The sequence below is a fragment of the Hydrogenimonas thermophila genome (assembly GCF_900115615.1).
Classification (GTDB): domain Bacteria; phylum Campylobacterota; class Campylobacteria; order Campylobacterales; family Hydrogenimonadaceae; genus Hydrogenimonas; species Hydrogenimonas thermophila.
This window is the reverse complement of the sequence record NZ_FOXB01000019.1, coordinates 1-42,461: the sequence shown is the minus strand read 5'-3', so window position 1 is coordinate 42,461 and position 42,461 is coordinate 1. Positions and strand designations below refer to the sequence as shown.

45 protein-coding genes and 1 tRNA gene are annotated in these 42,461 nt (G+C 32.7%); 34 read left to right on the top strand and 12 right to left on the bottom strand.

The window, feature by feature from the left end; translation table 11 throughout:
• The first annotated feature begins 327 nt into the window (after positions 1–327).
• The gene (locus BM227_RS07320) at positions 328–585 is read left to right on the top strand and encodes a hypothetical protein (RefSeq protein WP_092912572.1); all 258 of its coding nucleotides are present in this window, start codon (positions 328–330) and stop codon (positions 583–585) included.
• A 25-nt stretch (positions 586–610) separates the two neighbouring features.
• On the opposite strand, the gene BM227_RS07315 is transcribed toward BM227_RS07320, so the two are convergent.
• Together BM227_RS07315 and BM227_RS07310 are read right to left on the bottom strand one after the other, a co-directional pair.
• Entirely contained in the window at positions 611–1,381 is a 771-nt protein-coding gene (locus BM227_RS07315; RefSeq protein WP_092912571.1) for a 2OG-Fe(II) oxygenase family protein, read from the bottom strand.
• A 170-nt stretch (positions 1,382–1,551) separates the two neighbouring features.
• On the bottom strand, positions 1,552–2,742 hold the full coding sequence (locus BM227_RS07310) for an NnrS family protein (protein ID WP_092912569.1): 1,191 nt from the start codon (positions 2,740–2,742) through the stop codon (positions 1,552–1,554).
• A 149-nt stretch (positions 2,743–2,891) separates the two neighbouring features.
• On the opposite strand from BM227_RS07310, the gene BM227_RS07305 reads away from it, so the two are divergent.
• The 9 genes from BM227_RS07305 to proB all read left to right on the top strand — a co-directional run bounded on the left by BM227_RS07305 (position 2,892) and on the right by proB (position 10,745).
• A complete protein-coding gene (locus BM227_RS07305; RefSeq protein WP_092912568.1) occupies positions 2,892–5,708 on the top strand; it encodes a bifunctional diguanylate cyclase/phosphodiesterase in 2,817 nt (938 codons plus the stop codon).
• 8 nt (positions 5,709–5,716) lie between these two features.
• Positions 5,717–6,058, top strand: coding sequence for a hypothetical protein (locus BM227_RS07300; RefSeq protein WP_092912566.1), 342 nt, complete (start codon positions 5,717–5,719; stop codon positions 6,056–6,058).
• Between the two features lie 11 nt (positions 6,059–6,069).
• Positions 6,070–7,173 (top strand): succinyl-diaminopimelate desuccinylase, encoded by a 1,104-nt coding sequence (gene dapE / locus BM227_RS07295; protein WP_092912565.1) that lies wholly within the window; start codon positions 6,070–6,072, stop codon positions 7,171–7,173.
• A gap of 18 nt (positions 7,174–7,191) precedes the next feature.
• Complete coding sequence (locus BM227_RS07290; protein ID WP_092912563.1) at positions 7,192–7,596, top strand: thioredoxin family protein; 405 nt, start codon at positions 7,192–7,194, stop codon at positions 7,594–7,596.
• Between the two features lie 109 nt (positions 7,597–7,705).
• Positions 7,706–8,095 (top strand): RidA family protein, encoded by a 390-nt coding sequence (locus BM227_RS07285; protein ID WP_092912561.1) that lies wholly within the window; start codon positions 7,706–7,708, stop codon positions 8,093–8,095.
• 87 nt (positions 8,096–8,182) lie between these two features.
• Entirely contained in the window at positions 8,183–8,491 is a 309-nt protein-coding gene (gene rplU, locus BM227_RS07280) for a 50S ribosomal protein L21 (RefSeq protein ID WP_092912559.1), read from the top strand.
• Positions 8,492–8,539: 48 nt separating this feature from the next.
• Entirely contained in the window at positions 8,540–8,794 is a 255-nt protein-coding gene (rpmA, locus tag BM227_RS07275) for a 50S ribosomal protein L27 (protein ID WP_092912557.1), read from the top strand.
• Between the two features lie 109 nt (positions 8,795–8,903).
• Positions 8,904–9,974, top strand: a complete 1,071-nt coding sequence (gene obgE / locus BM227_RS07270; RefSeq protein WP_092912555.1) for a GTPase ObgE — start codon at positions 8,904–8,906, stop codon at positions 9,972–9,974.
• A 3-nt stretch (positions 9,975–9,977) separates the two neighbouring features.
• Positions 9,978–10,745 (top strand): glutamate 5-kinase, encoded by a 768-nt coding sequence (gene proB, locus BM227_RS07265; protein WP_092912580.1) that lies wholly within the window; start codon positions 9,978–9,980, stop codon positions 10,743–10,745.
• A gap of 221 nt (positions 10,746–10,966) precedes the next feature.
• Here proB and BM227_RS07260 read toward each other — a convergent pair.
• Together BM227_RS07260 and BM227_RS07255 are read right to left on the bottom strand one after the other, a co-directional pair.
• Positions 10,967–11,043, bottom strand: a tRNA-Met gene (locus tag BM227_RS07260).
• A 55-nt stretch (positions 11,044–11,098) separates the two neighbouring features.
• The gene (locus tag BM227_RS07255; protein WP_092912553.1) at positions 11,099–12,598 is read right to left on the bottom strand and encodes a hypothetical protein; all 1,500 of its coding nucleotides are present in this window, start codon (positions 12,596–12,598) and stop codon (positions 11,099–11,101) included.
• A gap of 226 nt (positions 12,599–12,824) precedes the next feature.
• Here BM227_RS07255 and groES point away from each other — a divergent pair, with 226 nt between their 5' ends.
• From groES to BM227_RS07230, 5 genes are all read left to right on the top strand, one after another.
• A complete protein-coding gene (gene groES, locus BM227_RS07250) occupies positions 12,825–13,094 on the top strand; it encodes a co-chaperone GroES (protein WP_092912551.1) in 270 nt (89 codons plus the stop codon).
• A 14-nt stretch (positions 13,095–13,108) separates the two neighbouring features.
• Complete coding sequence (gene groL, locus BM227_RS07245; protein ID WP_092912550.1) at positions 13,109–14,749, top strand: chaperonin GroEL; 1,641 nt, start codon at positions 13,109–13,111, stop codon at positions 14,747–14,749.
• Positions 14,750–15,059: 310 nt separating this feature from the next.
• Positions 15,060–16,826, top strand: coding sequence for a sensor histidine kinase (locus BM227_RS07240; RefSeq protein ID WP_143089713.1), 1,767 nt, complete (start codon positions 15,060–15,062; stop codon positions 16,824–16,826).
• A 40-nt stretch (positions 16,827–16,866) separates the two neighbouring features.
• Positions 16,867–17,091, top strand: coding sequence for a hypothetical protein (locus BM227_RS07235; protein WP_092912546.1), 225 nt, complete (start codon positions 16,867–16,869; stop codon positions 17,089–17,091).
• The gene (locus tag BM227_RS07230) at positions 17,072–17,734 is read left to right on the top strand and encodes a response regulator transcription factor (RefSeq protein WP_177202015.1); all 663 of its coding nucleotides are present in this window, start codon (positions 17,072–17,074) and stop codon (positions 17,732–17,734) included. Before BM227_RS07235 ends, BM227_RS07230 begins: the two co-directional genes overlap by 20 nt.
• Positions 17,735–17,781: 47 nt before the next feature.
• On the opposite strand, the gene BM227_RS07225 is transcribed toward BM227_RS07230, so the two are convergent.
• A complete protein-coding gene (locus tag BM227_RS07225) occupies positions 17,782–18,192 on the bottom strand; it encodes a Fur family transcriptional regulator (RefSeq protein WP_092912542.1) in 411 nt (136 codons plus the stop codon).
• Between the two features lie 176 nt (positions 18,193–18,368).
• Between BM227_RS07225 and BM227_RS07220 the strand changes: the two genes are divergently transcribed.
• Together BM227_RS07220 and BM227_RS07215 are read left to right on the top strand one after the other, a co-directional pair.
• Complete coding sequence (locus BM227_RS07220; protein WP_092912540.1) at positions 18,369–18,884, top strand: ferritin-like domain-containing protein; 516 nt, start codon at positions 18,369–18,371, stop codon at positions 18,882–18,884.
• Between the two features lie 87 nt (positions 18,885–18,971).
• Positions 18,972–20,003 (top strand): cytochrome-c peroxidase, encoded by a 1,032-nt coding sequence (locus BM227_RS07215; RefSeq protein ID WP_092912538.1) that lies wholly within the window; start codon positions 18,972–18,974, stop codon positions 20,001–20,003.
• A gap of 39 nt (positions 20,004–20,042) precedes the next feature.
• Here the strand turns inward: BM227_RS07215 and BM227_RS07210 are convergent, their stop codons facing one another.
• From BM227_RS07210 to BM227_RS07195, 4 genes are read right to left on the bottom strand one after another with little or no spacing between them, the layout of a single operon-like run.
• Positions 20,043–20,753, bottom strand: a complete 711-nt coding sequence (locus tag BM227_RS07210) for a sulfite exporter TauE/SafE family protein (RefSeq protein WP_092912536.1) — start codon at positions 20,751–20,753, stop codon at positions 20,043–20,045.
• On the bottom strand, positions 20,740–21,249 hold the full coding sequence (locus BM227_RS07205) for a hypothetical protein (protein WP_092912534.1): 510 nt from the start codon (positions 21,247–21,249) through the stop codon (positions 20,740–20,742). Before BM227_RS07205 ends, BM227_RS07210 begins: the two co-directional genes overlap by 14 nt.
• A 41-nt stretch (positions 21,250–21,290) precedes the next feature.
• Entirely contained in the window at positions 21,291–21,656 is a 366-nt protein-coding gene (locus BM227_RS07200) for a type II toxin-antitoxin system VapC family toxin (RefSeq protein ID WP_092912533.1), read from the bottom strand.
• Positions 21,653–21,877 carry a hypothetical protein gene (locus tag BM227_RS07195; RefSeq protein ID WP_092912531.1) on the bottom strand — a complete coding sequence of 75 codons (225 nt, stop codon included), beginning with the start codon at positions 21,875–21,877 and terminating at the stop codon, positions 21,653–21,655. Before BM227_RS07195 ends, BM227_RS07200 begins: the two co-directional genes overlap by 4 nt.
• A gap of 132 nt (positions 21,878–22,009) precedes the next feature.
• On the opposite strand from BM227_RS07195, the gene BM227_RS07190 reads away from it, so the two are divergent.
• Genes BM227_RS07190 through BM227_RS07175 form a run of 4 tightly spaced genes read left to right on the top strand, consistent with a single transcriptional unit; the run spans position 22,010 to position 28,100 of the window.
• Complete coding sequence (locus tag BM227_RS07190; RefSeq protein ID WP_092912529.1) at positions 22,010–22,633, top strand: TetR/AcrR family transcriptional regulator; 624 nt, start codon at positions 22,010–22,012, stop codon at positions 22,631–22,633.
• Complete coding sequence (locus BM227_RS07185; RefSeq protein ID WP_092912528.1) at positions 22,626–23,873, top strand: TolC family protein; 1,248 nt, start codon at positions 22,626–22,628, stop codon at positions 23,871–23,873. Before BM227_RS07190 ends, BM227_RS07185 begins: the two co-directional genes overlap by 8 nt.
• Complete coding sequence (locus BM227_RS07180; RefSeq protein WP_092912526.1) at positions 23,870–25,024, top strand: efflux RND transporter periplasmic adaptor subunit; 1,155 nt, start codon at positions 23,870–23,872, stop codon at positions 25,022–25,024. Before BM227_RS07185 ends, BM227_RS07180 begins: the two co-directional genes overlap by 4 nt.
• A complete protein-coding gene (locus tag BM227_RS07175; protein ID WP_092912525.1) occupies positions 25,017–28,100 on the top strand; it encodes an efflux RND transporter permease subunit in 3,084 nt (1,027 codons plus the stop codon). The genes BM227_RS07180 and BM227_RS07175 overlap by 8 nt, the downstream gene beginning before the upstream one ends.
• 38 nt (positions 28,101–28,138) lie before the next feature.
• Here BM227_RS07175 and BM227_RS07170 read toward each other — a convergent pair whose 3' ends face one another.
• Together BM227_RS07170 and BM227_RS07165 are read right to left on the bottom strand one after the other, a co-directional pair.
• A complete protein-coding gene (locus tag BM227_RS07170; RefSeq protein ID WP_218147928.1) occupies positions 28,139–28,729 on the bottom strand; it encodes a DUF3226 domain-containing protein in 591 nt (196 codons plus the stop codon).
• Between the two features lie 55 nt (positions 28,730–28,784).
• Positions 28,785–29,804 carry an AAA family ATPase gene (locus BM227_RS07165; protein WP_218147927.1) on the bottom strand — a complete coding sequence of 340 codons (1,020 nt, stop codon included), beginning with the start codon at positions 29,802–29,804 and terminating at the stop codon, positions 28,785–28,787.
• A gap of 272 nt (positions 29,805–30,076) precedes the next feature.
• On the opposite strand from BM227_RS07165, the gene BM227_RS12750 reads away from it, so the two are divergent.
• The 13 genes from BM227_RS12750 to BM227_RS07105 all read left to right on the top strand — a co-directional run bounded on the left by BM227_RS12750 (position 30,077) and on the right by BM227_RS07105 (position 40,631).
• Positions 30,077–30,253 carry a hypothetical protein gene (locus BM227_RS12750; RefSeq protein ID WP_177202014.1) on the top strand — a complete coding sequence of 59 codons (177 nt, stop codon included), beginning with the start codon at positions 30,077–30,079 and terminating at the stop codon, positions 30,251–30,253.
• Entirely contained in the window at positions 30,250–30,549 is a 300-nt protein-coding gene (locus BM227_RS07160; RefSeq protein WP_092912521.1) for a hypothetical protein, read from the top strand. Before BM227_RS12750 ends, BM227_RS07160 begins: the two co-directional genes overlap by 4 nt.
• Positions 30,550–30,596: 47 nt before the next feature.
• The gene (gene istA / locus BM227_RS07155) at positions 30,597–31,655 is read left to right on the top strand and encodes an IS21 family transposase (RefSeq protein WP_143089712.1); all 1,059 of its coding nucleotides are present in this window, start codon (positions 30,597–30,599) and stop codon (positions 31,653–31,655) included.
• A complete protein-coding gene (gene istB, locus BM227_RS07150; RefSeq protein WP_092912520.1) occupies positions 31,648–32,436 on the top strand; it encodes an IS21-like element helper ATPase IstB in 789 nt (262 codons plus the stop codon). Before istA ends, istB begins: the two co-directional genes overlap by 8 nt.
• Positions 32,437–32,739: 303 nt before the next feature.
• Positions 32,740–32,994, top strand: a complete 255-nt coding sequence (locus BM227_RS07145; RefSeq protein ID WP_092912518.1) for a type II toxin-antitoxin system Phd/YefM family antitoxin — start codon at positions 32,740–32,742, stop codon at positions 32,992–32,994.
• A gap of 2 nt (positions 32,995–32,996) precedes the next feature.
• Complete coding sequence (locus tag BM227_RS07140) at positions 32,997–33,251, top strand: Txe/YoeB family addiction module toxin (protein WP_092912516.1); 255 nt, start codon at positions 32,997–32,999, stop codon at positions 33,249–33,251.
• Positions 33,252–33,581: 330 nt separating this feature from the next.
• Entirely contained in the window at positions 33,582–33,836 is a 255-nt protein-coding gene (locus BM227_RS07135; protein ID WP_092912514.1) for a ribbon-helix-helix protein, CopG family, read from the top strand.
• Entirely contained in the window at positions 33,814–34,230 is a 417-nt protein-coding gene (locus BM227_RS07130) for a type II toxin-antitoxin system VapC family toxin (RefSeq protein ID WP_092912512.1), read from the top strand. The genes BM227_RS07135 and BM227_RS07130 overlap by 23 nt, the downstream gene beginning before the upstream one ends.
• Before the next feature lies 1 nt (position 34,231).
• The gene (locus BM227_RS07125; RefSeq protein WP_092912511.1) at positions 34,232–35,155 is read left to right on the top strand and encodes a cation diffusion facilitator family transporter; all 924 of its coding nucleotides are present in this window, start codon (positions 34,232–34,234) and stop codon (positions 35,153–35,155) included.
• Positions 35,156–35,219: 64 nt separating this feature from the next.
• Entirely contained in the window at positions 35,220–36,911 is a 1,692-nt protein-coding gene (locus BM227_RS07120) for an AAA family ATPase (RefSeq protein WP_092912509.1), read from the top strand.
• A 72-nt stretch (positions 36,912–36,983) separates the two neighbouring features.
• Positions 36,984–38,708, top strand: a complete 1,725-nt coding sequence (locus BM227_RS07115) for an AMP-binding protein (RefSeq protein ID WP_092912508.1) — start codon at positions 36,984–36,986, stop codon at positions 38,706–38,708.
• The gene (locus tag BM227_RS07110; protein WP_092912506.1) at positions 38,705–39,439 is read left to right on the top strand and encodes a hypothetical protein; all 735 of its coding nucleotides are present in this window, start codon (positions 38,705–38,707) and stop codon (positions 39,437–39,439) included. Before BM227_RS07115 ends, BM227_RS07110 begins: the two co-directional genes overlap by 4 nt.
• A gap of 1 nt (position 39,440) precedes the next feature.
• The gene (locus BM227_RS07105) at positions 39,441–40,631 is read left to right on the top strand and encodes a Gfo/Idh/MocA family protein (protein ID WP_218147926.1); all 1,191 of its coding nucleotides are present in this window, start codon (positions 39,441–39,443) and stop codon (positions 40,629–40,631) included.
• Here BM227_RS07105 and BM227_RS07100 read toward each other — a convergent pair.
• A complete protein-coding gene (locus BM227_RS07100; protein ID WP_177202013.1) occupies positions 40,628–41,950 on the bottom strand; it encodes a D-arabinono-1,4-lactone oxidase in 1,323 nt (440 codons plus the stop codon). The genes BM227_RS07105 and BM227_RS07100 overlap by 4 nt on opposite strands.
• Positions 41,951–42,461 lie beyond the last annotated feature (511 nt).

Genomic DNA, 42,461 nt, shown 5'->3' with positions numbered 1-42,461 from the left:
TGCAATATCTATGCCAACATAGTACATAAAACATAACTCCTTCTTGATTGCTTGATATTTGGGTTGTGCTCACAGCCTCCTAACTCTATAGAACGGTAGAACATAAGCTCTCCAATAGCGTTTCATAGGTGAGTTAGCTAGCCCAAATTAGATAGGCTTTGTTGGGTCATCTTCTGACAAGGACAAACAGATCTTTAATTTGTGCCATTGACTGTGAATTGCAAAAAGCAGCTAACACAACTGTCTTTATGCTAACACAACTTTTATAACTTTTTCATCCTCTTTTGAGTGATGAGAAGTTATAAATGTATTATAGGAGGAGAAAAAATGGTATTTGAATCTGTAATAAAGGCAAAACCTCTTGGAGGTTGGTATATAGAGTTAACTAATACTGATACAGGTATGAGTGTAGTGTGTGATTCAATTGATGAATATATGGAAAAAATAGAGGAAATGGGTGCACCTTACGGACCAGATGTTCAAGTCAATTGGAGTCAAGGAGAAGGTGTTATACCTGCATATATAAATGAAATTAGAGGATTGATGCAAAAGTATCAAGAAGAGGCTGGATTATCAGAGGGATAAAATATATCCTCTGATTATATTTATTCTAATCAAGTTTAAATAAAACATCCGTGCGAATAATATATTTTCTTCCTCTCAAAACCGGTTCAAAACTATAGATCCAGTGGAGGGGATGAAATCCATGTGGAAAACAGAGTACAGAACCAGCTGGTGTATGAATATCTACTTCTATTATAGAACATACATCACTTTCTTTCTGAGTTAATGTTGTTTTATCAACAAGAAAACGTGTTGCACCACCTTCATAATCTTCATTCAAAAAGATTAAAAATGTCATTTCACTATATCTATCAGGATACGCATTAGCAATTAAATATTTATTTATTACACGTCTTCCAGGGCAAGCACTATCTGTATGAAACTTTAAATAATCACCTTTATTGTAACGACAAAAGCGAAATTTTGCATTTAATCCTAATGGTTTACGATTTTCAAATAGGTATTTCATATTTTCTATAAGGTCTTTACATCGATTCCATATTATACGTTCAGTATCATTGTCAATGATCCATGTAAGATTATCACTTTTACAAATTTCTTTTGATTCAGAAACTTCTGACTCTCGTTGGTATCCCAAATTTTCAGCTAAATCTATAAAGTTTTGGCACTCTTCAAGAGAAAAGAGATTATGTATATGAAAAGCACCAGGTACATTATTAATCTCTACACAAGATAGATTTTTAGGAATTGTCTGTGATAATTTTAGAGGATTTGGCTTTTGATTAGCCCATATTGTTAATGATGTTTTTTCTATTTGTGATTCATATGATACTTTATAAAAGTTCTCTTTATTCATTATAATTCCCTAATAAACCTTTCCTCTTTTAGATAATCTGATTTATAATATATAATTTTTTTGTGTTTTAATTGTGCATGTCATTTTTAACATTACAATTATTTATTTTAGGGTGAATAATAATTTACAAAAAAGTTTCTAGATAATATTGAATTTGAGTGCAGAAAAATCTATTTTCCTTTATATAGTGTTGGTCCAAATTTTATTCCCCAAGAAGTAAATAGAATTATCCACAATACTGCTGCTATATCAAAAAGCCAGAATAGATTTAATCCTAAACCCATTCCTAAAGAGTAAAAAAAACGTACTAAAACAACTACTTCTGTTAGCCAAAATAGAGTTATAGATATTTTATCTGCATGTGGAACTTGCCCTGAATGACCTAATGTTACACGTGTTCCAAATCCTATGAGAATAGTAGTTATAAAACCTATAGTAATTAAATGCATTCCTGCAAACATAAATGATGTTTCTAACCAAAATTCTGCTAAGGTGCTTATGGCATCTATAAACAGACCTGCTGGAAGCCAAAAAAGTCCTAAATGTAAAACCCATAAGATTGCAGGTGAAGTAAAGATTGGAAGCTTCCATCGTAAAAATTCTCTTGTTAAAAATATTGCAAGTATTAGTGTAATTATAATATCAAGAAGTTTGAGTTCAAATGAAAATGTAAAAGTTTTAACTATAAGAAGCAAAAATACTATAAGAATAAAGTTTTTAGTTTTATTTACAGTGACATGACTAAAAAATGGAATCATCCTTTGGGCAACAACAAATGTTAAAAATATTAAGTACAGATAAACCCCAATTCCAATAGTTAAATTTTGAATTACAGAATTAATGTTATAAAGGATCATCCCTAGAAAAAATAGTATATGAGAAATAACTCCTGCGGTATTGGCTACTAGCAGCCAAAATGAATCAGTTTTATCTGGTGAGTTACCAACTAAATAGATGTTTCTAAATTTTATAATAGATAATATATGACCTAAAATTATTATGAATATACCAAATATAGTTAGCAGTAAAGATATTAGTGAACCACTTACAAATAGCAGTGAACCAACCTCATAAAGTATAAATATTTTTGTATAAACGGCTTGTGGTATTGGTTGAGTCATACAAAATCTTGGAAAAGTTGTTAGTAAAAAGCCAAGGAAAAAGTGACTGAATACTATAAAAATTATTGAATATACATGAAAAGAAGTTATGTTATATTGAAGAGAAATTATACCTTTATAACCAAGAAAAAAAATTAACATATTTACAACAGCCCAAAAAATACCCATAAGAAAAAATGGCTGATGCGGTTGTGAAATAAAATAATTAAAGTTTGATTTTATTGAAAGAAAGCTATGCATTACCGTCCTTTTATTTAAAAATTTATTTTATCAAAATTTATAGCGAAGTAAAACAGTATATTTATTTTTTATGTAATCTTTATTTAATACTATAAACTTTATAATAACTCTATAAACGTTCTTTTAGTAAACGAGTTAAGGCAGTATGTATGAGTATTTCAAAGAAGTTTATATTAATCTATTCAATTCTTCTGATTTTAGGAACTTTGCTTTTTGAAATATGGGAGGGAAACTATACATTACTTCCTGATATAGTAAATATATTTGTACTTACTGTTCTTTTTTTCAGTGTCATATATTTTATTATCATTAAACCAATTGGTAATAAGTTAAGACAATTAAGTCAAGAAGTTTATAATTTACCTGAAAATAATAAACTTGATTTGCCAAATTTCAGTGAACCTGAACTTCAAGATCTTGCAGATGCAGTCAGTTCTGCTGCTTATGAGCTTCGTCAACAAAAAAATATGCTTGACTGGATTCTTGATCATATTCCTGCTGGTGTAGTTATTTATCAGCCTAATATAGTTTATGCAAACCAGTATGCATTGGAACATCTTTCGTTAGATATAAAAAGTATGCATAAAGTTAAGCCGGTTGATTTTTTAGCAAAACATATAGATGAGAAGACAAAAAAACAGCTGTATCTTTTAATGAAAAATCGTATTAAAGGCATAGAAGGTAGAAAGTCATATAATACTGAATTATATGTAAATGGACAGACATTACATGTATTTGCTGTTTCAGATACAATTGAATACAATGGTAAACCTGCTGGAATAATAACATTTATTGATATGACAGAGTTGAGGTGGGCTGAATTTGAGCTTACATTGTTACAGAGGTACCTGCCTGTAGTTGCTTATCATGTTACTATTACTAAAGAAGGAGAAAAGTTTTATTATATTTCAAATGCTATAGAAGAGTTGACAGGTTTTACACCAGAAGAAGTAAAATCACAGCAAAATTGGTGGTATCAGCATGTACATCCAGATGATAAAGAGTGTATTAATAAACGAAAAGAGAAGTTTATAAAAAATGAAAAGTTTCAAAGTCAATATAGAATTCTCAGAAAAGATGGAACATATATTTGGATAAATGAGCAAATAGTAATACTAGAAAATAATAATGGCGTAAAAGAGTTAGCTGGTTTTTGGAGAGACTCAACTCGCGAAAAAATCTGGCAATTTGCACATAATGCTTTGGCAAAAGCAAATGAGGGTATGCTTAGAGCTAAAAGTGAAAGTTTACTATTTAAATATATATGTAAAGTATTGGTTGATAGCGGTTTTTGTTGTTATGCTTGGATAGGAAAAGCAGATTTGGAGCAAGATAAAATAGTTCCATTATACTCTTATCCATACGATGAGACATATGCAAGTGATATTACTATTACACTTAATCAAGAATTATTAACAAGTTTGGGACCAACAGGAGAAGTAGCATCTAAAAAAAGAGATATAAGTTTAAATACTGATACAAGAACAAATGAAAATATTAAACCTTGGCGTGAAGAGATGATTAAAAGAAAATTTTTCTCTTCAGCTGCAATTAATATAGATTCAGATAAGAATAAAATTCTGACATTAAATATATATGCAGATTTACCTGGTTGGTTTGATGAAACACTCATACCATTGCTTACAACACTTGGTAGAAATATTGGTTTTGCTCTTAGTGATTTAAATAGTCGTGAAAGATTAAAATATCTTAGTTATCACGACTCTTTATGTGGTATTCTTAATATAAATGCTTTAAAATCTAGATTATTAACGTTAAAACAGCCAGCTGCAATAGCTGTAATAAATATACGAGATTTTTCTACTGTAAATCTTAATTTTGGGTATAGCGTAGGGAATTCAATATTATGTAGAACTGCTACTGTAATAAAGTCTTGTGTAGCTAAAAAAGATAAACTATATCATTTAGGTGGTGATAAATTTGCACTACTTGTTATTAATGCTGACAAAAAATGTATGGAAGGTATAGCTAAACGTATACAAAAACGGTTAGCTGAAGGTGTAGTTTATGAAAATCATTCAATTCCAATTTTTTTACGCATAGGAATTGCTGCTACACCAGAAGACTGTAGTGACCCTACAACGCTACATGAGCTTGGAATGAGTGCATTGAACTTTGGAAATAGCAGTAGATCAATAACTAAATTTGAACCTTGGATGCAAGAAGTGTCACGTACACGTTTAATGCTTGAATCAACTATTCATAAAGCAATCAATGAAGAGAGTTTTGAACTCTATTATCAGCCAATTGTCAACTCTTCAAGTGGCAAAGTAACGCAGTGTGAAGCACTTATTCGTCTAAATGATCAAGATGGCAAACCTATTCGACCAGATTTAATGATTTCAGTAGCAGAAGATTTGGGTCTTATTACTCAAATTACAAGAATCATTATAAAAAAAGTTCTATTACAGCAGAAAATTTGGCGTAGTAAAGGTGTTAATGTACGTGTTGCTGTTAATATATCAGCTGCAGATATAGAAGATCCGGAATTTTTTCCTAATCTTCAAGAGATGCTTTTAAAAAATGGATTGAACAGTGATATTATTGCACTTGAAATAACTGAAAGAACAACGGTTGAAAAGACAGATGTTGTACGTGATTTTATTGATTATGCAAGATCAATTGGTATTGCTATTGAGATTGATGATTTTGGTGTTGCTCATTCATCATTACATGAAATTTCTCAGATTAACTTTGATATTTTAAAGATTGATAAAAGCTTTATAGATAGAATCCTTATTGATGAAAGAAATGCTGAAATAGTTAGATTTATAATTCATATGGCTACACAACTACAAGCGCAAACAGTAGCTGAAGGAGTAGAAAAGCAAGAGCAAATTGATTGGTTAAAAGATAATGGTTGTGATTTTATTCAAGGATACATCTATTCTAAACCATTACCGACAGATGAATTTGAAGCGTGGTATAATGTACATAAAAAATGAGGTGCTGAATGAAGCACAAGTTTATTATAGGTTTTTTTGCTGTTATGTTACTCTTAAGTGGGTGTACTCAAGAGACACAAAATAAGATCGGGCGTGCTATGCAAAATTGGACTGGAACAAATGGAGTTTTAGATATTTATGAAGGTGAAAAGCTGGTAATGCGTTTTATAAAAATAGATAAGCTTTCTACTGCAAAGGGTACAGATGATGGTACACCACGCCAATATCGTTATGGTTATGGCTATATAGATAAAAACTTTAACTATAAAGTAGATGATGGTGAAAAAAAGCTCTATTTTGAAATAAGCAATTTTACACCTTACATTTTTTATGAAAATCCTGAACATTAAGAGGTTTATTTGTGCAAAGACTAGATACTATTGAACTTTTTATAAAGCTTTTGTCTTACCCGTCAGTAACACCTAATGATGAAGGTGCATTGACTTTTATCAGAGATTATCTGGATGACTTTGAAGCTGAGTGGGTTAACAAAGTAAATGTAAAAAATCTTTTTTTATATAAAAAGTTTGGAGATGGACCGCACCTCTGTTTTGCCGGTCATATAGATGTTGTTCCGCCTGGAGATGGGTGGGAGAGTAATCCATTTGTTCCAAAGTGTGAAAATGGCTATATTTATGCTCGCGGTGCTCAAGATATGAAGAGCGGTGTAGCTGCTTTTGTACAGGCCTGTAAAGATGCGAAAATATTTAATGGTACTCTCTCTTTGCTTTTAACAAGTGATGAAGAGGGTGATGCTAAATATGGGACAATAGAGGTTTTGAAGTTCCTAAAAGAGAGAGACTTCTTGCCTGATTTTGCAATAGTTGCAGAACCTACCTGTGAAGAGGTTTTTGGAGATGCCATTAAAATAGGCCGTAGAGGTTCAATAAACGGCGTAATTGAAAAAATAGGTAAACAAGGACACGCTGCATACCCTGAAAAAGCTTTGAATCCTATTCATAAAGTAGCTCAAGTATTGCCTCATATAGCAGGAGTTAATCTTGATACAGGTGATGAGTTTTTTGCTCCTAGTAAATTTGTCATAACAGATATACGTGCGGGTATGGAAGTAACAAATGTAACTCCTGGTAAACTTAAAATGATGTTCAATGTACGTAACAATACAAAAACTTCAAAAGAGGATATAGAAAGCTTTGTTGATAAATATTTCAAAGATATGAATTATACATTGACTTTGAGTCAGTCTGCTAAGCCATTTATGACAGACAAAAACTCTAAAATTGTAAAAGATATTACCTCTGCAATAAAAAATATAACAGGTGTAGATACGAAGTATTCTACAGCTGGTGGTACAAGTGATGCTAGATTTTTAGCTGAATTTGGTGTTGATGTTGTTGAGTTTGGAGTTATAAACGATACTATACATGCACCAAATGAGAGAACAACGTCAAAAGAGGTAGAAGCTCTCAAAGTAGTCTTTGATGAAGTTATAAAAAACTTTTAATTTTATGGAAGGATAAACATGAAGAGAATAGTTTTTACAGTTTTTGCACTGGTTTCATTTCTTATGGCAGAGGTTAATTGGCAGCCAAATTATAATGCGGCAAAAGAGGAAGCAAAAAAAAGTGGTAAACCGATGCTTGTAATTTTAGTTTCTCATACTTGCAGATGGTGTAGAAAACTTGAGAATAGAACACTGCAAAATCCAAAAGTTGTTGATTATGTCAACAAATTTTTTGTACCTGTGATAGTTTATAGAGGAGAAGGAGACTATCCTGATTTTATTAGATCCTCTATGGTTCCTACAACATTTTTTTTAACCCCAAATGAGAAGATGATAATGCAGCCTTCTGTAGGCTATTGGGAACCAAATGACTATATGAGTGATTTAGTAATGGCAATAAAAAAATTTAAAAAGGGCAAATAGCGTTAAAAGAGAGTGAACTGCTTCACTCTCTTAGATTTTTGCAAGTTTTTGGTATGCATACTCGCATCCAAAAACTTAGGTTACCGAAATTAAAAAAGGAGATAAATTGATGAAAATAATTCAAACAGATAATGCACCTCAGGCAATTGGACCATATTCACAAGCAATGAAAGTAGGTGATTTTATATTTACATCAGGTCAAATTGCACTTACTCCAAGTGGTGTAATGGTTCAAGATAATATAGAGTTACAGACTGAACAGGTTATGAAGAATCTGCAAGCAGTTCTTGAAGCAGCAGGAAGCTGTTTGCAAAATGTTGTAAAAACAACTATCTTTTTAGCCAATATGGATGATTTTGCAACAGTAAATGCTATTTATGAAAAGTGGTTTGACGGTCATAAACCTGCACGAAGTACAGTAGCTGTTAAAACATTGCCAAAGAATGCATTGGTAGAGATAGAGTGTATCGCTTTAGTAGAAGCACCAATTCCAGGTTGAAAAAAACAAACCTATTAAACTAATCTTAAATATATTCTAGGTATAATTCGCCACTAAAATCGTTTGACGAATATAAAAGGACACGGCATGACAGCAATTATCAAGCATGGCGGTAAGCAATACAAGGTCAGTGAAGGCGATATTCTTTGCCTTGATTACATGGGCCTTGAGCCAAAAGCCAAAATCGAGATTAAAGAAGTATTGGCTGTTGACAATGATGGAGATCTTAAGATCGGTACTCCATATGTTGACGGCGCTGTTGTCGAAGCGGAAGTTATAAACGAAGGTCGTGAAAGAAAGATTATTATCTATAAAAAACGACGTCGTAAAGATAGCAAGCTTAAGCGCGGCTTCCGCCGAGATTTTACTCGCGTACGTATTACAAAAATCGCGTAAGCAGATCTAAAAGATTAGGTTACCGATTTATAAAGCAAGGAGAAAATTATGGCTCACAAGAAAGGTCAAGGCTCAACCCAGAATAACCGTGATTCAGCGGGTCGTAGGTTAGGTGTTAAAAAAATAGGCGGACAAACTGTTGTTGCAGGAAATATCATTTACCGACAACGTGGTACAAAAATTCATCCTGGTAACAACGTAGGAATGGGAAAAGATCATACTCTTTACGCACTTATTGATGGTGTTGTAAAGTATGAGCGAAAAGATAAACATCGCAAAAAAGTTTCTGTCTATCCTGCATAATCTACTTAATTTAACGGCACTTTCAGAGTGCCGTTTTTCTTCTAATTCTCTTTGACAAATTAACAAAAATCTGATATTTTATATCAAAAAATTTTAAGGCAACAATAATATGTTTGTAGACAGTGTAGAACTGAAGCTCAGCTCTGGAAAAGGCGGTCAAGGGTGTTCATCGTTTCGACGTGAAAAGTTTGTAAATAAAGGCGGTCCAGATGGTGGAGATGGCGGTCGTGGCGGTGATGTGTGGTTCGTTGTAGACAAAAATACAGACACACTTTCTCATTTTAAGGGTAAAACACACTTAAAAGCGAAAAATGGTCGTCCAGGTATGCCAAGAAAGTGTGCAGGAAAAACAGGAGAGTCTCTTTATGTTAAAGTTCCACCAGGAACACAAGTAATTGATAAAGAGACAGGTGAACTTCTTTTAGACCTTACAGAAGATGGTCAGAAAGTTAAGTTTCTTGAAGGAGGCAAAGGTGGTTTGGGAAATGTTCACTTCAAATCATCTACCAATCAGCGTCCAACATATGCTCAGCCTGGAAAACCAGGTCAAGAACGTGAAGTAAGACTTGAGCTAAAACTTATAGCCGATGTAGGTCTTGTAGGTTTTCCAAATGTAGGTAAGTCTACACTCATTTCAACAATTTCAAATGCTCATCCTGAAGTAGCGAACTATGAGTTTACTACATTAACTCCTAAGCTTGGTGTTGTTGCAATAGATGATTACAGATCATTTGTAATGGCAGATATTCCTGGTATTATTGAAGGAGCAAGCGATGGGAGAGGGTTAGGAATTGAATTTTTAAAGCATATAGAGCGTACTAAAACACTTCTATTTATGATAGATGCAGCAAACTATCGTGAAGTATCTCAACAGTTTGAAGCATTACAAAATGAACTAGAACGTTATAGTGAAGAGTTAGCTAAACGCCCTTATGCTATTGCCTTGACCAGAATTGATGCTATAACAGTTGAAGAAGCAAATGAGAAGATGAAAGAGCTTCTTGATGCACTTAAATTACAGCCAAATAATGGGTTAAATAAGTATAGTGCAGATGAGAACTATTTAGGCTATATGAGCGACGAAAAGGTAAATCCTCTTTTTGTAATGCCGATATCTTCAGTTTCAAAAGTGAATATTCAACCACTTATTTTTGCATTAGCAGATATAATAGGAAAATAGTTGATGCGCAGAATTGTTATTAAAGTCGGTAGTGCAGTTTTAACAGAGCAAAACCGTGTAGCTAAAGAGAGAATGGCTGCTTTAGTTGATCTTATAGCTAAGATTAAAGAGAAGGGTACTGAAGTTATTCTTGTAAGTTCAGGGGCTGTTGCCGCTGGGTATACTATGTGCAAGCTTGATAAAAAAATTGTTTCAAATAAGCAGGCACTTGCTTCTATAGGTCAGCCTAAATTAGTAGCAATGTATCAAAAAAAGTTTGAAAAACATAATACCATAGTAGCTCAAATACTTTTAACTGCAGATGACTTTGATTCTAGAAAACGAACCTACCATGCAAAGTGTGCTGTAGAAAAGCTGCTTGAACAAGGTGTTGTGCCTATTATCAATGAAAATGATGTAACAGCTACAGAAGAGCTGGTTTTTGGTGACAACGATCAGCTTTCAGCACACGTAGCTTACTATTTTGATGCAGAACTTCTTGTGATCTTGTCAGATATAGATAGTTATTATGATAAAGATCCGCATAAACACAAAGATGCAAAACCATTGAAAGTAGTCCATGAAATACCAAAAGAGGATCTTCAGGCTGAATGTACACCTAATGGCTCTTTTGCAACTGGTGGCATTGTAACAAAGTTAAAAGCAGCAGATTTTTTAATTAAGCGCAATAAAGAGATGTTTTTAGCAAGTGGTTTTAATCTTTCAGATGCCTACTCATATCTCATATACGGCATACACAATGGAGGAACACGTTTTTTAAATAGACAATAAGTCTTGGAAGCTCTTTTCTCCCTCCTTCTTTTTTCTGCATTTTTACTTTCGCCAATTCAATTTTAGATACTCTTCTCAGTGGGAAAAAGAAGAAAAGGAGAAACTTTTCAATGAGAAATTTCTAATAAAATATGCCAATTTAAAAGCTATTGAAAAATTTTGTTTTACTTTAAGATACTTGCTGAATATAAGTAGATTAGGGGGAGTAAAGAGTTAATAAATGGTGGCGGGGGGGAGACTTGAACTCCCGACCTCCGGCTTATGAGACCAGCGCTCTAGCCAGCTGAGCTACCCAGCCATTCCTTGTCTTTCTGGAGCGGTATTTTAGCCAAAAATGTAAATGATGTCAAGGGTTAGAAGAGATTTTTTATCAAATTTTTTAGAGGAGAGTTTTTAATCTCTTCTGGTAGTTTTTTTTCTATCTCTTTTATAGCTCTTTTTTTGATTAATTCATCGCTCTCTATTTTTATTGATGGTTTGGTTAATGAACCAGTCAATAATACAGGTATTATGCTCTTTTTGATATTTATATTAAGTTTTGTATCTATTGTCTCTTTTTCTAAGTCTATCATTGCATCTTTTGTGCTTATTTCAGTATATCTGCTTTTCATATGAAGATTTGAGTGAAGAAGTTTATTATCTATATTTGTATCTAAAACAGTATGCTCATAAATTTCTTTTGTAATATCAAAGTTTGTAAACTGTTTTATTAAGAAGCTCAGTTCATTTGGTAAAATTTGTCCGTCATATAGCTCAGCGTGAAGAGTTCCTTTTTTACTATTTACATCATAATCTATTTTTGCATTTGCTCTTGAATCAAAAATATGTGGGTAAAGTAGCATATCAGTAAGTGCTACAGTTTGAATATTTTTAATATTTACCTTGAGTGTTTCATTTTTTAATGTAAAATCAACTGCTCCGCCAAGTGTATCTGTGTGACCTGTTAATTGCATTAAATCTTCAGCTCTTTTTACATTGCCTGTGATTGTAATATCTCCTTGCAAATGTTTATTGGTAAAGAAGTATAGTTTATCAAGGTTAGGTATTTCCAAACTATAGTCTGCTTTAATAGAGTTTTTCTTTAGATCATATGTGAAAACTTTAGATGAAAGATTGTTTATAGTAGATGCAATATTTATACTTGAAATTGCTTTTGTATTTTTTAGTTTTGTATTTATATCTGCATTTATTGTAATATCAGATGGTATAGAGATATTGAATTCATTTTTAAAAGGTTCTGGATTAAGAGTGCTGTCACTTATTTTTGAAATAACATAGCCATCAAGTTTTTCAAGCTCAAGACTTTTAATTTCAGCTTTAATATCAGCCGTTCCATTTGTGTAAATCGGTTGATTAATTGCATATAGCAGTCTATCTATCTGCATATGTTTTGTTGTAGTTTTAATATTTTGAGGTTCGTAATCTTTTAGTTCTATATGATAAAGTGTATCGCTGTTTGCAAAATTGGTTTTTCCATCTATATGAATGATATATCTATCGCCTTTAATAGTACCATTTGTATTTAGTGAACCGTTAAGTTTTTTTCCTATCAGTTTTTTTAGATTTGAGAGCTCATCAATCTTTATATCATAAAAAACTTCCAAACTTTGAGCCAAAATATTTAAAGAACCTTTAGCTGCTATATATGATTTGTCATTCATTGTAAGAACTATTTTAAAATTTTCTATATTAAGCATAAAAGTATCTAGTTTTACCGGAATAGAAACTTTCTTAGATATTTCATCTTCTATTATAGGTTTTAATAAAGAATTTCCTTGTGGAGTAAACAGTAGTCCATATATTGCTGCAATTATTAAAAGAAGAAGAATCACTAAAGTTTTTATAAAGTTCATAAAATCACCTCATTTATATTTTTGATTTAAATTATATCAGAATATTATAGCAGTTAACATAATAGTCTATAGTATGCTATATTATTTAGTCTAGTTGACTAAAGGATTTAAACTAATTTGACTAAAATTTTTGAAAAATATCTTGACAAAGAAAAAAAAATGGGATAAAATTTCGGCACTTATAAAAAGTAATTGCTAAATATAAAACCAAATGAAAGGAGCGTCAATGAGTTTCAAACCACTCGCGAACAGAGTACTGGTAGAACGTGTTGATGAACCCCAAAAAACTGCTTCTGGAATTATCATTCCGGACAATGCTAAAGAGAAGCCTCAAGAAGCAAAAGTTCTAGCTATTGGACCTGAAGTTGAAGAGGAAGGTCAAATTAGCGTAGGTGACACTGTTGTATTTGGAAAATATAGCGGAACTGAAATAACTGTTGACGGAAAAGAGTTGTTGATTCTTAACAGCGACGACATTCTCGGAATTATGAAATAAGGAGGAGGTGAAATATGGCAGCTAAAGATATCCATTTTTCAGATGTAGCTCGAAACGAACTTTTCGAGGGTGTAAAAAAACTTGCAGATGCTGTTAAAGTTACAATGGGACCAAGAGGTCGCAATGTACTTATTCAAAAAAGCTTTGGAGCACCAAGTATTACTAAAGACGGTGTAAGTGTTGCTCGCGAAATTGAGCTTAAAGATACTATAGAAAATATGGGCGCTCAACTTGTTAAAGAGGTTGCAAGCAAAACAGCTGATGAAGCTGGTGATGGTACAACTACTGCAACAGTACTTGCATACAGCATCTTTAAAGAAGGTTTGCGAAACATTACTGCTGGTGCTAACCCAATTGAAGTTAAACGCGGTATGGACAAAGCTGCTAATGCAATCATTGATGAGTTGAAAAAGATTGCAAAAGAGGTTAAAGATAAAAAAGAGATAGCGCAAGTTGCAACAATTTCTGCAAACTCTGATGAGACAATAGGTAACTTGATCGCTGAAGCGATGGAAAAAGTTGGTAAAGACGGTGTTATCACTGTTGAAGAGGCTAAAGGTATCGTTGACGAGCTTGAAGTTGTTGAAGGTATGCAGTTTGATAGAGGATATCTAAGCCCATATTTCATCACTGATAGTGAACGTATGGAAACTGTAATGGATAATCCATACATTCTATTGACTGATAAGAAGATTACAAACCTAAAAGATATCTTACCAGTACTTGAGGGAATTCAGCAAAGTGGACGACCGTTGCTAATCATTGCTGAAGATGTTGAAGGTGAAGCATTAGCAACACTAGTTGTTAACAAACTTCGTGGTGTACTAAACATTGCAGCAGTTAAAGCTCCAGGATTTGGTGACAGACGTAAAGCAATGCTTCAAGATATTGCAGCATTGACAGGTGGTACTGTAATCAGCGAAGAGGTTGGACGAACTTTAGAGAGTGCAACTGTAGCTGATCTTGGACAAGCAGCTCGTGTTGTAATCGATAAAGACAATACAACAATCGTTGATGGTAAAGGTGACAAAGCTGCTGTTGAAGCACGCATTAAAGAGATCAAAATTCAGATTGAAAACACTACAAGCGATTACGATAAAGAGAAATTGCAAGAGCGTCTTGCTAAGTTAAGCGGTGGTGTTGCAGTTATTAAAGTTGGTGCTGCAACTGAAACTGAGATGAAAGAGAAAAAAGATCGTGTTGATGACGCACTTTCTGCAACTAAAGCAGCTGTAGAAGAGGGTATCGTTATCGGTGGTGGTGCAGCTCTAATTCGTGCTGCAAGCAAAGTTAAACTTGATCTTTGTGGGGATGAAGCGATCGGTGCTGACATCATTATGAGAGCTATTAAAGCACCAATGAAGCAAATTGCTGAAAACGCTGGATTCGATAGCGGTGTTGTTGTAAACAGTGTTGAATCAGCTGAAAATGAAAATATTGGATTTAACGCTGCTACAGGCGAGTATGTAGATATGATCGAAGCAGGAATCATTGACCCTGTTAAAGTTGAGCGTGTAGCACTACAAAATGCTACTTCAGTTGCAAGCCTACTTCTAACAACTGAAGCAACTGTAAGTGAAGTAAAAGAAGATAAACCAGCTGCTGCTCCAATGCCAGATATGGGCGGAATGGGTGGCATGGGCGGAATGATGTAATCATTCCCCCCACTTCTTTTCACAAACTTCAAGCTGTGGGGTTTGTGATATCTCTACTTAATTTTACTATCTTATATCTTCATTAAATTGTCTAATACATCAATCAGTAAATTTTTAATAAATTATGCTACCATAATATATTATTAAATCTATAACTTTAATTATTTTTACTAAAATTTTACTTTTTACTGAAGTTATTTATCACTTTTTTGTTCGGCTTTGATTTATACTTTAAAATATAATTTTTGATAAGAAAAAAGGTATAAGTTTGAAACTAACCCATAAGATATATCTTATACAAATAATTTTAGTGCTTTTTTTGTTAGGATTTTTGTCATTTACATATATAAGTTACAAAAATCAGTATCAAAAAGATATTGATAAGTATGTTGAAAATGAAGTTCAACTGTATAAAAAAGAGGTATTTAGCTCAATCAATAGTGCAAATAAAAAGTTTGAACAAAAAAGAAAACTCTTTTACCAAATACATAAAGCCGCATTGAAGATCTTTCAAAAAGATATGGAAACTCCACTCTTAAAAGTACAACAACAACTCAAAGATATGTTCAATTTAAATGGATTGAATATACAAATTTATTTGATTGACAAAAACTATACTATTTTTAAAACTACATTTCCAAGAGATTTAGGGTTTAATTTATCTATCGCCCCTGATGCAAAATATTATTTAGATAAAACTACACAAGATGGTGAGATCTATGTATCTAAATTTGCATCAAACGATTTTATAGATAAAAGATATAAGCTATATACCTACTCTAAACTTAATGATAAAACATATTTAGAGTTGGGATTTATTGATAATAATCTTTTTTATAATGGAATTGAGATCATTTCAGCAGAAAGCAATTCAAAAAATAAAATAAGATTATACTTTATTGCAAAGAATAGTAATGAATACTTTTATCATGAAGCAGCTTTTAGCAAAAATATTGAAAATAAGCAACATTTTATTAATGAAGTAAAAAAAATTCCTATAGAGAGTAACTCTAACGATCCTGTGATAAATGCAATTTTGCAAAAGAGAACAATTAAGTTTCAAAAAGAGAATAAGGTAATAGTTTATACTCCAATTTTTAAAGAAGATATGAGTAATATTGGAGGATTTATCGATTTGGTTTTAAGGGTTGATGTAGATATAAGTGAACAAATAGAAGCATTAAATAGATTTTCAAATATCTTTTTATTATCTATCTCTATTTTATTAACTTTTTTGTTTTTTGTATTTCTATTTATAAAGAGAAGTTTTACAGATAAGATAGATGTCATAACTAAAAATATAGAAAAAAAGAGACTTATAGATGATAAAAGTATCTCTTCATCGAATGATGAACTATCAATTATTGCAAAAAAGTATAACACTCTTTTTGACTCTCTAAACAAAGAGATAGAGATAAATAAAGAGTTACTAAATGAGAATAAAAGATTCATAGCAGATACAGTACATCAAATAAGAACACCACTAACAAACATAATGATGAACTCTGAAATGATACAAAGAACTCTTAAAAGTGATAAAGTATCTAACTTTGTCAATCAAATAAATGCATCTATAAATATGCTTACAAACTCATATGAAGATTTGGCATATGTTATCTCTTATGACCATATAGAGTACAAACCTACTAAAGTTTCAATATCAAATATTCTAAAAGAGAGAATTAAATTTTTCTCTACCATATCAAAGGTTAATTATAAAGAGATTGAAGCAAATATAGAAGAAGATATATTTATAACTATAAATCAAATAGAGTTAGAAAGGTTAATAGATAATAACATATCAAATGGCATTAAATATGCCTTTACTAATAAACCAATAACTATAAACCTGACTAAAAAAAATAATGAAGTGAGGTTGGAGTTTAAAACTTATGGAAAACCTATAGCCAATAAAGATAGACTTTTTGAAAAAAATTATAGAGAGAATGAGTCTAAAAGAGGTTTGGGATTAGGGCTAAATATGGTTAAAGTAATTTGTGAAAAATATAAAATATCTTACAAAGTTTTCTATGAAGATGGTCAAAATATTTTTATTTATATTTTTAACTCTTTATAAGATCTTACATTAATGTGACATTTAATTATTATAATGTCGTATGCTACTTGAGTTGATGGATCTAGAAGAGAGAATTTTAGAAAATAGAACTGTTTTAATAAAGAGCTATCCTTATACTGAGATATTGTTATCACAAATTAATACAATTCTTGATTTTGGTATAAGTAGTGATAAAATTAAAGAGTGGCTAGAGTCTAATAGAACAGTTATTAATGAAATATATGAATTACTTGATGGGAAAATGTATGAAAGTTTTATTAATTGAAGATGACATACAGTTAAATACAACTATCAAAAACTTCCTTGAATCTTTAAATTATGAAGTTATCTCTTCTTTTGATGGTAGTGATGCAATTGAATTGATTGATGAGAATCATTTTGATTTGTATCTTATAGATATCAATATACCAAACATAAGTGGACTTGACATCGTAAAATATATAAGACAAAAAGATACTAATGTATCAATAATTATGATAACAGCTTCACTGGAGATCAATAATTTTATAGATGCATTCGATAACGGTTGCAATGAATATATAAAAAAACCTTTTCATTTAAAAGAGTTAGAGATAAGAATAAATAATTTATTAGATAAAAATAGTGATAAAGAAGAGATAATTCAAATATCTGAAAATATAATTTACAATATGGAGTATGAAGAGTTAAGAATAGATAATGAGATAGTTCCACTAAGAAAAAAAGAGAGAAGACTCCTTACTATTTTACTGCAAAATGTTAATCATACTGTCCCAACTGAATCAATCTGCTCATATGTTTGGGAAAATGAGATAAAAGAGTCATACCCTCTAAGACAACTAGCCAATGAATTAAGAAAAAAGCTTGAAAAAGATCAAAAATTTATATTTACAGATATTGGAGTTGGGTATAGATTTGAGATTTGCTAAAACTATTTAAATTAAAACTGACTCTTGTCTTATATAGAGGTAAAGTATTAACTTTGGTTTTGACAACTAGGGCAAATTCCTCTAAGTGTCATAAAACTATCTTCTATTTTATATCCGCTCAGTTTTTCAGCTTCCTCTATGATTTTGTCCGTTCCTATTATAATATCTTCTACATTAAGGCATATATTGCAAATCATATGTAAATGAGGTTCTTTTATGAGCTCGTAAACCGATTTGGTTTGGGGAAGCTTTACTTCTTGTATGATTCCACTATCAATCATTTGATTTATATTTTTATATATAGTAGCTAATGATACGCTTGGAAACTCTTTTAACATTTCATTATATAGTTCATCAACGTTTAGATGACCATACTCTTCAAGCATTTTAATAATTTTCAGTCTTTGAGGTGTTACTTTTAATTGATGTTCTTTTAACAATTCAGCTGAACTCTTCATAAATTCTCCCTATAGTTGATTCCATTATTTTATCGTAATCTTTATTTTTGAAAGTTTATACACCTATTTTTCAAATAATTTGATTAAGATATTTGCTTTTTATAGAAAATAATTTTCTTTTAAGGAGGAATGTCCAATAATGACTGATAAGAATAATAAATAAAAAAGGATATTAAATGGCAATAAGAGGCAAATCAATTATTAAAGACTTAGATATTGATAAAGTAATAAGTTTATTAAATCAAGCATATGCAGATGAGTGGTTGGCTTACTATCAATACTATATTGAAAGTAAAGTAATTAAAGGAATAATGAAAGATGCTGCAATTGTAGAGTTAACACAGCATGCAGCAGATGAGTTAAGACATGCCGGACTTATTGCTGATAGAATTATTCAACTAGGAGGTACACCAATTCTCGATCCAAAGGAGTGGTTTGATAAGAGTGTATGTGGATATAAAGCACCTACAGAACCAGATGTTCTTAAAATTTTAGAAGATGCAATACAAGGAGAACAGTGCGCAATAAGTATTTATAGTCAATTGGCAAATATGACACAGGGAAAAGATATTGTTACTTATGATATAGTAAGTCAAATATTAGCAGATGAAGTAGAACATGAAGAAGATTTAGTAGCTCTGCATGATGATATAACAGAATTTATTGATCAGATAAAAGGATCTATTAGCTAAAAGATTTTTCTTAATAACTAAAATTATTTAAGGAAAAAATTTATCTTTTAGTGCTATAATTCTAAAAAATGAGTAGGAGTTGTAGGAATGAAACGATTATTAACGGTGTATAGTATTGCTACTATATTTGGTTTAAGTGCAGTTGCATCTGAAGGATTGTTGGAAAAAGCAAAAAATACTGGACTAAAAGCTATTCCAGAAAATAAGATAGAACTTTATAAACTAATAGATAATCCTAAAAACCCAATAACAGATGAAAAAGTTGAATTGGGTAAAAAGTTATTTTTTGATCCAAGATTGAGTAAAAGTGGACTTATAAGTTGTAACTCTTGCCATAATTTGGCAACAGGTGGAGTTGATGGAGTTGATGCTGCAACTGGTCATAAATGGACACAAAATCCACACCACTTGAACTCTCCAACAGTATATAATGCAGTATTTATGCAAAAGCAGTTTTGGGATGGAAGAAGTCCAGATCTTGAAGATCAGGCACAAGGACCTATCCAAGCAGCTCCTGAAATGGCAGCAACAAAAGAGCATGTAGAAAAAGTAGTAAACTCAATTCCTGCATATGTAAAAGCATTTAAACACGCATACAATGATCCTAAATTTAAACCAACATTTAAAGATGTTGCAGATGTTATAGCTGTTTTTGAACGTACACTTGTAACACCATCTCGTTTTGATGAGTTCCTTAATGGATGTGATAAAGCATTAAGTAAAAAAGAGAAAGAGGGACTTAAAATCTTTATAGACAAAGGGTGCGTAAGTTGTCATAATGGAGTTGGATTAGGCGGAACTATGCAGCCATTCCCAGCTGTAGGTAAATATAAGTATGCAAATATAGGCGATTTCAAAGGAGATAAAAACGGATTGGTAAAAACACCAACATTGCGAAATATTCTTCAAACACGTCCATATTTTCATAATGGAGCAGTATGGGATATTAAAGAGGCTATAAAGATAATGGGTGAGACTCAACTTGGTGTAAAAATAACAGATGAAGAGGCTGATAAAATTAAAGCATTCTTTAAGAGCTTAACAGGTAAAAAGCCATATATTCGTTACCCTGAACTTCCTGCAAGTACTAACAAAACTCCAAAACCTGATCTTCACTAATTTTCAAGCCCCCTTTTGGGGCTTTTATTTGAATATTTTTTAATCACAACAGTGCAGTAAACTTCTTTCAGGATTTCTAATAAACTTAGATGCATCATAAATCATAAAAAGACCATATATAATTACAGCAATTGAAGCAATAGTTATCATTGTTTGACGCAGTTTACCTTTTTGCATTAAGCCTGTAAAAAAGCCAAGACTAAAGAGTGCAGGAATGGTACTGATACCAAAAATCAGCATTACTATTGCACCCCATAAAGGACTCATTGTGCTTGCAGCAGTAACAGCAAAGAAGTAGACAAAACCGCAAGGAAGTAGACCATTGATCATTCCTAGAAGATAGAAACTAAAGAGTGTTTGGTTACCCATTATAGATCTAAAGCTTTTTTGATACCATTCACTTTTCATAATAGAGTGTTCTATGATAGTTAAAAATTTTACTTTACCCATTATAGAGAGACCGGTTAGGATCATTACAAAACCTGCAAAAAGAAAAAGTCCACCTACTGTGTAGCCACTGAAAGTAGCTACACTGCCAAGATACCCAAAAAGTGCACCCATAACTGTATAAGTTGTTATGCGTCCTAAAGAGTAGAGCAGGTGAGCAGTAGCTTGGTGGCTTCTGTGCCATTTTGGATCTACTTTTGCTCCTGTATAAGCGAGTACTATTCCTCCACACATTCCGATGCAGTGACCAAATGCTCCCAAAAATGCTATTGTTGCTATTGATATGAGATTAACGGCTTCCATTTTTCATTTCCAAAAGTTTTTTTGCATATTCTCGGTTTGTAAGATTTTCACCTTTAACCATTCTCTCAACCATAGTTTTAAAGTCAATCATATTGTTATCTCTTTTTTCATAAGCTCCAAATCCATAACCCATAGGTGTATTTTCAAAGACAGAGTACCAAGCTTTTCTTCCATCAATCCAGCATTTTGTATCTATGGTATATACCCATATGATGGCTTTATCTTTAAACTTTTGTTCTGCAATCCATTCACCTAAACATCCTACATCATCAAAAAACCAGGTTTTACCATCTGGTGCTACTACTTCTGCCGAATACTTTTTGCTTTCAATAGGCATTTTACAGGCACTACACTGGTATGCTTTTGGCAAGAAATCAACAGGCTGATGAGAACTGTTACCAAGCAAGACAATCTTTGGATGAGGTTTATCAGCTAATGATAAAAATATGACGACAATAAGAGTAATTAATCCAATAACAACTGCTACTTTTTTCATAAATGTTATATTATCCAAGTTTGGTTAATAGATAGTTAATTTTAAATCAAGTTACAGTTATCAATATATCTGAAGTCCTTTATATTATAAGTAAATAATTTGCTTTTGGTTTCTATCGTAGTGGCTGCTATTAAACTATCTGGAATATCCAAAGAGTGACTTTTTGCATACTTATTTATCAATTTTAAAGCTTTTTTAGAAATTGTTTCATTTAAATGGATAATCTCAAATAAAGATATAAATTTTTCAAGTTGTTTAGTTTCATTTTTATTTAGTACTCCATAGAAAAGCTCCATTGCACTGATGGATGATATAGCTAAAATTTCATCAAATGATTCAACTTTTTTAACAGTTTTGTTATTTCCTTTTAATATTTCTATTAAAACATTAGTATCTAATATGATCATTTCCAAGCTTTTTTTCTTAAAGATTCTTGTGAAATATCTCTATTTTCCCACATTCCAGAAAACTCTTTTAAATTAACTCTGTTTTGCTTTGACTTTTTATTTTTTAAATCATTTTTTAAAGTCTCTCTTATGTAAGCTGATAGTGACATACCCATTAAATTAGCCTGTTTTTTCAACTCTTCAAAAAGGGTCTCTTCAAAATAGATTTGTGTTCTGTGCATATTTTGCTCCATATACATTAGTATTATACATCATAATATCAAATATAGATTTACTTTTAGTTTAAAAACTTATATTGATAAATATTTAAGCTTAGTGCGTTATACTTACTTAACGATAAGTAAGGAGAATCATTGAGAGTCAATAAGAAAGAGGTGATTTTAGAGATAGCCTCTAAACACTTTTCAAAAGCTGGATTTGCTTCTGCCTCTTTGGAAGAGATAGCTTCTGAAGCAGAAATAACAAAACCAGCAATTTACTACCATTTTAAAGATAAGTCAGCACTATATGAGGCTGTACTTCTTAAGCACTTAGAGCCTTTGGCAAAAAGGGTTGAAGAAGCTGTAAGTTTAAAAACTGATGTAGAAGATAAACTGGTGGCATACATAGAAGCGTTTGGAGAGTTTTTAAATGAGAGAAGCTGTTTTGCTGCTGTTTTGACTCATGAGTTTGCAGATAATGGAGAAAATTTACCAGAAAGTGCAACGGTTCAATTGGCAAAAATGCTTGGGGTTTTGACATCTATCATTAATGAAGGTGTTGATAATAGAGTTTTTAAGACTGAAAACCCTATGATTGTACAGATGATGATAGTCTCTCCTCTTATTATGCATCAAACAACGCAAAAAATGAGACAAAAGGTTGCTAAACACGTAACAGGAGATTTTAAAGTATTGCCGGAACCTGACATAAAAGATATGGCAAAGATACTCTCTAAAAAGATAATTTTTGCACTTAAGGGAGCAACTTATGAATAGAAAACTTGTTACTGTAGCTCTTCTTGTTGCTTTTCAAAACAGCTGGGCTATGACACTAAATGAAGCAATAGATACTGCTCTTAAAAAGAGTCCTTTGATTCTCATAGAGAAAGAGAAAATCAACCAATCGATTGAAGAGAAGAGAGTTAAAAAGGCTAAAAATCTTGGATCAATTAATGTAGTTGGCAGTTACACAACTTACAATATACCAAGAACACTAGCTCCAATAGTTCCTCCCATTTCGCCTGATATTGTAACAAGCAAAGATATTGGCACTTTAGGCTTAAAGTATGATGTTATGCTCTTTAACGGATTTTCCGATCTTAGATCTATTGAGATAGCAGAGCTTTCTAAAAAGATTTCAAAAACTGACTTTGCTTTGAGTAAAGAGCAGTTGATCTATAACATCAAATCTATATACTTTAAAATTTTAACACTTAAAAAAGAGAGAGTATCGGCACTTTCATATCAAAAAGCTTTGGAGACTCTTCAATCAAAAGTTGAACAAGAGTATGAGTTGGGTAAAAAGGCTAAATTGGATCTTTTAAAGGTTGCATCTGAACTGGAGATTGCAAAATATAACTCTTTAAATATTGATAACTCTATAAAGATACTTAAAGCAAAGCTTGCATCTCTCATAGGCATTGAAAAAATAGATAGTGTTGAAGATATTTATGATGAAGAGAGAGTTAGTGACAGTGTTGATCCTAAAAATTCTTTAATCTATAAAAAAGCACTTTTAGATACACAAAAGAGTAAAAAGGGAATTGCAAAAGCAAAAGCACTTTATTATCCGAAGGTTGCTTTTAATGCATATTATGGAGACAACTTTGCTTCAGGTGAGCAAGAGGAGTTGTGGCAGGCGGGAGTTAGCATTAACATTCCACTGTATGATTTTGGCAATAGAGATGCGCAGTTTCAAAAGGCAAAAATAGCGCATATGATCTCTGAACATAAACTTAAAAAAAGTTATCTTAAACTTAAAAGTGACATTGTTGACGCAAAAGAGCGTATTGCTACGGCAACTGCCAAGATAGAAGCTTTGAAAAAACAGCTTGAGTTTTTAACTAAAATTGAAGAGACTGAAAAGATCAAGTATCAAAACGGTGTATCTGATGTGTATGATCTGCTTTTAGCAATTTCAAAAAAGAGAAAAGCTGAGAGTGATCTGATCGGTGCAACATATGATCTTACAATGCAAAGAGCATATTTAAACTATATAACGGTAGGTGAAAAATGAAAAAAGTAATTGGTCTTATAATTGTTGTTTTACTGGTTGCAGGCGGTATTGTAGTTTTAAAGAAGAAAAAAGAGCAGTTGGCAAATCTTCCAACACCGGTGGCAAAGTCTGTTACAGTAGAGACGGCGATGCCCAAAGTCAAAAGTATTGAAGAAAAAAGAAGTTTTATAGGGCGTTACTACTCGGTAGATCATCCTGTAATAGCCTCTAAAATAAGCGGTTTCATTCAAAAGATATATGTAGAGGAGGGTGATCGCGTAAAAAAGGGTGATCTGTTAATCTCAATAGATGACAAAGAGCTAAAGTCAGCCGTCAAGGCGCAAAAGGCTTCTATAAAAGCGTTAAATAGTGCAATAGAGTCTTTAAAGTTCTCTCTAAAAGCTCTTGAGAGTGATTTCTTGCAGGCAAAGTCTGTTTATGAAAGAAATTTGAAACTTTACAAGGCTGATGCTTTGGCAAAAGAGAAGTTGGATCTGTCAAAAGTTGCTATGGAGTTAAAAGAGTCAAAGTATATTACTACAAAAAATAGCATAGAAGCAAAGCAAGAGGAGTTAAAGGCTCTAAAAGCACAGCTTGATTCTAAAATAAACCAGTTACGCTATGCCTCTATAAAAGCTTTAACTGATGGAACTGTAGGAAAAATCTTTTTAAGAATAGGCGATTTGGCAATGCCAGGCAAACCTATAGTGAAGCTTTTGGGAGATAAAAAGAGAGTAGAGTTTCAGTTTCCACTTGTTAAAGAGAGTATAAAAAGAGGGATGAAAGTCTATGTAAATGGAGTTGAAGATAAGATTAGCGAAATTTTACCAGAGAGTGAAAAAGCCCTTGGTATAGCAAGAGTCGATTTAAAAGGCAAATTAGCACTGCCTGAAAACAGTAATATTTCAGTAGAAGTAGTGACAAGAAGCGCCAAAGGTACTGCTGTTCCTGTTACAGCACTTCTTGAAAAGGTGGGTAGTAAAGAGAAAGAGCGATATGTTTTTGTCTATAACCAAAGTGAGTTTGTTCCTAAAAAGGTGAAAGTTTTGGCAAGTGATGGAAGCTATGCTGTAATCGATAGTGAGATTACAGAACCGGTAGCGGTGGGAAGTAACGATAAACTTTCACGACTATTTGTTTTAAAGAGTGTTAAGGTAGTAAATAATGAGTAATTTAATAGATAAGTTTCTAAAAAGACCATACTACATCATCTCTTTTTTGGGGCTTTTCCTCTTTTTGGGTCTTTATGGCTATAACTCAATTGATAGAAAACTCTTTCCAGATTCAAATCGACCAGAGATTGCAACTGTTATCATTTGGCCGGGGGCTAGTGCAAAAGATATTGCCTCCAATGTTGCAGTTCCAATAGAGAAAGAGCTTTATGCACTAGATAAAATCCGTCGAGTCTACTCATCTACCATAGATGAGGTAAGTGTTATAAGAGCAGAGTTTCATTATGAAAAAGATATTGAGAGTGCGGCAACAGATGTGGCAAATGCTATTAGTAAAATCCGCTCATCATTGCCACCAGATATTAAAGAGCCGCAGATCCATAAAATTACTGCTGCTACGCCTCCAGTCATTACCATCGGGGTCTCTTCCAAAGTCGCATCTTTGCTTGATGTTAGAGAGATTTGTGAAAATGAGATCAAAAATGATCTTTTAAAGATAGAGGGTGTCTCTAATGTAGATATTTTTGGAGGATTCAAAAAAGAGATTTTAGTAGAGGTTGATAAAAAGGCAGTTGACAAACTTGGTCTAAATATGGGTCAGGTTTTAGGGATGCTCTCTAAAAATGATAGAGATTATGCCATAGGGTTTATGGATATTGATCGTGGAAGATTTTTACTAAAATCAAACGGAAAAAGAGATCGTTTAGAGCAGATAAAAAAGTTGCCTATTACAGATAAGGTGCGTTTGGAAGATATAGCTCATATCTCTTATGGTCATTATGACAACAGTGCTTTGTATTACGGTAACGGAAAACCTGCTATTGCACTTTCAGTTCAGCGTTCAATAGATGCAGATGTGATCAAGACAATAGAAAATGTAGAAGCAAAACTTAAAGAGATAAAAGCAAACTACCCAGGGCTTGATTTTGAAGTGACAGATTCACAAAAAGATACAATAGAGCAAAGCATTACAAATATGTTTGAGTCTCTTCGAGATGCGATCATAATGTCAACAATTGTTGCTTTCTTCTTTCTTGCATCATTCAGACAGGTTTTGGTGGTACTCTTTACCATTCCGCTTGTCTATGCATCAACAGTGGCAATGATGTATCTTTTTGGTATAGAGTTTAGTGTTGTAACTTTGACTGCCATCATTTTGGCATTGGGACTACTGCTTGATGATGCTGTTGTTGTAATGGAAAATATTGAACGCCACTACAAAGAGCTTGGCAAACCAATAGGTAAGGCTGTTTTGGATGGAACAAAAGAGATAATGTTTGCTGACCTTTCAGGAACAATTACAACAATGGTTGCACTCTTTCCTATTATGTTTGTTGGGGATTATCCGCAGACAGTATTTAGACCACTGGTCTCTACACTTTTAATAGCTCTTGCGGCATCTTACATCATCTCCATCACTACTGTTCCGCTTTTGAGTATGAAGTTTTTAGCGATTCAAAGTTCTTGGGTTTTAAAAGCAGAAGAGGTTTTTGCAAAAGTTTCGGACTATTTTAACAATGGTGCCAGAAATTTCTTTGCCCAGCTTGCAAAAGCAGCAATGGAGAGAAAAAGAATCGCATTTTTATATTTTGCCAGCTTATTAATTCTGTTTGCTATTAGTGCTCGTGTTGTTATGCCAACAGTTGGGCAGGAGCTTATGCCACCTATGGATACTGGAATTGTGAAGATTAACATTACAATGGATCCTAATCTTCCAATAGAAAAGAGTGCCGAAGTACTACAAAAGGTTAACCAAGCTGTTTATGATAGTGGAGCTGTAAAGAGAGTATCATCAGCTATTGGAAGTGAAGCGGGAGTGCTTAGCATTGGTAGTGCCGGAGGAATAGACTCTATTTCTATTACTGCTACGTATCTAAATAGATTTGAAAGAGAAGAGAGTATTTGGGATATTGAGCATAAAATAAGAGAGAAGATCCAGCAGATTCCTAATATTAAATATTTTAGTGTATTTGATTATGGAGCGACGGCTCTCTCAAGTATTCGCGGAAATGTTGATGTTATGCTTAGCAGTGACAGTTTTGAAAAGCTTCAGACTGCTTCAGAGAGACTCTTTGAAGTTTTGCAAAATACTCAAGGGCTTGTTAATGTTGCCAAAACTTGGGATCTGTCAAAAGATGTTTATCAACTTAAGATAGATGAGCAAAAGAGTGCATATTATGGAGTAAGCGCAGATGATATTGCTAAACAGACAGCACTATATCTTAAAGGCTCACCTAGCGCATCTTTAGCTGTAAATAATGCTGTTGACACTCTTATTAGAGTAAGAGGAGCAGATAGAGAAAAAGCTCTAATGACTTTAGATACAATTCTCATAGATACGCCAAAAGGTAAAATACCACTCTCAACTTTCAGCAGTTTAGTAAAGGTTAAAGAGCCTAGTCAAATTACAAGAGAGGGGTTAAAATATACGGTTGATGTTTATGGTTTCAGAGAAAAAGCTTCGATCTCTCATATAATGCAAAATTTCGATAAAGCATATGCAGGTATAGAGCTTCCTGACGGTGTTGAGTTGACACAGACGGGTGATATTGCACAGTTTCAAGACTCTGCAAAGCGTATGGTAAAAGCAGTTGCATTTGGAGTAGGGCTAATCTTCTTTGTTCTTATTCCTATGTTTAACTCTTTTAGAGCACCGCTTCTTATTATCTTCTCAATTCCACTTACTTTGGTTGGAGCAAGCTGGATACTCCTGCTAATGGATTACCACACATCAATGCCCGCTATGATGGGATTCATTCTTCTTAGCGGTATTATTGTAAACAATGCAATCTTGTTGATCGAGTTTGCACTGTTGGGAATGAAAAGAGGACTTAGCTCAAAAGAGGCGATGCTTGAAAGTATTAAGATCAGAACAAGACCGGTTTTAATGACCGCTTTTGCTACAACTGCCGGTATGCTACCAGTAGCCCTTGGATGGGCGATAGGCTTAGAGCGTCTTGCACCTCTTGGAGCTGTAGCAATAGGTGGACTAATGGTCGGAACATTCCTTACGCTTGTATTTATTCCTATTCTTTTTGTCTGGATATATAAGAAGAAAGAGAGTGTGGATTTTTAAGCAATTTTAGAAACGGGACTTTTTGTCCCGTTAAAAAGTTATTCAAATATCTTTAAAAATTCTTTTAAGCTATCTAAAACTTTATGTTCAAAATCCCAAATATCTTTTTGCAAAGCTTTTTCAAAATTGCAATTTTTTTTAGCTTGTTTTTGCTCTTTTTTAGTGCAAGTATCAAATCTTATGTAATTACTTATCCAAAACTTAATGAAATCTTTTTCAGATATACTTTTGTCATTTTTATCAAGGCATTCTTTCCAGCTCTCTAAGCAGTCAGCAAAAACAGAATCTGAGTTTTTAATTTGAAACAGGATATCTTCTAATTCTCCAAAACCATCTATATTTAAAATGTGACAAGCTATTTCAATATCATTAGATTTATCGTACTTAATCTCATTATTTTTTGTAAACTTAATATTGATATTCAATTCTTCTAAAATATTATTTACTTGTTCTAATCTTTGATCTATTCCTATTTTATCAGCATCTAAAATAATTCCTAATTTATCTATTTCTCCAGAATCAAGCTTCAGATCTTCAAGTTTATATTTTAGATTTGATATTCCATCTAAACAAACAAATTCATCTATATTGCATAAAGGTTCATCTATTTCAATATTTTTAATATTCAAATGTTCTATCAATTTTTCTATAAAAAATTTATCATTTTTACTTTCTACTATAAGTTTATTCACCTCTAAACCTTCCTTTATGAGAAAGTGAATAACTTAACTGCTCATAGTCTCTATTTTTAACTAAAATATTATTGGTCTTTTTATTCATATAAAACTCTAAATAAGCACCTTCATTTTCTTTATTGACTTTATTAAAAGCTTCTATACACTCTTTTGAGTGTGTAGTTGCAAAAACTTGACAATTTGCCTCTTTTGAAGCTTCAAAGATTATTTTCCAAAGCTTTTCATAGTTAGTATAGTGTATTCCATTTTCTATTTCATCGATCAGTAAATAGCCATCTTTACTAGACCATATAGCACAAAGTATTGCTATGAAGCGATTTATTCCTTCACCAAGAGATGAGAGTGGAACCAATCTATCTGTTAATTTTACTTTTAAAACAACTTCATTTTCTTTTACTATTTGTTTTAGAGATTTGATATTTTGATCAAAAAGTTGTAATGAGTTATTTAAAAACTCCTCTTTATCAAACTCAATCAAATTTCCATATAAAATTGAGATCAAGAGTGTATTTAAAGAGCTACTTGGGATAAACTTTACATTTTTACTCATAAAATTGTTTATATTTTTTTGATTTTTTGTCAACATACTAACTGGCAACTGTCTATCTTGATGATTGAACCATATTTTCATATAAGGTTCTGGCAATATCTCTTGATCATCAATCAGCAATCTAAAGTTTTGCTGTTTTAGTGGGAAAATCTCCATAGAGAGTTTTTGATGACTATTTATATCTATTTTTAACTCTTTGTTTTCATCATAAAAAAAATCAAATTCAATATTTTTAAGATCGTTATATCTTCTAGTAAGAATTCTATTAACGCAATAAACTATTTCAATAATACTTTTAGGCAGTGTAACTAACTCTATTGCTTCTAAAAAAGCGGTTTTACCAATATTGTTTTTCCCACCTATTAAATTTACTCTTTTTAAATCTTTTACTTCTAAATTTCTAAATATTTTAAAATTATAAATTTTAATATTGTTTATTTTGCCTTGCGCTTTATTCACTTATTATCTCCAATCTGACTTGTCTGTTTATTACATTTTAAAGTCTTTTAAAGATTTTAGCAAGTTGAATTTTGGTTGTCAACAAGTGTTGTATTCAACTCTTTAAGAAGGTATAAGTTTGTAAAAACATACTATACTTTCTAAAAATAAAAGTTTTTTGGGAAGTATAGTGTAGAAAATAGAGTTGTGGTTAAAAGTATAGATTTAATATTAAATTCATCAAATATTGATTATTATTAGTATTTACAGTTAAATTAAATTTAGGAAATGTATTGAAAAAAGCAATCTATCTTCCAACCAGTCAAAATATCATAATTGTACAAGATGGTGAAGAGTATTGTGAGATCTTCATTGATGGGGAGTATAAGACAGTTTCTAAGAGTATTAATAAGTTTGCAAAGTTGAGTTATATTAAATTTTATAAAAATTCAAAACGAGGTATTTTATGAATTGCTATAAACTTATTAAACAAATTAAGGAACAAAAAGCCACATTGTTATGGGAGTATAATTTTGATTTAAAAATAGAAGATTTTAAAAATATAGAAAGTGAAATTTACAATCCACATAACTCAGAGGTTTGTAAAGAATTGCTGATTTCTTTATATGTTTTTTTTATATCACTTGAACTATATAAAAAAGGTGATTTTTGGAGTGAAACTATATCAAATGGTGACCAAATGTCACCTGCAATGCTAAAATACACCACAAACGCAAAAGAAAAATGTACCACTTGTAAAAGATAGAGTGAAAAATATGATAGATTTCCTCCAAATATTTGGAGGAGCTATGAATGATTACATATGAGGAGTTTGTAATGATACATACGCTTCACAAACAAGGGTACAGTATAAGAGCGATTGCAAGAATGACAGGGTTAGATAGAAGGACAATTTCCAAAAGATTAAAAGAAAAAGAGTTAATGCCAAGAAAAAGAGTAGAGTATAAATCAAAGCTAGATCCATTTAAAGAGTATATAAAAGAGCGTATTGCAGATGCATTGCCACATGGGATTCCTTCAACTGTAATATATCGTGAGATATTAAATAAGGGTTATAAAGGGAAGATTAGAATATTGCAAAGTTTTATGAGTGCTATTTATAAAGAATTTTTGCCACTAAAAGAAGAGAAAGTTATTAGATTTGAGACAATGCCAGGAGTTCAGGCACAAGTTGATTGGACAGTAATAAAAACAGGTAAAAGTCCAATCTATGCCTTTGTAATGATTTTAGGATACAGTAGATATGCATATGTACATTTTACAGATAATATGAGATATGAGACATTTGAAGAGTGCCATAAAAAGGCTTTTGAGTTTTTTGGAGGAGTTCCAAAGAGTATACTTTACGATAATCTAAAAAGTGTTGTTATTCAAAGAAATGCTTATGGCGCTACAAAGCATAAATTCAATAAAGAGTTTTTGGATTTTTCAAAAACCTATGGTTTTACACCAATGTTATGTAAACCATACAGAGCACAAACTAAAGGTAAGGTTGAGAGATTTATTGGGTATTTAAAAAGGAATTTCTATATTCCTTTGAGATCAAAACTGAAAAATTCACCTTTAAAAATAGATTGTCAACTTTTAAATAGCCAAATATTTAGTTGGTTAGAGATAATTAATGATAGAGTACACGGTACACTAAAACAAAAACCAAAAGATCTATTTGAAATAGAGAAAAAGGCTCTACTGCCACTTATATTGGCAGTAGAACCAACAAACTCGTTAACAACTTCAAAAAGTAATTATACATCTAAACATAGGATTGAATCAATAGATAAAGAGTTTATTATCTATCAATCATCTCTTATAGAGTATGAAAAATTACTAAAGGAGGCTAGTTATGTCTAATAACATAGCTTCCATCAATGAACAGATTCAAGCATACGCTACGCTTTTTAAGCTTCCTGCAATAAAGAATAGTTTCTCTTCACTTGCAGATGAAGCAGCTAAAAAGAATCTATCTTATACTCAGTTTTTATTGAAACTATTTGAGTATGAGTATGAAACAAAAATACAAAGAGCAAAAGAGATTACTCTTAAAATGGCAGGTTTTCCAAAGGTAAAAACTTTGCAAGATTTTGATTTTTCATCTTCTCCAGTAGATAGAAATATTATTAATGAGTTATCTACCCTTAGATTCATAGAGAATGCCCAAAATGTTTTACTAATTGGTCCAAGTGGTGTTGGAAAGACACATTTAGCCATTGCCTTAGGATATTTAGCTACTCAAGCAAGAATAAAGACCAAATTTATCACTGCACAAGATTTGCTTTTACAGCTTGAAATAGCACAACAAACCAATAGACTGCAACACTATTTCAAAAAAGTTATAAATACAACAAAGCTTTTAATTATTGATGAATTTGGATATATCAAACTAGATGCTAATCAGGCTAATCTTTTTTTCCAAGTTATTAACAAAAGGTATGAAACAGGCTCAATTATCATAACCAGTAATCTATCTTTTACTAAGTTCAAGGAGGTGTTAAACAATGATGAAGCTTTAACTACAGCTATACTTGATAGGCTTATTCACCATAGTCATATACTAAATATTCAAGGTGAAAGTTACAGGCTTAAACAGAAAAGAGAAGCTGGTGTTCTTTTAGGACTGGATAAATCTTTGTAAAAAAGTGAAAATACACACAATATAGGTCAGCTCATCGGTAAAGTTAATTGAAGTAGTTGTTCCCTTTCTATTAGTTCAACATTATGACTTTTTGCTAAACTTTTAGTATTGTCATTAAAGTAAAAATTTGTAACTGCATCTAATTTTGCTTCAGGATAGAGACCGCTTAGTATTCTTCTGAGGAAGGCTCAAGTAATTTTTATTCTCCTTTTATCCCGAACTCACGTTAAAATAGATATTACAATCGAATAAATAACAAAATTAATGCTATAATTATGTACATTCTATGTGAAAAGGATATCTATGCAAGTAGTTAGTATGACTGAAGCAAGAAATAACTTTAAATCCATTTTTGATAGTGTATATTATGACAATGAAGAGGTGATCATTCATAGAAAAGATCGTGAAAATGTTGTAATGATACCGTTAGATGAATACAACTCTTTAAAAGAGACAGATTATTTGTTAAGAAATCCAAAAAACAGAGAAGTTTTACTTCGTTCATTAAAAGATGCAAGAAGTGGTAAAGTTTTTCAAAAAGATTTAATAGAAATATAAGAATGAACATAACATTTACAAATGATAGTTGGAATGAATATCTCTATTGGCAAAAAACTGATAAGCAGATACTTAAAAAGATTAATCAACTTTTAAATGATATAAAGCGAACACCTTTTTCTGGAATAGGAAAACCTGAGCCTTTGAAATTTGAATTATCTGGTTGTTGGTCGAGAAGAATTACAAATGAGCATAGATTGGTTTATGAAGTAACTGAATATTCAATAGTTGTTATATCTTGCAAATATCATTATTAGATAAAATAAAAAACTTTTCCTTACCGGTATTTTAGTGATTTTATAAAAAAAGTTTTACAAATTAGATTATTTCAAGCATTTATTATCTTCATCAATTGTTTATATATCTCATTATTTTTTCTGAACTGAGAACATTATGTCACTTCTATTTGACTCTGATTACAACTATTAAAGTCATAGGGTGCAAAATTTCACAGCAACATTCGCCCATTCATCCACTTTATAACTTCATTTTCAATCTCTTAATTGGTCTAGTAAAGGCACTAAGTAGAATAAAAGTTTGAGTGTAATACAATGTTGATATACAAACCTTGGCTGAAAAGGAAAACGATGTTATCAGTAAGATTGCCAAAAGATATTGAGCAAGAGTTAGCCAATGTTGCAAGATTGGAACAGACTACAAAAACAGAGATAGTAAGAGAAGCTATACTCTTTTTTTTGGAAAATTTAAAAGAAAAAAGAAAAAATACTCCTTACACTTTAGGGAAAGATCTATTTGGTGTCTATGATGGGGATAGTGATTTGTCTTCAAACTATAAGCAAAAGTTAGATGAGATTTTAAATGAAAAACACAACCATAATTGATACAGGACCTATTGTAGCACTATTTAATAGGAGAGATAAACACCACAAAAGAGTTTTAGAGTTTGTTAGAGAGTATGATGGAAGTTTTATAACGACTTGGCCTGTTATTACAGAGGCTACACATCTGTTAAGGCAAAGTATTCAAGCTCAACTTAATCTATTGGAGTGGATAAAAAGAGGTGGCTTAGATGTTTTTCAAATAGACAAAAATGACATAGATAGAGTTATATTTTTAACAACAAAATATAGCGATGTACCAATGGATTTAGCCGACTGCTCTTTGATAATTTTGGCAGAGAGAGAAAATATAAAGGATATTTTATCTATCGATAGTGATTATGATATTTACAGAACGCTAAAAAAAGAACCTTTAAATAATCTTTTGAGGTTTTAATATGGCTCACCATCATCACCATCACGACGTAAAGGGTAGAAACCTTTTAATAGCGATTATTTTAAATGTGATTATCACATTGGCACAGCTTGCAGGAGGTCTTTACTCTGGCTCATTGGCACTTCTAAGCGATGCTTTGCATAACTTTAGTGATGTTATGAGCCTTGTCATTAGTTGGTTTGCCCAGAAGTTGTCACATAAAGAGGCTGATGAGAGACGAACATTTGGGTATAAGCGTGCTGAAATTCTTGCAGCACTGTTTAATGCTTCTGTTCTTGTGGGGATTGGTTTTTTTATTATTTATGAAGCTATTATACGATTTTTTCATCCTGAACCAATAGACTCTATGTGGGTTATTATTCTTGGGTTACTTGGCATCATAGTCAATGGTGGCAGTATTGCTTTATTGCATCAGGATGCTAAAGAGAGTATGAATATAAAAGCGGCTTACCTTCATCTTTTAGGTGATGTGCTTACCTCTGTTGCTGTTGTAGCAGGTGGGTTAATGATGCAGTTTTGGGATGTTTTATGGGTTGATCCTCTTATATCTATTTCTATTGCTCTTTATCTTATTTTTGCATCATTTACACTTATTAAAGAGGCAATAGAGGTATTAATGCAGTTTGCTCCTAAAAGTGTAGATCTTAATGAGATTTCAGAAGCAGTCAAGGAGATTTCAGATGTTGAGAATATTCACCATATCCATATATGGAGATTAAATGATAAAAATATATTTTTTGAGGCACATATTGATCTAAAAGATAATCTCTTGTTGTCTGATGTAACAAAGAAGCTTATAGAGGTTGAAACACTTTTAAAAGAGCAGTTTAACTTTACACATATTACCCTGCAACCTGAATATAGACGTTGTGATGATAAAGGGTTGATTAGTTATTCTGATAGATGTGAGATTGGTGGTTGTTGAGAGATTTGCAAAAGTTTAATAATAGAGTTTTTTGGTAGAATAGCCAAATTCTAGGAGAGCATAGATGAAAAAAATTATATATGGTGAGAGTAATTTCAGAAAAGTAAAGATAGATAGTAATTATCTTTATATAGATAAGACCAGTTATATCGAAAAGCTTGAATCACTCAATGAGAATTTTTTAATCTTCCTACGTCCTAGACGCTTTGGAAAGTCTCTTTTTCTCTCAACGCTTCAATATTACTATGATGAGAATGCAAAAAGTGAGTTTGATGAACTTTTTGGCGATACCTATATTGGCAAGCATCCAACACCATTAAAAAATAGTTTTAGAATACTCTTTTTTGAATTTAGCGGTATTAATACCGATGAATCTATGCAGTCAATTTATGAACAGTTTACGTTTAAAATTAAGATGTCACTTAGTAGCTATTTTAAAAGCTATAATTATCCTCAAAGTTATGAGGATTTAAAAGAGATTAATAATCCAACTTCACTTATGGAGTACTTTTTTGAGATCGTTAAAGATGACAGGATCTATATACTAATCGATGAGTACGATCACTTTGCAAATGCGATTCTTTCATACAGTATGGATGATTTTTTAAAGATTGTAGGTAAGGGTGGATTTGTAAGAAGCTTTTATGAGGTGCTAAAGACAGCTACATTTACAGGGACAGTTCAAAAAATTTTTATTACAGGTGTTACACCTATCACACTCGATAGCTTAAGCAGTGGGTTTAATATTATTTCTAATATCTCTTATCATAAATCATTTAATGCAATGGCAGGCTTTACACAAGATGAAGTAGAATATGCTTTAAATGAGACAATCTTTAAACGTTGTCAAAGTATAAAAAAAGATGAACTCTTAGAAGAGATAAAAGCTTGGTATAATGGATACCTTTTTCAAATTAAAGTAAAAGATCGAATCTATAATGCTACTCTTATTAACTACTTTATTTCAAGATTTGATTATAGTGATTGTGAGAAGCCTAAAAAAATGCTAGATAGCAATGTAGCGAGTGACTACAAAGCACTTATGCGTCTATTTAACATTGGAGATAAAGAGAGAAATTTTGATATTTTAAAAGAGATTATAGAAAAAGGGTACATTACAGGTACGATCAAAGACCGCTATGATCTAAATAAAACTTTTAGTGAGGATGACTTTATTACGCTTATCTATTCTATGGGATTTATTACTTTAAAAGATGAGACATTTGGTGATGTTTATGATTTTGAGATACCAAACTATGTTATTAAACAGCTATACTTTAACTATTTTGCAATCGAGATAGATCGCAGGAATAACCTAAAAATAGATGCCAATATTAACCATATTCTAAGAGATTTGGCAATGGGTAAGATAGATCCATTCAAAGAGCAACTAAATGAAGTCATAAAGACTCTTTCCAATCGTGATCATATGGGGTTTGATGAGAAGTATTTTCATATCATAACACTTTCTCTTCTAAGCTTTGCAAGCTTCTATTTTATTGATTCTCAACCAGAGATTGAAAGAAGATATCCAGATATTTTACTAATTGGACGAGATGAGAAGGTACCAAATAACTACCTATTTGAGCTTAAATGGGTTAAAAGCAGAGATAACTATGAAAGTATAAAGCAAGATGGAATTGAACAGGTTAAAGGTTATTTAGAGATTGAGAAGGTTAAGGCAATACCTAAACTTAGAAGCTTTTTACTTATTGGCTCAAAAGATGGAGTAGAGTTTATAGAGATTAGTTTCTAATCAAATTTAGATATTTAAAGTAACAATTTTTTGTTTGATAAATGATCAAATATCTCTGATATACTTAGCCCTATGAATAGTAGATTAATAGAAAAAATAAAAAGTAACAATGCAAAGAGTGAAGGGCTATGCAAGCTCTATGAAGAGATGGAAGCCAATGAAGCGTCGATTTGGCAAATAATTGAATCAAAAAATGTAACTAACTGGGTAGAGATTTTTCAAGAACGTGCTAAAGAGTATGCAGATAGGATAGTAGTTAAAGAGGTAGAAACCAAAAAGTGTTATACATATGGTGAGTTAGACAGGGCATCAGATCAGATTTGTAATTTTATTCTTTCAAAGAGTAAATCAGATAGCATAGGGATTAACTTTCCAAATAGTTTTCTATTTCTTGCAGCTTTAATAGGCATCAACAAAGCAGGGCGGTTAGCTGTACTTTTTAACCATAGAGAGCCGTCAGCACGTCTTGTAGAACTTGCCAAACGAAGTGGAGTAGATGAGGTTTTTGGAAACAGTATTGATGGTTGTGTAAAGTGGGATATTGAAGAGGCTATAACTTTAGCATACAGATTAGAAAAGAAGTTTGATGTTCATTCTACAACATTGGAAGATGCTGCATTTGTAATCTTTACAAGCGGTACCAGTGGACCAAGCAAACCGGCACTTTTTAGCCATAGGCGAATGATTGGAGCAGGAGTTGCTTGGTCACTGCGCACTGCCATGGATGAAAATGATAGCTGTTACATCTCTTTGCCACTGTTTCACGGTAATGGGTTGGCTGTTGCTTTTTCAAGTGTTGTTTTTGCCGGAGCCAATGCTGTATTGCGGCAGAAGTTTTCAGTATCATCTTTTTGGGAAGATGTTAATAGCTATAAATGTACGCATATGGTCTATATAGGTGAGTTGTGGCGATATTTACTTAATCGATATAAAGATGGAGAAAATCCAAATAGCTCTCTTAAAGTTATATTCGGCAATGGTTTAACAAAAAATCTTTGGGAAGATGTTATAGAGCATTTTGGCATTGAACATGTAGTTGAACATTTTGGTGCAACAGAGATGCCAGCAGGTGCTTTGACTAATTGGTTTGATATTCCTGGCTTCTGCGGTTACATTCCTCCACAAGATGAGCGTAACAAAATGATGGTACTTGTTGATGAGGATTTCAATGTAGTTCCTGATGAGGTGCCTGGTGAAGCACTCTTTAAGGTTGAAAGCGGTCATTACCGAGGTTATCTTGATCCATCTTTAGATGAGGCAAAACTGGTTCGCAGCCTTTTTAAAGAAGGTGATTTGTGGTGGCGTTCTGGTGATCTTTTAAAACGTAATTCTGATGGATTTTACATATTTGTTGATCGTTTGGGAGATACATACCGTTACAAAGGTGAGAATGTTGCCTGCAGTGATGTAGAAGAGGCTATTCGCCAAATTGGTGAGTTTGAAGAGGTGGTTGTTTATGGGATCGAACTACCTGGGATTAATGGCAAGATTGGGGTGGCATCACTAGTTCCTGCTAAAAAGTGGTCGCCCAATATACTTCCTTCTTTTTTAACTGAGATGAGAAAGAGAGTTGCTGACCATGCACTGCCTTACTTTCTTAAAATCGTTAATGAAAAGCATCAAACCACTTCAACTCTGAAGATTCAAAAGAGCAGACTCTCAAAAGAGGGGCTTAAAGGATTTAAAGAGGGTTGTTGCTATGTGTTGATCGATGGAGTATATACTCCAATATATGATGAAATTTATAATAAGTTAAATAACGGTACATTGGTGCCAAGTCTTAAGAGGGTAAAATGAGAGTTGTAGCTACAAGACTGCATACAAGTAATGAAGCTGTTCCTATAGACCCTGAGCAGATCAAGGCTTGGTGTCAAAATGTTTTAAGCTACAGTGATTTGCTTATAGTTGTCGTTGATAATCGCTACTTTCAACGTGTTGGTAAGATGCTGATGCGTTTTGGTAACAGAGTAAAACTTTTTCATATACATCCCTGGATTGGTTATACACAGCCATTAAATATGATTATAGAAAAAGCTCTTTCAGTTGGAGCTACAAAACTTCTTTTTCAAAGTATAGAAGTTACTGCTTTACCTGAAGATATCAAATCTCTTGAACGTCATTTGGACAGTAATACTTTGGTAGTTGGTGCTAAGCTACACGAAATGCATGGACATCAAAATCAAAAAGTAGAGCTGACAGGATGGACAACTCCTTGGAATACTCTTGCTCTTTGGAATCTGGAAAAACTTGGATTGACAGGATTTTTAACAGTATCTAGTGGCAATTTGCCTGGTATTCCGGGTGGTGTTGAAGAGGTTGCAACTATCTCACTACTGCAAACATTGCACCCTTACTCTATGAATGCCAAAATGGTTGAGTTAAAGAGTGTAGTATGGAATACACAGTGGAGCTGTAAAGAACGTGAAGCTTACCACGCTACTAAAATGGCTTCAAAGAATGAGCGGGCTGAGAAACAGTTGAGAGCCTTGGGAATTTCACCTGGTTTTGTAACGATTGTAAAGGATTAAGATGATTGATGTGTTGGTTGTAGGAATTGGAGAGTATGTAACTGGACTTGCTCAGCAAAAAGCAGCGCAATCAGATAAGAGTTTTGGTGTTGTGGCATTGAGCCTTTTTGATATGCGATCACGTGGCTTGGTTGGTAATATTCGATTAGCAGGACGTGATGCTTCACGTTTTGAATCGGTACGACACCACTTTGAGACCAATCTTAAAAGTGCATATACCGATCTTGACACATCATTTGAAGCTTACCCAAAAAGTGGTCGCAATGATGAGGCTTACAAAGAGGCACTTAGTGATATGAAACCTGGATCTGCAGTTATGATCTTTACCCCAGATGATACCCACTTTACTATTGCACGAGATGCCCTTGAAGCAGGGATGCACGTACTTGTAGCCAAACCGCTTGTAAAGAGAGTTCAAGAACATCAGATATTGATGGATTTGGCTGCAAAAAAAGGACTGCTTTTAATGCTTGAAGTGCATAAACGGTTTGATCCAATTTATGCCGATGCTGTTGATAGAATTCAAACCTTTGGGGATTTTAGCTATTTTGTCAGCTATATGAGCCAACCAAAAAGTCAGCTAAACACCTTTGCTGCGTGGGCAGGGATTAGCAGTGATATTAGTTACTATCTTAACAGCCACCATGTTGATCTTCTTTGTTGGGCGATAGGTGAGAAAGCCAAACCTATTAGTGTTTATGCTACGTCAGCTACGGGTGTGGCAGATAAAAAACTTGGTCGAAAGGTTGAAGATACTATTACATTGACAGTGCAGTGGGAAAACATAAAAAGTGGTGCATTGGCAACGAGTGTCCATACTGCCAGTTGGATAGCTCCCCCTTCAGATGTTCACTCACAGCAGAGATTTTTCTATATGGGGCATAATGGTGAGGTGCGTGTAGATCAAGCTCATAGAGGCTATACAGTTTCAACTGATACAAATGGTTTTCAAAGTGCCAATCCACTCTTTATGAAATATACACCAAGAGATGGAAAGTTTGCCGGGCAAGAAGGGTATGGTTATAAAAGCCTTGCAACCTTTGTAGAATCGGCGTCGGCACTGCGTGACAATCCATCAAATCTTGCAGAGTATAACCGCATCCTTCCTACGATTCAAAATACATTGACAACAACACGTATTTTAGAAGCAGGGCGAAGGAGCCTCGATGAGAAGAGAATCATCGAGCTTTAAGCTTCGCCTTTCAGACGTTTTATAAATCGGTTGGTAAAAATTCCATTTGGATCGTTTTTTTCGACAAATGACCAAAATTCATCCCATTTTGGGTAGTTATGTTTAAACTCTTCTGTTGTGATACGGAACTGTTTGCCCCAGTGCGGACGACCGCGATATTTGAGCAATATACGGTCAACTTCACTGAAATAACGGAAATATTCTGGTTCACGACCAAGTGGGAAGTGGATCTTTGTACCAATCCAGCAAGTGTCTTCACCTTGGGTTGGACTCATCCAAAAGGTATCACCTTTTACAAAGCGCACCTCAATCGGGGCATCGACATATATCTTCTTCTCTTCAATCATCTCAATAATTTCTCTAAAAACTTTAAAGGTATCTTTGATGTTAAAGGCGTATTCAACAACATCTTGCTTAAGCACATGTGGCAAGAAAAATGCCCAGTGTGATGGATATACACTAACATTTTTTTCAGGCAGTAGCAGACGGCTCATTAATTGGTTGACTTTTGGAATTAAACGGCGGTTGAATGAGGCAAAAAAGAGAAGCAGTTCATGGAGGAAGTTGTTAATGATTACTCCGGACACAAAGTATGTTTTAAACATCTTCCACCACCCATTGGCTGGTTCCTCAGTTCTATTTGCTGTCCAAACCATAAAGTCACGAGTATGCGGAATCCAGATGAATTTAAAGTGGTCATTTTCTTTCAAAAGGGTCTCAAACTCTGCCTCAATAGCTTCAAATGACATCTTTTTTTCTACTACTTTTAGTTTGAAATATGGCTCACACTGAAGTGTAATTCGAATGACAATTCCCAACATTCCAAGACTGACTGCATAGATGTCATACTCAGGGTCATCTTTAGTAATCACCTTTTTTTCACCTGTTGGTGTGATGATCTCAAATTTGGTGACAAAGTTGCTAAATATACGATAGTTAATACCACTTCCATGGTAGCCTGTAGCACAACTACCTGCTACATTATCAAACACATTGGTACCAAGGTTAGAGATTGAAAGTCCCTCTTCTTTAAGCAGTTTAATGAGTCTTGGCATTCGCATTCCAGCTTGGAAGGTGACTTGATGTCTCTCTTTATCGACTTTTTCAAGTGCATTGAACTTTTTTAAAGAGACAAGTACACCATTTTCACCGGGGCAGAAAATATCGTTATATGAGTGACCGGCACCAACTACTTTGATTGGTGTTTTGCTTGCATTGCAGAGCTTGACCAGTTCTATAATTTCCTCTTCTGTTTCAGGGTAAACAATATCTTTGGGTTTGCAAATCGTTGTACGCGCCCAGTTTACAAACTTTTTCACTCTTTTCTCCATATAAGTTTTTTGTAACTATATTTTAACTCCTGTTAAAATAGGGTGAAATAAAAAGTGTACTAATCAGTTGTTTATTTTTGATCAGAGAGAAGTATAAACATCTATATTTATTTATTTTTTTTATATTTTTGTGGTACTATTTTAAAGGTATCAATTTAAAGTTAGCCTTTTTATAAAAAATAACTTAAAAAGGACAAAAAAATAAAAAAGCAATAGCTTTTTAAAGCTATTTTAAAAACAACCAATTTTCAAGAGATTTTTCTCTTGAAATGAGTTTGATTTTGAAAGCACTTTTAAGAGTTTAATCTAAAATTATAACTTTAGATTAGAGTGCTTTTACAATCAAACTAAGTTGGTTTGATTGACAATTAAAAGGTGATGGCACTATTACAATTCCATCATCAATTTGAAGTAAATTAGCTTTAGTTCTTTAACTTATCACTGTCTAACCATAGCAAAAACACGAGAGGGGTTATAAGGTTCATTGTTTTTAAAGATG

Excerpts from the sequence above, each read along its gene's own strand:
- BM227_RS07320 (WP_092912572.1), top strand. The coding sequence starts at position 328 with ATGGTATTTGAATCTGTAATAAAGGCAAAACCTCTTGGAGGTTGGTAT.
- BM227_RS07315 (WP_092912571.1), bottom strand. The coding sequence starts at position 1,381 with ATGAATAAAGAGAACTTTTATAAAGTATCATATGAATCACAAATAGAA.
- BM227_RS07310 (WP_092912569.1), bottom strand. The coding sequence starts at position 2,742 with ATGCATAGCTTTCTTTCAATAAAATCAAACTTTAATTATTTTATTTCA.
- BM227_RS07305 (WP_092912568.1), top strand. The coding sequence starts at position 2,892 with ATGAGTATTTCAAAGAAGTTTATATTAATCTATTCAATTCTTCTGATT.
- BM227_RS07300 (WP_092912566.1), top strand. The coding sequence starts at position 5,717 with ATGAAGCACAAGTTTATTATAGGTTTTTTTGCTGTTATGTTACTCTTA.
- BM227_RS07290 (WP_092912563.1), top strand. The coding sequence starts at position 7,192 with ATGAAGAGAATAGTTTTTACAGTTTTTGCACTGGTTTCATTTCTTATG.
- BM227_RS07285 (WP_092912561.1), top strand. The coding sequence starts at position 7,706 with ATGAAAATAATTCAAACAGATAATGCACCTCAGGCAATTGGACCATAT.
- rplU (WP_092912559.1), top strand. The coding sequence starts at position 8,183 with ATGACAGCAATTATCAAGCATGGCGGTAAGCAATACAAGGTCAGTGAA.
- rpmA (WP_092912557.1), top strand. The coding sequence starts at position 8,540 with ATGGCTCACAAGAAAGGTCAAGGCTCAACCCAGAATAACCGTGATTCA.
- obgE (WP_092912555.1), top strand. The coding sequence starts at position 8,904 with ATGTTTGTAGACAGTGTAGAACTGAAGCTCAGCTCTGGAAAAGGCGGT.
- proB (WP_092912580.1), top strand. The coding sequence starts at position 9,978 with ATGCGCAGAATTGTTATTAAAGTCGGTAGTGCAGTTTTAACAGAGCAA.
- BM227_RS07255 (WP_092912553.1), bottom strand. The coding sequence starts at position 12,598 with ATGAACTTTATAAAAACTTTAGTGATTCTTCTTCTTTTAATAATTGCA.
- groES (WP_092912551.1), top strand. The coding sequence starts at position 12,825 with ATGAGTTTCAAACCACTCGCGAACAGAGTACTGGTAGAACGTGTTGAT.
- groL (WP_092912550.1), top strand. The coding sequence starts at position 13,109 with ATGGCAGCTAAAGATATCCATTTTTCAGATGTAGCTCGAAACGAACTT.
- BM227_RS07235 (WP_092912546.1), top strand. The coding sequence starts at position 16,867 with ATGCTACTTGAGTTGATGGATCTAGAAGAGAGAATTTTAGAAAATAGA.
- BM227_RS07230 (WP_177202015.1), top strand. The coding sequence starts at position 17,072 with ATGAAAGTTTTATTAATTGAAGATGACATACAGTTAAATACAACTATC.
- BM227_RS07225 (WP_092912542.1), bottom strand. The coding sequence starts at position 18,192 with ATGAAGAGTTCAGCTGAATTGTTAAAAGAACATCAATTAAAAGTAACA.
- BM227_RS07220 (WP_092912540.1), top strand. The coding sequence starts at position 18,369 with ATGGCAATAAGAGGCAAATCAATTATTAAAGACTTAGATATTGATAAA.
- BM227_RS07215 (WP_092912538.1), top strand. The coding sequence starts at position 18,972 with ATGAAACGATTATTAACGGTGTATAGTATTGCTACTATATTTGGTTTA.
- BM227_RS07210 (WP_092912536.1), bottom strand. The coding sequence starts at position 20,753 with ATGGAAGCCGTTAATCTCATATCAATAGCAACAATAGCATTTTTGGGA.
- BM227_RS07205 (WP_092912534.1), bottom strand. The coding sequence starts at position 21,249 with ATGAAAAAAGTAGCAGTTGTTATTGGATTAATTACTCTTATTGTCGTC.
- BM227_RS07200 (WP_092912533.1), bottom strand. The coding sequence starts at position 21,656 with ATGATCATATTAGATACTAATGTTTTAATAGAAATATTAAAAGGAAAT.
- BM227_RS07195 (WP_092912531.1), bottom strand. The coding sequence starts at position 21,877 with ATGCACAGAACACAAATCTATTTTGAAGAGACCCTTTTTGAAGAGTTG.
- BM227_RS07185 (WP_092912528.1), top strand. The coding sequence starts at position 22,626 with ATGAATAGAAAACTTGTTACTGTAGCTCTTCTTGTTGCTTTTCAAAAC.
- BM227_RS07180 (WP_092912526.1), top strand. The coding sequence starts at position 23,870 with ATGAAAAAAGTAATTGGTCTTATAATTGTTGTTTTACTGGTTGCAGGC.
- BM227_RS07175 (WP_092912525.1), top strand. The coding sequence starts at position 25,017 with ATGAGTAATTTAATAGATAAGTTTCTAAAAAGACCATACTACATCATC.
- BM227_RS07160 (WP_092912521.1), top strand. The coding sequence starts at position 30,250 with ATGAATTGCTATAAACTTATTAAACAAATTAAGGAACAAAAAGCCACA.
- istA (WP_143089712.1), top strand. The coding sequence starts at position 30,597 with ATGATTACATATGAGGAGTTTGTAATGATACATACGCTTCACAAACAA.
- istB (WP_092912520.1), top strand. The coding sequence starts at position 31,648 with ATGTCTAATAACATAGCTTCCATCAATGAACAGATTCAAGCATACGCT.
- BM227_RS07145 (WP_092912518.1), top strand. The coding sequence starts at position 32,740 with ATGCAAGTAGTTAGTATGACTGAAGCAAGAAATAACTTTAAATCCATT.
- BM227_RS07140 (WP_092912516.1), top strand. The coding sequence starts at position 32,997 with ATGAACATAACATTTACAAATGATAGTTGGAATGAATATCTCTATTGG.
- BM227_RS07135 (WP_092912514.1), top strand. The coding sequence starts at position 33,582 with ATGTTATCAGTAAGATTGCCAAAAGATATTGAGCAAGAGTTAGCCAAT.
- BM227_RS07130 (WP_092912512.1), top strand. The coding sequence starts at position 33,814 with ATGAAAAACACAACCATAATTGATACAGGACCTATTGTAGCACTATTT.
- BM227_RS07125 (WP_092912511.1), top strand. The coding sequence starts at position 34,232 with ATGGCTCACCATCATCACCATCACGACGTAAAGGGTAGAAACCTTTTA.
- BM227_RS07120 (WP_092912509.1), top strand. The coding sequence starts at position 35,220 with ATGAAAAAAATTATATATGGTGAGAGTAATTTCAGAAAAGTAAAGATA.
- BM227_RS07115 (WP_092912508.1), top strand. The coding sequence starts at position 36,984 with ATGAATAGTAGATTAATAGAAAAAATAAAAAGTAACAATGCAAAGAGT.
- BM227_RS07110 (WP_092912506.1), top strand. The coding sequence starts at position 38,705 with ATGAGAGTTGTAGCTACAAGACTGCATACAAGTAATGAAGCTGTTCCT.
- BM227_RS07105 (WP_218147926.1), top strand. The coding sequence starts at position 39,441 with ATGATTGATGTGTTGGTTGTAGGAATTGGAGAGTATGTAACTGGACTT.